The organism is candidate division KSB1 bacterium (assembly GCA_034505495.1).
In the GTDB taxonomy this organism is placed as follows: Bacteria; Zhuqueibacterota; Zhuqueibacteria; order Residuimicrobiales; family Krinioviventaceae; genus Fontimicrobium_A.
In genome coordinates, this window is sequence record JAPDQV010000020.1 from 18,803 (window position 1) to 59,237 (window position 40,435).

Annotated in this window: 38 protein-coding genes; 34 read left to right on the forward strand and 4 right to left on the reverse strand. The window is 57.5% G+C overall.

From position 1 onward, the window contains the following. The 16 genes from ONB24_09320 to ONB24_09395 all read left to right on the forward strand — a co-directional run. A partial coding sequence (locus tag ONB24_09320; protein MDZ7316307.1) for a glycosyltransferase occupies window positions 1–882 on the forward strand: 882 nt, incomplete at its 5' end. A gap of 4 nt (window positions 883–886) precedes the next feature. After that, on the forward strand, window positions 887–3,256 hold the full coding sequence (locus tag ONB24_09325) for a T9SS type A sorting domain-containing protein (GenBank protein MDZ7316308.1): 2,370 nt from the start codon (window positions 887–889) through the stop codon (window positions 3,254–3,256). Between the two features lie 89 nt (window positions 3,257–3,345). Then, complete coding sequence (locus ONB24_09330; protein MDZ7316309.1) at window positions 3,346–4,344, forward strand: hypothetical protein; 999 nt, start codon at window positions 3,346–3,348, stop codon at window positions 4,342–4,344. 12 nt (window positions 4,345–4,356) lie between these two features. Further along, complete coding sequence (locus ONB24_09335; protein ID MDZ7316310.1) at window positions 4,357–5,184, forward strand: patatin-like phospholipase family protein; 828 nt, start codon at window positions 4,357–4,359, stop codon at window positions 5,182–5,184. Between the two features lie 19 nt (window positions 5,185–5,203). Continuing rightward, window positions 5,204–6,223: a hypothetical protein gene (locus ONB24_09340; protein MDZ7316311.1), complete on the forward strand. Its 1,020-nt coding sequence runs from the start codon at window positions 5,204–5,206 to the stop codon at window positions 6,221–6,223. Window positions 6,224–6,425: 202 nt separating this feature from the next. Next, complete coding sequence (gene thrH, locus ONB24_09345; GenBank protein ID MDZ7316312.1) at window positions 6,426–7,049, forward strand: bifunctional phosphoserine phosphatase/homoserine phosphotransferase ThrH; 624 nt, start codon at window positions 6,426–6,428, stop codon at window positions 7,047–7,049. Between the two features lie 4 nt (window positions 7,050–7,053). Continuing rightward, window positions 7,054–8,094, forward strand: a complete 1,041-nt coding sequence (locus ONB24_09350; protein MDZ7316313.1) for a carbohydrate kinase family protein — start codon at window positions 7,054–7,056, stop codon at window positions 8,092–8,094. A gap of 5 nt (window positions 8,095–8,099) precedes the next feature. After that, a complete protein-coding gene (thrA, locus tag ONB24_09355; GenBank protein MDZ7316314.1) occupies window positions 8,100–10,532 on the forward strand; it encodes a bifunctional aspartate kinase/homoserine dehydrogenase I in 2,433 nt (810 codons plus the stop codon). 36 nt (window positions 10,533–10,568) lie between these two features. Next, a complete protein-coding gene (gene thrC / locus ONB24_09360) occupies window positions 10,569–11,828 on the forward strand; it encodes a threonine synthase (protein ID MDZ7316315.1) in 1,260 nt (419 codons plus the stop codon). Between the two features lie 90 nt (window positions 11,829–11,918). Further along, window positions 11,919–12,272, forward strand: coding sequence for a hydrogenase maturation nickel metallochaperone HypA (locus ONB24_09365; GenBank protein ID MDZ7316316.1), 354 nt, complete (start codon window positions 11,919–11,921; stop codon window positions 12,270–12,272). Beyond that, window positions 12,269–12,940, forward strand: coding sequence for a hydrogenase nickel incorporation protein HypB (hypB, locus tag ONB24_09370; protein ID MDZ7316317.1), 672 nt, complete (start codon window positions 12,269–12,271; stop codon window positions 12,938–12,940). The genes ONB24_09365 and hypB overlap by 4 nt, the downstream gene beginning before the upstream one ends. Continuing rightward, entirely contained in the window at window positions 12,883–15,180 is a 2,298-nt protein-coding gene (gene hypF / locus ONB24_09375; protein MDZ7316318.1) for a carbamoyltransferase HypF, read from the forward strand. Before hypB ends, hypF begins: the two co-directional genes overlap by 58 nt. Before the next feature lies 1 nt (window position 15,181). Further along, window positions 15,182–15,445, forward strand: coding sequence for a HypC/HybG/HupF family hydrogenase formation chaperone (locus ONB24_09380; GenBank protein MDZ7316319.1), 264 nt, complete (start codon window positions 15,182–15,184; stop codon window positions 15,443–15,445). Window positions 15,446–15,456: 11 nt separating this feature from the next. Further along, window positions 15,457–16,575 (forward strand): hydrogenase formation protein HypD, encoded by a 1,119-nt coding sequence (gene hypD, locus ONB24_09385; GenBank protein MDZ7316320.1) that lies wholly within the window; start codon window positions 15,457–15,459, stop codon window positions 16,573–16,575. Window positions 16,576–16,578: 3 nt separating this feature from the next. Beyond that, window positions 16,579–17,625, forward strand: coding sequence for a hydrogenase expression/formation protein HypE (hypE, locus tag ONB24_09390; protein MDZ7316321.1), 1,047 nt, complete (start codon window positions 16,579–16,581; stop codon window positions 17,623–17,625). 191 nt (window positions 17,626–17,816) lie between these two features. Next, window positions 17,817–19,853 (forward strand): cellulase family glycosylhydrolase, encoded by a 2,037-nt coding sequence (locus tag ONB24_09395; GenBank protein ID MDZ7316322.1) that lies wholly within the window; start codon window positions 17,817–17,819, stop codon window positions 19,851–19,853. A gap of 40 nt (window positions 19,854–19,893) precedes the next feature. On the opposite strand, the gene selB is transcribed toward ONB24_09395, so the two are convergent. The 3 genes from selB to ONB24_09410 form a co-directional block, all read right to left on the reverse strand. Continuing rightward, window positions 19,894–21,768, reverse strand: coding sequence for a selenocysteine-specific translation elongation factor (gene selB / locus ONB24_09400; protein ID MDZ7316323.1), 1,875 nt, complete (start codon window positions 21,766–21,768; stop codon window positions 19,894–19,896). Window positions 21,769–21,848: 80 nt separating this feature from the next. Further along, window positions 21,849–22,712, reverse strand: coding sequence for a TIM barrel protein (locus ONB24_09405; GenBank protein MDZ7316324.1), 864 nt, complete (start codon window positions 22,710–22,712; stop codon window positions 21,849–21,851). Between the two features lie 38 nt (window positions 22,713–22,750). Beyond that, window positions 22,751–23,161 carry a DUF2752 domain-containing protein gene (locus tag ONB24_09410; GenBank protein MDZ7316325.1) on the reverse strand — a complete coding sequence of 137 codons (411 nt, stop codon included), beginning with the start codon at window positions 23,159–23,161 and terminating at the stop codon, window positions 22,751–22,753. A gap of 455 nt (window positions 23,162–23,616) precedes the next feature. Here ONB24_09410 and asd point away from each other — a divergent pair, with 455 nt between their 5' ends. Then, a complete protein-coding gene (asd, locus tag ONB24_09415) occupies window positions 23,617–24,672 on the forward strand; it encodes an aspartate-semialdehyde dehydrogenase (protein ID MDZ7316326.1) in 1,056 nt (351 codons plus the stop codon). Window positions 24,673–25,166: 494 nt separating this feature from the next. Here asd and ONB24_09420 read toward each other — a convergent pair whose 3' ends face one another. Beyond that, on the reverse strand, window positions 25,167–25,598 hold the full coding sequence (locus ONB24_09420; protein ID MDZ7316327.1) for a hypothetical protein: 432 nt from the start codon (window positions 25,596–25,598) through the stop codon (window positions 25,167–25,169). 74 nt (window positions 25,599–25,672) lie between these two features. Between ONB24_09420 and ONB24_09425 the strand changes: the two genes are divergently transcribed. The 17 genes from ONB24_09425 to ONB24_09505 all read left to right on the forward strand — a co-directional run. Continuing rightward, a complete protein-coding gene (locus tag ONB24_09425) occupies window positions 25,673–26,038 on the forward strand; it encodes a DUF393 domain-containing protein (GenBank protein MDZ7316328.1) in 366 nt (121 codons plus the stop codon). Between the two features lie 73 nt (window positions 26,039–26,111). Further along, window positions 26,112–26,705 carry a bifunctional nuclease family protein gene (locus ONB24_09430; GenBank protein ID MDZ7316329.1) on the forward strand — a complete coding sequence of 198 codons (594 nt, stop codon included), beginning with the start codon at window positions 26,112–26,114 and terminating at the stop codon, window positions 26,703–26,705. Between the two features lie 50 nt (window positions 26,706–26,755). Next, window positions 26,756–28,003, forward strand: a complete 1,248-nt coding sequence (locus ONB24_09435) for an MFS transporter (GenBank protein ID MDZ7316330.1) — start codon at window positions 26,756–26,758, stop codon at window positions 28,001–28,003. After that, on the forward strand, window positions 28,000–29,256 hold the full coding sequence (locus ONB24_09440) for a DUF1343 domain-containing protein (protein MDZ7316331.1): 1,257 nt from the start codon (window positions 28,000–28,002) through the stop codon (window positions 29,254–29,256). Before ONB24_09435 ends, ONB24_09440 begins: the two co-directional genes overlap by 4 nt. Window positions 29,257–29,305: 49 nt before the next feature. After that, window positions 29,306–29,902, forward strand: coding sequence for a hypothetical protein (locus tag ONB24_09445; GenBank protein ID MDZ7316332.1), 597 nt, complete (start codon window positions 29,306–29,308; stop codon window positions 29,900–29,902). A gap of 26 nt (window positions 29,903–29,928) precedes the next feature. Continuing rightward, window positions 29,929–31,083, forward strand: coding sequence for an alpha/beta hydrolase-fold protein (locus ONB24_09450; GenBank protein ID MDZ7316333.1), 1,155 nt, complete (start codon window positions 29,929–29,931; stop codon window positions 31,081–31,083). Between the two features lie 314 nt (window positions 31,084–31,397). Next, window positions 31,398–32,864, forward strand: coding sequence for an anthranilate synthase component I (trpE, locus tag ONB24_09455; GenBank protein MDZ7316334.1), 1,467 nt, complete (start codon window positions 31,398–31,400; stop codon window positions 32,862–32,864). Further along, window positions 32,861–33,433, forward strand: coding sequence for an aminodeoxychorismate/anthranilate synthase component II (locus ONB24_09460; protein ID MDZ7316335.1), 573 nt, complete (start codon window positions 32,861–32,863; stop codon window positions 33,431–33,433). The genes trpE and ONB24_09460 overlap by 4 nt, the downstream gene beginning before the upstream one ends. Continuing rightward, on the forward strand, window positions 33,430–34,461 hold the full coding sequence (gene trpD, locus ONB24_09465; GenBank protein MDZ7316336.1) for an anthranilate phosphoribosyltransferase: 1,032 nt from the start codon (window positions 33,430–33,432) through the stop codon (window positions 34,459–34,461). The genes ONB24_09460 and trpD overlap by 4 nt, the downstream gene beginning before the upstream one ends. Next, window positions 34,458–35,267: an indole-3-glycerol phosphate synthase TrpC gene (trpC, locus tag ONB24_09470; protein MDZ7316337.1), complete on the forward strand. Its 810-nt coding sequence runs from the start codon at window positions 34,458–34,460 to the stop codon at window positions 35,265–35,267. The genes trpD and trpC overlap by 4 nt, the downstream gene beginning before the upstream one ends. Further along, window positions 35,233–35,886: a phosphoribosylanthranilate isomerase gene (locus ONB24_09475; GenBank protein MDZ7316338.1), complete on the forward strand. Its 654-nt coding sequence runs from the start codon at window positions 35,233–35,235 to the stop codon at window positions 35,884–35,886. The genes trpC and ONB24_09475 overlap by 35 nt, the downstream gene beginning before the upstream one ends. Continuing rightward, the gene (trpB, locus tag ONB24_09480) at window positions 35,883–37,058 is read left to right on the forward strand and encodes a tryptophan synthase subunit beta (GenBank protein ID MDZ7316339.1); all 1,176 of its coding nucleotides are present in this window, start codon (window positions 35,883–35,885) and stop codon (window positions 37,056–37,058) included. Before ONB24_09475 ends, trpB begins: the two co-directional genes overlap by 4 nt. Beyond that, window positions 37,055–37,849: a tryptophan synthase subunit alpha gene (gene trpA, locus ONB24_09485; GenBank protein MDZ7316340.1), complete on the forward strand. Its 795-nt coding sequence runs from the start codon at window positions 37,055–37,057 to the stop codon at window positions 37,847–37,849. The genes trpB and trpA overlap by 4 nt, the downstream gene beginning before the upstream one ends. Before the next feature lie 250 nt (window positions 37,850–38,099). Continuing rightward, window positions 38,100–38,294, forward strand: coding sequence for a hypothetical protein (locus ONB24_09490; protein ID MDZ7316341.1), 195 nt, complete (start codon window positions 38,100–38,102; stop codon window positions 38,292–38,294). 287 nt (window positions 38,295–38,581) lie between these two features. Further along, the gene (locus tag ONB24_09495) at window positions 38,582–39,085 is read left to right on the forward strand and encodes a type I restriction enzyme HsdR N-terminal domain-containing protein (GenBank protein MDZ7316342.1); all 504 of its coding nucleotides are present in this window, start codon (window positions 38,582–38,584) and stop codon (window positions 39,083–39,085) included. A 13-nt stretch (window positions 39,086–39,098) separates the two neighbouring features. Further along, window positions 39,099–39,737 (forward strand): four helix bundle suffix domain-containing protein, encoded by a 639-nt coding sequence (locus tag ONB24_09500; protein ID MDZ7316343.1) that lies wholly within the window; start codon window positions 39,099–39,101, stop codon window positions 39,735–39,737. Further along, window positions 39,734–40,435: type I restriction-modification system subunit M N-terminal domain-containing protein (locus ONB24_09505; GenBank protein ID MDZ7316344.1), on the forward strand; the 702-nt coding region annotated here is incomplete at its 3' end. The genes ONB24_09500 and ONB24_09505, both read left to right, overlap by 4 nt.

Below are 40,435 nucleotides of genomic sequence, written 5' to 3' on the forward strand. Positions count from 1 at the left end.
AACCCGCAAAAACTGCGCGTGGTCAATATCCGACCCAACCCTGAAAGTATTCCCATCACGTGGCGGCCTCATACTCGGGCGGAAAAGCTGCTGGTCGACCTGCGGGATTGGCTATGGCGGCCGCTAATTGAGCGCGCCGTCCGCCGCTACGGCCTCGATACGTTCGATGTTTATCAGCTCGACGGCGGTTTAGACCTCTATCGCAATGCTTCCTTCATTACCGAAATGAAGCGGCGCGGCAAAAAGGTGATCTGCTGCTATACCGGCAGCGATCTGCGCACCCGCGGCGTCATTCCGGCCGTCGATGCGATCAGCGATCTCAATGTGACCGTCGAGTTCGACCATCTTGCTTTGCATCCGCAAATTCACTACGTCGGCTTTCCCTTCGACGCCGATTGTTTTCAGCCGCATTTGCATCATGACAATGACAAGGCGGTGCGCATCGGCCATGCGCCGACCAATCGCGCCGCCAAGGGCAGCGATGTCATCATTCCCATTCTTCGTCAATTGGAAGCCGAGCTCGGAACCGAAACCGTGCTGATCGAAGGCCTGCCTTACGCGCAGGCATTGGCGCTCAAACAGACCTGCGACATCTTTGTCGATCAGATCGGCGATCTCGGCTACGGCATCAATTCGCTGGAGGCGCTGGCGATGGAAATACCGGCGTGCTCCTGTCTGGCGCCCGGATTTGCCGAACAGTTTCCCAACCATCCTTTTATCGACGTGCAGGCCGACAATCTGCGGCAGGAACTGGTCCGTCTCATTGCGCAGCCGAATCTGCGTCGGGAAATCGGCAGGAAGGGGAAAGAATGGGTCAAAGCGCATCATGATCCGGTGGAGGTCGTTCGTGCCGTTCATCGATTGGCTCAAATAGAGGATTGAGGCCATGTCGAAAGTAGTGATCATTCTATTTATCCTGACCGCTGCCGCGGTAGCCCAGTCGACGATCGTCATTTTTTCCGACAGTCCCGACGGCGATAAATATGTAGATGCTTCATGGGGTTACCGCAGAGCTCCAAGCACGCTCGAGCGGGCCGGCAACAATGACAAGTTTCCGGTCGAGACCGGCGTGGTGTATCAGGGAGCGCACAGTCTGCGGCTGCGCTGGCGCTCGAAAAGCGGTGGGGATTGGGGAATGGCCATTGCGGCAACCGGCTGGAAGCCCATGGATACGACGCTTTACGACAGTTTGGTCTATTGGATCAACGCGCCGGAGGCCGTGAGCAAAGAAGCGTTACCCGACCTCGCGCTAGAGGACGTCAACAACCAAAAGAGCCGCCGCCGGGCGCTGGGTGATTTTGTCGGCGATATCGACGGCGACCCGTCGACTTGGCAACGGGCGGCCGTGCCGTTGTCTGCTTTTCATGAAGGCGGTGTTTCGATCGATTTTACCAAGGTCAAAACTCTTTTTCATTATCAAAAAGCGGCAGACGATGTCGAGCATACCCTGTTTCTCGATGAGATTCGTTTGATCAAGGGCGGTGGAGCTGCAGAAGCACCGGACACGCCGACCGGCCTGCAGGCGTTCGGTTATGATTCGCGCATCGATCTGCGCTGGCAGCCGGTGTCCTCGCCGAATCTGGTCGGATATGCGGTGTACGGCGCCTCATCGCCGACAGGCCCGTTTCGCCGGTTGAACGCCGTCGCTCATGAACCTATCTGGTTTAGCGATTTCTTTGGCGTAAACGGGGAAACGCGCTATTACTATGTCACGGCGGTCAATTATGACGGAATCGAATCCGCCCCCTCCGACACGGTATCGGCGACGACGCGTCCTATGAACGACGAAGAGCTGCTGACCTCGGTGCAGCAGGCGGCGTTTCGCTATTTTTACGATTACGCTCATCCGGTGAGCGGCATGGCACGCGAACGCAAGGGTTCGGGCGACGTCTGCACCAGCGGCGGCACCGGCTTTGGATTGATGAATGTGCCCGTAGCCGTAGAGCGCGGCTTTATTACCCGCCAGGCGGCCGCAGCGCACGTCCTCAAGCTGGTGCGCTTTTTGGCGGATAAAGCCGAGCGCCATCACGGCGCCTGGTCGCATTGGATCCACGGCACAACCGGCAGGATCATCCCCTTCAGCAAGTACGATGACGGCGCCGATCTGGTGGAAACCGCCTATCTCGTTCAAGGACTCCTCACGGTTCGTCAATATTTTGACGGCAGCAACGCGGTGGAAACGGAGATCCGCGACATCTGCACGCGGCTGTGGCGGGAAGTCGAGTGGGATTGGTTCCGCAAAGAGACGAAGGAGCCGGTGTTGTACTGGCACTGGTCGCCCAACTATGGGTGGCAGATGAACATGCCGATCCGCGGCTTTAACGAGTGCATGATCGTTTACATTTTGGCGATCGCCTCGCCGACCCATCCCGTACCCAAATCGCTTTACTATAGCGGCTGGGCAGGCGCCGGATACGTCAACGGCAGGTCCTATTACGGCATCACTCAGCCGGTCGGGCCGCCGATGGGCGGACCGCTTTTCTTTACCCACTATACGTTCCTGGGCGTCGATCCTCATGCCATGACCGACCGATTCTGCAATTATTACGACAACAATCGCGCCATCAGCCTGATTCACTATGCCTACTGTCAGGCCAACCCGAAAAAATTTCCCTGCTACGGCGACGGCGTGTGGGGGTTGACCGCTTCGGACAATCCGTGGGGCTATTCGGCGCATGAGCCCAACAATGATAACGGCACGATCACACCGACCGCGGCGCTCAGCGCCATGCCGTATACGCCCGAAGAATCCATGGCCGCGCTGAAGGCCTTTTATTACCGCCACGGCAAACGGCTTTGGGGCGAATTCGGCTTTAAGGACGCCTTTAACTGCAAACAGGATTGGTACGCGGAAAGCGTGCTGGCCATCGATCAAGGCACGATTGCGCCGATGATCGAGAACCACCGCACCGGCATGCTGTGGCGTCTGTTCATGTCCGTTCCCGAAATTCGAGCGGCTGTGACGAGCATCGGCACCGGCGTAAAGTCGCATCGACCGCTCGAGCAAGGCATGATCATCTATCCCAATCCCTTCAATCCCAAAACCATGATCACATTTACTTTGGCACAGGATTCGTCCGTTTCGCTCAAGATCTATAATGTACGCGGCGAGTCGGCGGCGATTCTGTACGACTGCGAACGATTATCGCCGGGCTTTTATCGGCGCGAGTTGGGCGATTTGCCCGCCGGCATTTATTTCTGCCGGCTGGAAATCGACGGGCAGGACTATTTCGGCAAACTGACCTGTCTAAAATAGCTTTGCCGCAGCTTTGGGCAGCAGAAAAATCGGGAATGTAACGGCAGCGGCTAAAGTTAGAGACCTCATAACAACAGAAGGAGTTTTTAATGAAAAAAGCACTTGTTTTTCTGCTGCTTGCTGCCGCATGGGCAACGGCCGATGTAAAAAAGGCAAGCGTCACCACGATGGAGTTCGGGGGTACTTTTGGGAAGATGGTTAAATTTTTCGGCGGCGGCAAGCCGACCACAAATGTGGACTATTATACCCAAGCGCAACATCGCAATGATTCGTTCCGAGACGGCAAGCTTGCAACCACGCAGATCATCGATCTCGATCGCGAATTGTTTATTACCATTGATCATAAAAACAAAACGTTCACCCAGATGACTTTTGACGAATGGCGCCGGATGATGCGCGAGACGATGGAAAACCTCCAGGAGAGCAAGGAAGAGGAAAAAGAAAAAGTCGAATGGAAAATTTCGGTGGACGTCAAAGAGACAGGCGAGAAGGAGACCATAGCCGGCTTGGCGGCGGAAAAGGTGATTCTGTCTCTCAAAATGGAAAGTGAAGTGACGGAACAGAAGGAGGGCAAAGCGCCGGAGACTTCACGCGCCACGCTCTATGCCGTTTCCGACGAATGGCTGCATCGCGGTCAGCAAAAAGCGGCGGAAGAGATGCAGGCGTTTCAGCTGGCGTTGGCGAAAAAGCTGGGTCTGCTCCCCGATCAGGCGTCGATGCAAAGCATGATCAAGCAGGTTTTCGCCTCCTATCCGCAGCTTGCCGAAGCGATGGAGCGCCTGCAGAAGGAAGGCAAAAAGCTGGAGGGTTTTCCGCTGCGGTTAAAGACGGTTTACGAAAGCGAGGGGGACCATCCCCAGTCCGCCAAGGAAGAAAAAAGCGAATCGCCGCAGATTCCGACGTCGGTCGGCGGCTTGGCCGGGGCGATCGGCAAAAAAATGTTGGAAAAGCAGGCTGAAAAAAAGGCAAGCGATCGCGTCAAGCTGCTGACCATCACTGAAGAGGTAACCGAGTTGTCTCGAGGCGATTTGTCGGCGGATCTGTTCATGGTGCCGGCGGGATATAAGGAGAGCAAACCGGAAAAATAAGCGGGAAAATACATGGCGATTTGGAGCGCTCTGCGCAAGTCGAAAAAAAGGTCTGCAAAGCGTATCGGTTTAGCGTTAAGCGGCGGCGGCGCGCGCGGACTTGCCTATATTGAATTCTGCAAGGCGATGGACGACCTGGGCGTGCGCCCGTCGATCGTTTCCGGCACGAGCATTGGCGCCATTTTCGGTGCCTTTATTGCCGCTGATTTTACCGGCAGGCGCATGGAGCAGGAGCTCGAAATCCTTTCACCGCTGAAAATTCCTAAGCTCATCGACGTCAATTTGAAAAAGGCCGTACTCAAGGGTCAAAAGGTCATGGAGTACCTGCAAAAGGTTATCGGCGTCGAACGTTTCGAGGATCTCTCCATCCCTCTCAAGGTCGTGGCCGCCGATTACTGGCGAAGGGAGCCGGTCATCTTTGAACGTGGGCCGTTGATGCCGGCCGTGCGTGCTTCCATCTCTCTGCCGGCGATTTTCAAACCGCTGCAATATCAGGGGCGCATCCTCATCGACGGCGGTGCCGTAGACCCGCTGCCGCATGAGATCATTCGCGACCAGTGCGACTATCTGATCGCCATTGACGTCTCGGGTTCCATCGCCCCAACCAAGGGCAGCCTGATGCCGGGCATGTTCGACAGCATCATGGAGACATTCCAGACGATGCAGTCCGCGATTATCGCCGAAAAGCTCAAACGCACGCCCGTCGATCTCTATGTCAAGCCGAGACTGCTCAATTATTCTATTCTCGATTTCCTCAAAGAAAAAGAGATACGCGCCTCGGTGGCGCTGGACGTGGCGGCTTTTCGACAAAAGCTAAAAGCGGATCTCGATCTGCAATAATCAAAGCCGGAACAAAGTTATGAAGCGTTTCGTAATCAGGCTCTTGATTATCCTGGTTCTTATCGTTCTCGTGATCTATATCGGCGGCGGTCAGCTGCTGACGGCCGCGGCGAAGAAGGGCCTGCCCGCGGCCGAAAGGCTGCTGCGCGAGCGCGGCACACCGGTAGCCGATCTCGACTTTGACCGCATCGGGTTTACCTCCTTTAATCGTCTGTCGATTTACGGTCTGAGCGGAAACCTTGTGGCGAACTCGGCGGTCGATCCGATCGAGGCGCTGTTTTCGGTGAACCGCGTCGATTTGACATTGGCGCAACTTAGACCGGCGGCGGTTCGGATTTCTTTGGAAAAGTTTTCGGTAATTGCCGAACAAAATAAGCAGCTGCCCAGTACCGCCATTGGCCGTGTCGAGGAAGGCTATTGGTCGGTAAAGAAACCCATGGTCATCAGTCGGCTTGCGGAGGAGTGGCGGCGTTATCGACTGCAGCTGCAGAACCTGTTCAACGAAGAATATTTCGACAGGGATATGCAGCTGCGTGCGCTCGTGACGTTAAAGTTGCGCGGAAAAGAGGCCCAGGCCATGCTTTACACGGTCGAGGAAGAGGGCGGAGCACGGTTGCGTTTAGAGACACGGGATGTCCAAAAAGCGTCAGAGATCTTTCAGCAGGAGTTGTCGCCGGATGAGATCGAAATCATCTCCCGCTATCCGATGCGGGCGCCGGTCATCATGCAGCTGACCTCCGAAGCGCGGCGAACCGCGCGCGAGGCGCATCGCGCCAATCCCGCCGTGCCTGAAGATGCCTATCGTCATGTGTTGTGGAGCTATCTTTTAACCCGCCAGTTCGACGCCGACTTTGCCAAAAAGGTCACGGATGCTCATGAAGTCCTGCCGACCAATACGGTTGCAGAGCGCAAGATGGATTTTATTAACAACCGCATTGGACGCAATTACGCTCTAAACGGTATACCTCGCGAGCGCATTCTCAGCCTGGTCATGACCGACCCGCAGGTGATCCGCCGGCCTCAGGATGCGCCGCTGTAATAATGCGGTCGAACTGTATTTTTTTCTTTTTTCAGCATATTTTTTTTTCTACATTCCTCATAAAGGTCATTCCTGCAATGCAGGAATCTTGTCTGCCTTGGAGATTCCCGCTTTGCGGGAGTGACCCTTTTTTATTTCTTCAAGCCGTCAAATCACCAAAAACCATAAGCAAACTTTTAATAAAACCGGGAAAGGATCAAGATTGCTGGTTGCTTGTCTGGATTTGGAGGGAGTTTTAACGCCGGAAGTTTGGATCAACGTGGCCGAAAAGACCGGCATTGCAGCTTTGCGCGCCACCACGCGCGACGTACCGGATTATGATCAGCTCATGCGGCAGAGGCTGCGCATTCTGCGCGAGCACGGCATTCGGCTCGCGGACATTCAGGCGGTCATTGCCGGAATGGGGCCGCTGCCCGGCGCGCGCGAGTTTTTGGATTGGCTCCGCAGCCGCATGCAGGTGTTGATCCTATCGGATACCTTTTATGAATTTGCCGACCCGCTGATGCAGCAGCTCGGTCGGCCGACGCTCTTTTGTCACCATTTGCAGGTCGACGATGAGGGCATGATCAGCGGTTATCGTCTTCGGCAAGCGGACAGCAAACGGCAGTGCGTGCTTGCCGTGCGCGCACTCAATTTTCCGGTGACGGCGGTCGGCGACTCTTACAACGACACCGGTATGCTCGCCGCGGCGGATGTCGGAATTCTTTTCCGGCCGCCGCAGAATGTGATCGATGAATTTCCCCAATTTCCGGTAACGCGCTCTTATGACGAACTGCGCGAGGCTTTGCTGCAGGCGGAAGAAAGGCTTTTCAAAAAAGGGAGTTGACGGCATGGCGCAGGAACGGTGCGGCATTGCTTTGGTGGGGTCGACGATCGTCGACGAGATTCTGCCGATCATCGACGCCGGACGCATGACCTATGTGGATGCGCAGGACTTTGTGCCGGTCGAAGAGCTGGCCGGCGAGGCCTCGGAGTTGAGCGTCGGCGGTATGGCTCTCAACGTGGCCGTCGATTTGGCCAAAATTGCCGGTGGATATCCGATCGTCGTGGTCGGCAAGGTGGGACGTGACGAAAAGGCACAGGTCATTCGCCGGATCTTGGCCGAAAACGGCCTTTCCGATGCTTTGTTGGCCATCGACCCGATCCACGAAACCTCCTCCACTGAAGTCCTGCACATTCGCCTGCAGGACGGCGTGATCGAGCGCTGTTTTCGCCATCGCCTTGGCGCAATGGGTTCTTTTAACGAACAGGACATTCCGTGGGAGAGCTTGTCTTCTTTCCGTATTGCCATGTTCGGTTACGGCCTGTTGCTGCCGCAGCTCGACCTGGCGGACAAAGACTATGGCTGCGTGCTCGGCCGCGTTCTAGCCAAGGCGCAGGCAATGGGACTTCAAACGGCGCTTGATTTCGTCTCGCCGGATGTGCAGAATCTTTTCAAGTTCGCGCGCTACCGCCCCGCTCTCAAATATGTGGATATCCTCTGCATCAACGAAGATCAGGCGGCGGCGCTGGCCGAGGAAAATGATCCCGCAAAAGCGTGCCGTCTCTTGGTCGAGCGTTTCGATGCGGGCACTGCCGTCGTTCATTGCGGCGCCGTCGGACCGAATTACGCCTTTACCCGCAGCGAGGGTTTGATTGTGCAACCTAATTTTCGCGTATCGGCGGAAGAGTATCAGGGCAATGCCGGAGCGGGGGACGCTTTTTCCGCCGGCTTTCTCCACGGGATGCATCAAGGTTGGACGACTGCGCGCGCTTTGGAATTTGCAGCTGCGGCTGCCGCAGTCAGTCTTCGTCATCTTTCCTGCACCGGCGCCATGCGCGACGAAGCCTATCTGTTGGACTATATCGAGGAGCATAGATCGAAAAGATGATCAAAGTGTTGAAATTCGGAGGCAGCTCGTTGGCCTCTGCTGAGCGGGTGCGCAACGTCGCCCGCATCACCCGCGAAGCGTTTGTCCCCGGCAGTCCTACGGTTCTGGTCGTTTCCGCTATCGGCGGCATTACCGATCAGCTGATTGACTGCGCCAAGACCGCGGAAAAGAACGGTCCGGAAGCGATGATCAAGCTGGAAAACATTCGCCGCCGCCATTACGAAGTTTATCCGCGGGAATTGAACGAGCCGGAAACTCGGGATATCGTTCAGACCTATTTCGAAGAACTGCGCGACATTCTCAAGGCGGTCAGCCTGATCCGCGTCTGCTCGGAGCGGGCGATGGATTATTTGGTCAGCTACGGCGAGCGGCTGAACGCCCGGCTGATGACGCGCTTTCTGCAGAACGAGGGTGCTCAGGCCGTCTATGTGGATGCGCGCGAGCTGATCATTACCGACAAACGTCACGGCGGCGCTCGGGTGTTGTTCGACGAGACCGTGCCGCGCATCCGCAAAAAGTTTACCGAGCCGTTGATTTACGTCGTCACCGGCTTTATTGCCTCCAGCCTCGACGGCGTCAGCACCACGCTCGGCCGCGGCGGTTCCGATTACACGGCGTCGATCATCGGCGCGGCGCTGGACGTCGAGCGAATCGAGATCTGGACCGACGTGGACGGCTTTATGTCCGCCGACCCGCGCATCGTCGACAAGGCGTTCGTCCTTCCGGCCGTCAGCTATGAAGAGGCCATGGAGCTGTCCTATTTCGGCGCCAAGGTCATCCATCCGCAGACGCTGCGTCCGGCGATCGAAAAGAACATCCCTGTGGTGATCAAGAACAGTTTTGCTCCGGAAAAACCCGGGACGCTTATTTCTTCGGCACAGATCAACGGCGAACATCCGGTCAAAGGAATCGCCTCGTTTCACAATATTTCCTTGATCAACGTGCAGGGCGGCGGCATGGTCGGCGTGCCCGGCATTGCCTTTCGGTTGTTCGGCGCCTTGGCGCGTCACGACATCAACGTCATCATGATTTCGCAGGCCTCCTCCGAGCACAGCATTTGCTTCGTTATCCAGTCCAAGGACGCCGAGGCGGCGAAAGAGGCGCTGCAAAAAGAGTTCGAAGGCGAGATCGCTTCCGGCAAGATCGACCAGATCGAAGTCAAGAACGATCTGGCGATCATTGCCGCGGTCGGCGACAATATGGCCGGTCACCCCGGCATCGCCGGCAAGTTGTTCAAGGCGCTGGGCGACAACTCGATCAATGTGGTGGCCATTGCCCAGGGCTCCTCTGAGCGCAATCTTTCGATCGTCGTTCACGAATTGGACGCCGTCAAAGCGGTCAATGTCATTCATTCGGCGTTCTACCTGTCGCATCGCATCTCCAACGTCTTTGTCATCGGCGCGGGCAACATCGGCAGCACGCTGCTGGATCAGATGGCCGAAGAGATAGAGGAGCTGTATGAGAAGCATCATCTGCTCATTCGCGTCTGCGGTATTGCCGATATCGACCGCATGGTCATCGACGATCAGGGGATCGATCTGCGCAACTGGCGGACAGCGCTGAAGGAGTCGACGACCAAGACGGACTTGGACCTTTTGCTGAAAAAGATTGCCGATTTCAAGCTGCAGAACAGCATTATCGTCGATGCCACGGCCAGCGATGAAGTGGCAAGCCGATACGTGGACTTTCTCAGCGCCGGCATTCACATCGTAACGCCCAACAAGCGCGCCAATACCATGTCGCAGGAGTATTACAATCGCCTCAAGGCGATGACGCGCGACCATCGGCTGCACTACCTCTACGAGACGACCGTCGGCGCCGGCTTGCCGTTGATCAGCACCATCCAGGATCTGATCCAAAGCGGCGACGAGATTTTAAAGATCGAAGGCATCTTTTCCGGAACTCTCGGCTTCATTTTCAGCGCCTTGTCGGCGGAGCGGCCTTTCAGCGCCGTGGTGCGCGAGGCTTATGAGCGCGGCTATACGGAGCCCGATCCCCGCGATGATCTCTCCGGCACCGACGTGGCGCGCAAGATTCTCATTTTGGCCCGCGAAATCGGTCTGCAGATGGAATTGAGCGACGTCATTCTTCAGCCGCTTTTACCGCCGGAGTTGTGCAGCGGCAATCTGCAGCAGTTCTGGCAAAAACTGCCGAGCCTGGACGCGCAGTTCGAAGCGCGCCGCGCCGCCGCCGAACGAGAGGGCAAAGTGATCCGCTACGTCGCAACGCTGATCGACGGCGTCTGCCGCGTCGGCGTCAGCGAGGTGTCTCGCGACAACGTGCTTTCGCGCGCCGACGGCGCCGACAATATCATCCGCATCACCACCAAGCGCTATTTCGACAATCCGATGACGGTGCAGGGGCCGGGGGCAGGCCGCGAGGTCACGGCCGGCGGCATCTTTGCCAACATCATCAACCTGAGCTTTCATCTGCCTTGAGCGCTGTTTGTATTCATAGAGAGTGAGACTATTGCGATGAAATTATACAGCACCCGCGGCCAATCTCCCGTCGTCTCTTTTCGCGAAGCTTTGTTTGCCGGTCAGGCGCCGGACGGCGGCCTTTACATGCCGGTCGATTTTCCGCCGATGCCGATTGAGGCGATCGCTGCCGAGGATGATTTCCGCGCCGCCGCCGCGACGGCCATAACGCAATGGTTGGGCGACGAGCTGACCGCCGAAGGCGTGCAGCGCGTGACGGAGCAGGCTTTCTTTTTCAGCCCCGCGCTGTCGCCGCTTTCGGACGGAATCAGCGTCCTGGAACTTTTTCACGGGCCGACGCTTTCGTTCAAGGATTTCGGCGCCCAATTCATGGCCAAGTGTATGGGATGGTTTCTGCGTCATGAAAACCACGAAATCACCATCCTTGTCGCCACATCGGGCGACACCGGCAGCGCCGTGGCCCACGCCTTTCACCGCGTCGAGGGCATCCGCATTGTGCTGCTCTATCCCTCGGGCAAGGTGAGTCCCCTGCAGGAACGGCAGTTCACCACGCTCGGCGACAATGTGCATGCACTCGAGGTCGACGGCACGTTCGACGATTGCCAGGCGCTGGTCAAGACCGCCTTTCGCGATGCCGAGCTGACGGCCAGAGCGCGGCTTTCCTCGGCCAATTCGATCAACATCGGCCGACTGATTCCGCAGTCGCTTTATTACCTATGGGCCGTCACCCGTTTTTCTGGCGAAGCGCCCGTCGTCTGCGTGCCGAGCGGCAATTTCGGCAATCTGTGTGCCGGTTTGTTTGCCGAACAATGCGGCCTTAAGGTGCACCGCTTTATCGCTGCCGTAAACGCGAACGCCGTCATTCCCGAGTACCTCGAAACCGGCGTCCCCGGCCGTCGCTGCAGACGCTGTCCAACGCCATGGACGTCGGTAATCCCAGCAATTGGGAGCGTATTCGGACACTGTACGGCGACGACCGCAGCCGGATCAGTGACCGGTTGTGGTCGACGAGCATCTCGGACGACGAGACGCTGGCGACCATCCGCCGCGTTTATGAGCAGGACGGCTACCTGGCCGATCCGCACACTGCGGTCGGGCTGGCGGCAACGCAGAGATATCGTTCGGCTGCACAGGATGCGCGCCGGACGATCGTTCTGTCTACTGCGCATCCAGCCAAGTTTCTCGAAGTCATGGCAAAGGCTGTGGAGGCGCCGGTGCCGCTGCCGCCGGCGCTGGAGGCATGCCTCAATCGCCCCAAGATCGCTGCACCCTTGCCCAACGATTATGGAGCTCTGAAAGAGTTCATTCTCAATCTGAATTGACCCCGTCGATTTGGGGGAAGCGGCGGTGCTTCGTTTCCGGCCTTTTTTCAGGAGACGGTTTGTCATGCACGAACTGTCCATTGCCTGCAGCCTTATATCCATCGTGAAAGAAACGCTTCACGACCGGCCGTGCCGTGTCAAGGCGGTTGTGGTCCGTGTCGGCCGATTGAGCAACGTGCTGATCGACTCGTTGGAGTTCGGCTTTTCGGCATTGATTGCCGGAACCGAGCTCGACGGTGCCCGCTTGATTGTGCGTCAACCGGATCCACTGCTCCTTTGTGGCGAATGCGGTCAAGAAACGGTACTAAAAGAGTTCGAATTCGCCTGTCCGCATTGCGGCAGCCTGAACATTACGGTAAAGGGAGGCGACGATCTGTTCGTCGAATCGATCGAAGTCGAGGAGGAGACTGCTTCATGAGCGTGATCATGGTCGAACGCAAGGTGCTGGAACGCAACGATGCCGTGGCGCAGGAAAACCGCACCCTGCTGCAGACGAACGGCGTTTTCAGCGTCAATCTGCTCAGTTCACCCGGGAGCGGCAAAACATCGCTGCTGGAACAAACCCTGCCGCGCCTTCGGCACGAATTTGCGATCGCCGTCATCGAAGGGGACATACAGACCGATCTGGACGCCAAACGTATCGAAGCCTTGGGCGTACCGACAGCGCAGATCATCACCGGCGGCGGTTGTCATCTCGATGCAAACTTGGTGAAAAAAGCGTTGGCCACATTGCCGGTGGAAAAACTCGATTTGCTGTTCATCGAAAATGTCGGCAATTTGGTTTGCCCCGCCGCCTATGACCTTGGCGAGAATATCAAAGCCGTGGTGATCAGCGTCACGGAAGGCGAAGAAAAACCGTTGAAATATCCGGCGATCTTTCGCAACGCCGCCGTGTGCATCGTCAACAAGATCGATCTGCTGCCCTTTCTCAATTTCAGCGTCGAGAGGCTCAAGGAGAACGCCCATGCCGTCAATCCGCAGCTGCAGATCGTTTTGACCTCCTGTACAACCGGCGAAGGAATCGACGAATGGTGCAACCTGCTTCGCACATTGCGCCGCAAAGATCCAAGCTCCGCCTCCGCATAGTGCTGCGCGGGGTGGTTCAGGGGGTGGGCTTTCGGCCTTTTGTCTATCGTTTGGCTGAAGCGATGGGACTTTGCGGCTGGGTGCGCAACGACTCCGGCGGGCTCACGATCGAAGTCGAGGCCGAAAAAGAAACGCTCGACCATTTTTTTTTGCGACTTCAGGCCGAAAAACCCTCTAAAGCCGTGGTGACCGGCTGCGAAATTTCCTTTCTCGATCCGGTCGGTTATTCCGAGTTTATGATTCGGCCCAGCGAAACGCACAGCGAAGAACTGACGCTGATGCTGCCCGATGTAGCGACCTGTCCCGATTGCCTGCGCGAGCTTTTTGACCCCACAAATCGCCGTTATCGCTATCCGTTCATCACCTGCACGCACTGCGGACCGCGGTTTACCATCATCGAAAAGTTGCCATACGATCGGCCCAACACCACAATGCGCGATTTTCCGATGTGTGAGTCCTGCCGACGTGAGTACGAGGACCCTAACGATCGCCGGTTTCATGCACAACCGATCGCTTGTCCCGACTGCGGCCCGCATCTTGAATGGCTCGATGCGTACGGAAAGTGCGTCGCTTTGAAAGAGGAGGCATTGGCGGCGGCGATCGAAGCGTTACGAGGCGGCCGCATCGCGGCGCTCAAAGGCATCGGCGGCTTTCAGCTCCTCGTGGATGCATCAAATGACGAGGCAGTCGCCGCGCTGCGCCGCAGGAAACATCGCGAAGAAAAGCCTTTTGCCCTGATGGCACCCGACCTTGCAGCCGCAGGCCGGATGTGCTTGATTTCACCGTTCGAGGAGCGGCTGCTCTGTTCGCCCGAATCGCCCATTGTCCTCATGCGTCGCAGAGCCGACGCTCCTGTCTCATCACTTGTGGCGCCGGATAATCCCTACTTGGGCATCATGCTGCCCTATTCGCCGCTGCACCATCTGCTGCTGCGCGAATTCGGATCAACGGTCGTCGCCACCAGCGGCAATTTATCGGAAGAGCCGATCGTCATCGACGAACGCGAGGCGGTGCGCAAACTGACCGGAGTTGCCGACGGCTTTCTCGTTCATAACCGCCGTATCGTGCGGCACGCCGACGACTCGATTGTGCGCATCGTCAACGGCAGAGAAATGGTGCTGCGTCGCGCGCGCGGCTATGCGCCGCTGCCGATCGAAGTCGGACGCAGCGCAGGCAAAGCGATCGCCGTCGGCGGCCATCTCAAAAATACCGTGGCCGTGCGGATCGACAACCGCCTCGTCATCAGTCAGCATATCGGCGATCTTGCCACCGCCGAGGCTGCAGATGCATTTGAGCGCGTCATCGACGATTTGGACCGCATCTATCGACTCGACGGCGCGCCGGCGGTATGTGATCTGCATCCCGAGTACATTTCGACCAAGTTTGCCCGTCGACGGTTTCCGCAGGTGACTGCCGTGCAGCATCATGCGGCGCACATTGCCGCCTGCATGGCGGAAAATCAGCTCGAGCCGCCGCTGTTGGGCGTGGCCTGGGACGGCATCGGTTATGGAACCGACGGCCTGTTGTGGGGCGGAGAGTTTTTTATCGTCGACGAGTCCTTTCAGCATGCGGCGCAGTTTCTGCCGTTTCCGCTGCCGGGCGGCGAGCAGGCCATTCGCGAGCCGCGTCGTACTGCGCTCGGCATGCTTTATGAGCTTTTCGGCGAGGCGATGTTCGAGCAGGACCTACCGATTTTCGAAGCGTTTTCTCGGGGCGAGCTTGCGTTGCTGCGGCAGATGCTGGCGCGGGGCGTCAACTGTCCCCGCAGCAGCGGCGTGGGAAGGCTGTTCGACGGCGCAGCGGCGCTGCTCGGGTTGCGGTTACGATCATCGTTCGAAGGTCAGGCGGCTATGGCGCTCGAATGGCGTGCTGCCGAAGGCATCAACGACCATTATCCTTTTGAGCTTTTGCCCGGCTCGCCCGCAATCGTCGATTGGCGGCCGATGCTCGACGCACTCCTCCAAGATATGGAAAATGGCCAAGTCGTCGCTCTAACGGCGGCCAAATTCCACAACACATTGGCCGAAATAATCTGCCGTGCGGCGGAACAATTTTCGATGGAAAAAGTGGTTTTGAGCGGCGGCGTCTTTCAGAACGTCCGTCTGTTGACCGAAGCTGCAGAGCGCTTGGAGCGGCGCGGCTTCAGGCCCTATTGGCATCAGCGCATTCCGCCGAACGACGGCGGAATTGCCGCCGGTCAATTGATCTTGTTTGAAATGCTGCAGAAAAAGGAGTCCTAAGATGTGCCTGGCCATACCCGGTAGAATTATTTCCTTCGAGGCGGACGAATCCGGTTCCAAAATGGCAAAAGCCGATTTTGCCGGAATTATCAAAAAAGTCTGTATCGATTTTTTACCGGACGTGCAGATCGGCGATTATGTCTTGGTGCACGTCGGATTTGCTTTGAACAAGATCGATGAGGCGGAAGCGCTGGAAACGCTGAATGCCTTGCGCGAGGTGGGAGAGGCCTGGCAGGAGGCCGGTCAGGCTTCGGCATCCGAATGAGGAAATGAGCCGTGAAGTATGTCGATGAATTTCGTGATCCCGAGGCGGCGCGGCGGCTGGCGGCGGCCATTGCTGCCCGCATGAGCAGACCGTGGACGATCATGGAAATCTGCGGCGGCCAGACGCACGCCATCCTGAAATACGGCCTGGAAGAGTTGCTGCCCATAGATTTGACGCTCGTTCATGGTCCCGGTTGTCCCGTCTGCGTGACGCCGGCAGGGATTATCGACGCTGCCGTCGAATTGGCTTCTCGTCGCGATGTGATGCTCGTTTCTTTCGGCGACATGCTGCGCGTGCCCGGTTCGAGCCGCGATCTGTTGAGCGCCAAAGCGGCAGGCGGAGATGTGCGGCTGGTCTATTCGCCGCTCGATGCCGTAAAATTAGCTCAGGCCAATCCGCAAAAGCTTATTGTCTTTTTTGCCGTTGGTTTTGAGACGACCGCTCCGGCAAATGCTGCGGCTGTTCTGGCGGCAAAACGACTGGGACTGCGCAATTTTTTTCTTCTGGCGGCGCATCGCCGCGTTCCGCCGGCCATGGAGGCGATTTTATCGGCGCCGTCATGCCGAGTCCAGGCGTTTTTGGCCGCCGGTCATGTGTGCACGGTGATGGGCTACCGAGAGTATCTGCCCATTGTCGAGACTTTCCGCACGCCCGTTGTCGTCACCGGTTTTGAGCCGATCGATATTTTGATGGGAATTCTGCAGGCCGTTGAATTGCTCGAGCAGGGGAAAGCCTCAGTTGCTAATCAATACGCCCGTGTGGTGACCGAGAAGGGCAACCTGCAGGCGCAGCGGCTCATGGCCGAGGTGTTCGAAATCTGCGACGCCGACTGGCGCGGCATGGGCAGAATTCCGGCAAGCGGGCTGCGCTTGAAGCCGACGTATGCCGCTTTTGATGCCGAGCAGGTTTTTTCGCTGAAAACGAGCGACAAGCAGGAGAGGCCGACGGATTGCCTGGCCGGAAAGGTGCTGCAGGGCTTGATCAAGCCGACGGACTGTCCCGCATTCGGTGCCGCGTGTCGACCGGAAACGCCGCTCGGCGCGCCGATGGTCTCCTCTGAGGGCGCCTGCGCCGCCTATTTCCGCTACCGGCAGCAAAAATTACAGACGGCAAATCCAAAAGGCGATTGACCCATGAACGGAAACGAACTTGGTTTTTCTTGTCCCTTGCCGCTGCAGAAATATGAGCGCATTCTTACCGCTCACGGCGGCGGCGGTTTATTGAGCAGACAGCTGATCGAGGAGCTGTTTCTGCCCGCATTCGATAATCCGCTGTTGCGCAGCCTGCACGACGGCGCCGTGTTTTCTGCAGGCGGTCGTCTGGCGTTTACGACCGACTCGTACGTCGTCAGCCCCATTTTTTTCCCAGGCGGCGACATCGGCGAGCTGGCCGTCAACGGCACGGTGAATGACCTGGCCATGTGCGGGGCGCAGCCGCTCTATCTTTCCGTCGGAATGATTCTCGAAGAGGGCTTGTTGATGGAAGAGCTGATTCGCGTAGTCCGGTCGATGCAGCGGGCGGCGGAAAAGGCGGGCGTGACGATCGTCACCGGCGACACCAAAGTCGTCGAGCGGGGCAAGGGAGACAAGATATTCATCAACACGTCGGGTATCGGCGTCGTGCCTGCGGGAAGAGATGTTGCCGCGGCGAACTGTCGTCCCGGAGACAGAATCATCCTCAGCGCCGATATCGGTCGCCACGGCGCGGCGATTATGGCGGCGCGCGAGGGTTTGGAATTCGAAAGCGCCATTCAGAGCGACACGGCGCCTCTCAACGGCTTGGTGGAGGCGATGTTTCAGGCAAGCGCGGAGATACGCATGCTGCGCGATCCGACGCGCGGCGGGTTGTCGAGCGCCCTCAACGAGATCGCCCAATCCGCCGGACTCGGCATCGTCATCGATGAATCGCAAATTCCGATTCAAGAATCGGTGCGCTCAGTTTGCGAAATTTTGGGACTCGACCCGCTTTACATGGCTAATGAGGGAGCACTCATCGCCGTGGTTTCGCCGCAGGCCACAGATGCCGTCCTCGAGGCGATGCGAAAACACCCACAAGGAGTAGGAGCTGCGGTGATCGGCGCCATGACTGAGGAGCACAGCGACCGAGTCTTGCTGCAAACCGCTTTCGGAAAGAGAATTTTGGACATGATCTCCGGCGAGCAGCTGCCGCGTATTTGTTAACAGAAATAAGAAGCTACTCACCCTTTGTTCATTTAAACAACAAAATTCTTGACACGCAGCTCTTCATTTAGTATGTTAGCGCCGCTTTCAAAGAGCGAGTTTAATCAAATATGGAGGTGATTCAGGCAGGCAAAGAAACGTGAGATGGTACAAAAAATTGGCCAACTTAACGAAACAAAAAGGAGGTTACGATGAACGTTGGTCGTGCTTTGCTTTTTCTGCTGGCGTTTTCAGCCGGTCTGATGGTGTTTGCTGACGCCCAGGCGGTCACCACACTCGGCCGCGGCGTTACGTTGGGTGACTGGTTGGCGCCGACTGAATGGTATCACATCCAAACCACGCGCTATACCAAAGCCGAATTCGAAAACATCAAAGCTCTGGGCTTTGACCATGTTCGGATTCTGGTAAACTTTAATACCTCCGGTATTACCCCCGAAGGAACGATCAGTCCGATACAAATTCAATGCTTAGAAAAAGCCGTGCAATGGGCCGAGGAAGTCGGTCTCAAAGTCGTCATCACCAATTCCGGCGATGAGATTTCTGACGCGACGGCCGATGCGGTTGCGGCGCGCGTGGCCGCCAACTGGAAAGATCTGGCCGGCCGGTTTGCCGGCAAGGCGGCCGATTTGGTTCTCTATGAAATTTTCTCGGCGCCGGCAGACTTGATCACCGCCGAAGCGTGGAACGCCGCCGCCAAGACGATCATTGCCGCCATTCGCCAGGTCGATACCCAGCACACTATTGTCGTCGGACCGGTGATGTGGTATTCGATCGATCAGCTGGCCAATCTGGAAAAATTTGCGGACGATAATATTCTCTATGCGGTGGAAATGTGGGAGCCTGTCCTATTTACAAGGCAGAATACAACTTTCCACAAATTGCGATACTATACCATCAACGTTCCCTTCCCGTACGATCCTGCTAAAATGCCGCCTATGGCAAGCGAAGACGGTTCAACGGCAGCCGGAACGGCCTATCAGAATTATCCGACCCAAGGAACGGTCGATTGGGTAAAAGCCCGAATCGATCAGGCAGCAGACATTGCTGCCGCTAAAGGTATGCCCTTATGGTGCGCGGCCATGGGCGCGATTACCGGCCAGCAATGGGACTGGGGCAGAAGCCTTGCTTTCGATGTGCCGGCAGAACACCGCGCCGCCTGGTTCGAAGCCGTCCGCACTGAAATGGAAGCCAAGGGTATCGGCTGGTCTCTGGCCTCCTATCGCGGCAATTACGGCTTTTTTGACAACTATGACGGCGGAACCGGCAATTGGATGATGTTCAGCAATTATCCCTACGATGTCAACAAAAAGGTCGCCGCTGCCTTGGGACTCAATGTCCCGGATGCCGGCATTTATGTGCCGTCGCCGCTCAAGGAAGGCGTCGTCTTTTATGACGACGAATTCAACCCGATGATCCGCGTCGGCTGGTGGCTGGGCGACGGCGAGCCGAACTTTTTCGTCACAGATTCCCCGGTCAGCGGCAAGTATTGTATGGGAATCTACTACCCGAGCCAGTACAACGCGGTAGATATGTTCTTCCCGCTGTATCAGGATATGGCCGAATTGGCGGACAAAGGGTACGTGCTTGATTTTTTCATCCGCTGCGATAACGATCAAGGCCACATCCAAGCCCGCTTCGAAATGACCAACGAATTCGAAGAGGACCGTCCGTGGCGTATGAACTATCACATCGACAATTCGGTCGTGCCGTTCGACGGCGAGTGGCAACGGTTTACCATGGCTTTGACGGACCTGCAGGATATGGGCGCCTGGGATCCCGATAACCGCACTTGGTACGGCGGCCCCGGCGGCCAGATCGATTGGGGGAGAGTGCAGCGCTTCCAGTTCGTTTCCGAAACCCGGGCGCAGCCGGATGTGGAAATCTATATCGACCGCGTACGCGTGGTCGATCCGGCGACGCTGATTCGCGAGCAGGGCGGTGTAGTGCCGGGCGAATTCGCGCTGCACGCCAACTATCCCAACCCCTTCAATCCCAGCACCACCATCAGCTATACACTGGCGGAGACTGGACAGACGACTCTGGCCGTCTATAACGTCCGCGGCGAAAAAGTTGCGGAATTGGTAAACGCCATGCAGACGGCGGGCGACTATGCGGTACAATGGAATGGCCGCGATATGAACGGCAAAGAGGTCCCCAGCGGCATCTATTTCTATCGCCTCAAGAGCAACAATCAGGAAAGGACGCGCCGCATGGTGCTGATGCGGTAACTCTCTATACACAAAGAGCCGGTCGAAAGGCCGGCTCTTTTTATTTCCGCAGGCGACGCAGTTCTCCCACCCGCTCGGTGATCCCCCGTTGATCGAAATAGTTCAGCAGCGGCACGGCAAATTTGCGTGAGGTCGCCAATCGCTCGCGAAACTCGCTGACCGTAAATTCTTCCGTACCAAAACTGCGAAGGATCTTTTCCGCCTGACGAACCGCTTCCCGCGTCAGAAAGATTTCCATGTCCAGGCGGAGCACTTTCCCCATACTGACCAGCGCCTGGAGAACGCGTTGTACCTGCTCGAGCGGGACGCCGATCATCTGCGAAAGGATTTTCGGCGGCGGCGTCCTAAAAGGGGCTTGCGAAAAGATCGATAAAATTTTTTCGGCTGTCTCTCGATCTGCCAAAGACAACGAGATGCTGAAATCGGCAAGGCGCAACACACCGTCTTCTTCATAAAGGATATTTTCCGTCTTTAGCTCGCCGAGCGCCGCGTCCATAACTTCCGGCGGCGATTGGAGCAATGCGGCGACGTACGATTTTTTGATGCCTCGCTGCAGCGGCTCTTTGGCGTGAAATGCCGACACCAGTTGGCGGATTCTCTCTTTCAAAAGAAGATAATTCTGCTGATGCAGATAATAATGACCGAAACGGCGTACCAGGCCGTCCTGAAGCAGCCGCTCGAGACTCTCGACCACTTCCTTTTCTTCAACGCCGATCGCTTTCGTTAATTCGACGAGCTTAAGCGGAGCCGTAGCAGGTGCAACAAGATGAGAGAGCAGCAACTCACGCACATTGAATTTTTCCCGCTGCTTCAGCCTTTCAACGGCAAGCTTGTCCGATCGACGATGCGGTTTGGGATTAGCGTCGAGCACGACCCCGCCGCCGATGGTCAATGCGGGTGAAAAGGTGCGCAGAATGAAGGGTTGACGAAAAAGGGCTGCCGTCGGTGAATCCAAATAAAGCTGCGCCAAAGCGGATTGTCCGGGCAGCAGAACGGACGTTTCGAGCAGCTTGACGCGCGATTTCATTTCAGCCGTCCCTATATGCAGGCGCAGCTTTTTGCCGCTTTTGATCGGCTGAGGAGCTTTGGTCAACAAGGTCAACCTGACGTCCAGCAGCCGAGTCGGTTCGATGCGACCGGTCGTCGCCAAAATGTCGCCGCGTCTAATGTCCTCTTTGGCAATGTTCGGCAGATTAAGGGCCGCCCGATCACCGATACCGACTTTTTCCACTGGCCGACCGTGGCTCTGAATGCCGCGCACGCGCAGCCGCCGTTTTTCCGGCAAAAGTTCCAACTCCTCGCCGACGCGCACCTGACCGGAAAGAACCGTGCCGGTCACCACGGTACCGTAGCCCTTTACCGTAAACGAACGATCGACCGGCAGCCAAAAAACTCCCTGATCGCTGCGCGAAGGGGTGCGCTCGGCAAGCTCAATGAGGGTCTTGCGCAGCGCTTCGATTCCTTCCCCCGTTTCCGCGGAGGTCCGCAGAATGGGCGCCGATGCCAGAAAAGTACCGGCAACGGTCTGTCGAATCTCTTCTTCGACGGCCCTCAGCCACTCCTCATCCGCCAAGTCGATTTTGGTGACGGCAATCACGCCGGCGGGAATGCCGAGCAGGTTCATAATGTCGAGATGCTCGCGCGTCTGCGGCATCACGCCGTCATCGGCCGCCACGACCAACAACGCCAGATCGATCGTGCTGGTACCGGCGACCATGTTTTTGATGAACCGCTCGTGTCCGGGTACATCGATGATGGCAATCTCATCGGTCAGGAAGGCAAATCCCAGATCGATGGTCATGCCGCGCTGCTTTTCTTCCTTCAGCCGATCGGGGTCCGTGCCCGTCAAACACTTTACAAGACTCGATTTGCCGTGATCGATGTGACCGGCCGTGCCGATGACCTTGGCCGCCAATAAAACCTCCTTTCGCAATCAAAAGCAGATGACAGTTCGTCAGCCGATTTGCCGCTCGAACGAAATCTCCCCTTGTTGGGTCAGCCGTTCTTTTGCAGGTTGTTGGACTGGAAACGTTGGATCAAGGGGCGCAAAGCAAACAGCCGCATACGCTTCTTCAGATAAAGCGGATAATCCAGATACCGCAAAACCGTCAGGTAGCTTTCGATATAAGGCTCGATGTTGTCAAAGGAAGGCGGGGTAATTTCCAACGTGATGCTGCCGCGAAAATTTGCCGCCGCCACGGTCTGCAAAAACTCGTCGATCGGCAGCTCACCGCCGCACTGGAAAGAAAAATGACTGTCATCGCCCCGACGACAGTCCGAGAGATGGATGCAGCCGATGAGGGGCCGGTAGCGGGCAAAGCATTCGATGGGGTCGTCGCCGCGGATGAAAAAGTGCGGCGCATCGAAGCAGATGCCGGCGAATTGATCGCCCAATTCGGCTCTCGCCTGCGAAAGAAAGTCATCCCACTCTACTCGGCTCATCGATGGTATGTTTTCTACATAGACCGGCAGCCGGAGCCTGCGGAGGTTGCGAAACAACGTTGCCGCAGAGTAATCGGAAACATGGTCCGGCAGGGGTTCCGGCGGATGAACGACGAGGTGGCGAATATGAAACGCAGCTGCCTTGCTGTTTACCCAGTCGATGGTTTCCGAAATCTCTGCGGAGTGGCGATCGTTGGAAAAGTCCCAGCCGTCGACAGAACTGAGGGGCAAATGAAAAGCGGAAACGAACCTCTTCAGGTAAGGGTCGATTCGGCCGTCTTCATTAAACAGGCTACGGTTGATTTCCACGAACTCCATGCCGAGAATTCGCAGACCGCGCAAAAATTCGGTTGCGCCGATACCGTTGTACGGCTCTACCGCAACGCCGACCAAAGGAGATGTACGTAGGCTAGTCATGGTTTCTCTGTAACGGTCAAGAGCCGCCAAGGTTCCCATTACCGGGCAATTGACAACAGATACCCCCAGTTCAAAATAATGAGCAAAAGAACGATCCGCAGCAGCAATCTTTTCTCCCGCTTGGTAAGGCTAAGATCGGGAGTCTTTAGATTAAAAGCGGCAAACAGACCGAGAAGGACGACGGCTGCAAAATACAAATAGACAGCAAAAGCCGCCGGATTGAGGAGCGCAGCCTGCAGAAACCGGCCGTGGACCGACAAAACAGCAACCCGCGCCGAACCGCAAAAAGGGCAGGGCAGCCCCGTCAGGTGGTGAAAAGGACAGGGAGGAAACCGATCGGTAAGGTTAGGAAAAAGTCGGGCTGCAGCAATAAAGATTGCCAAGACCAGGCCGAGAAGCAATCGATTGTAAATCTTGGCAGATTCAAGTCGAATCAATTGGATTTTCATTTTACTTTTTCCCTCAATTGACAATACGAACATTCATGGGCATTATGCAAGCTTTTTTGCATAGTTTACAGGATTCGGATTAGGCAGGAGGAAATATAGGGAAGCTCTATCCCTCCTGATTCAACCTTGATTCCCTGCGTTTATGCGCCGGTCCGCTAAAGGCGGCGTCGATTAAAAAGGGGAAGCAAAATTCTTAACAACTGGCGTTTTTTATGCCTGCTTCTTTCGGCCGATTTTATAATAGGCTTTTGGGTTACCGTCAGGTGTTTGAACTTGCATTTTTACAAGAGATTGGCTATTTTTAACAAAAATAGTGGCAATGGCAATGAAAAGCCGATTTGCTTTTTTCTCATTTTCGATCCGTGGGCAATAGGTTCGTCAAAGACAATCGATTCGTAAACCGAACGCCCGCGCTATAGAGCCGGGCTTTTTTATTGAATAATTGTGAGGGAGAGATGGAAAAAATCAAATGCGCGGTTTTGGGCGCCACGGGAGTTGTCGGACAACATTTTTTACGCTTGTTGGTAGATCACCCTTATTTTGAGCTGACCGCGATTTGCGCGAGCGAGATGCGCACCGGACTGCCGCTGCGCTCGGCCAAAGAGCAGGTAGAGGGCGGCATTCCGGCGGCCTTTGCCGACATGGTTTTCGACCCGCTTGACGTTGATGCGCTTCTGGCCAAGGGTGTAAAGGTTGCTTTCTCCGCTTTGCCGGCGGAAACCGCCGATGAATTCGAGAAAAAAGCCGCCGAAAAGGGAATCTGCATCTTTTCCAATGCCGGATCGCATCGGATGGATCCGGATGTGCCGATACTCATTCCCGAAATCAACTATCAGCATTTACCCTTGGTGCGGCAGCAAAAAAGCAAAGGCTTCATCGTTACCAACGCCAATTGCACAACCACCGGTTTGACCATGGCGCTGCTGCCGATTATTCCCTTCGGTATCCGCAAGCTGGTGGTAGCCAGCTATCAAGCCATCTCCGGCGCCGGTTATCCAGGACTGCCTGCCTTGGATATTCTCGCCAACGTCATTCCTTACATCAAAAACGAAGAGCCGAAGGTGCGGCGCGAATGCGGCAAGATCTGCGGCAGGTATACCGGCACCGTCATCGAACCGGCGCCGTGGCAGGTTTACGCGCACTGTATTCGCGTGCAGACCGTCACCGGCCATCTCATCTCGGTGCATGCGGAATTGGAGCGGTCGGTGACGTATGACCAGGTCAAACAGGCGATCCTTTCCTATGCGCCTCCGGCAGAAGTCAAAGGTTTGCCCACGGCTCCAGAAAAACCGTTGATCTATCGCGAAGAAGAAGACCGGCCGCAGCCGCGCTGGGATGTCATGGCGGGAACGCCGAAACGCGCCGCCGGTATGGCCGTCTCTATCGGCCGGCTGGAGGTCGAGCAGAACGTCGTTCGCTTTGTCACGCTGTCCAATAACTTGGTGCGCGGAGCGGCCGGCGGCTCGGTCCTGAACGCTGAACTGGCTTACCGGCAGGAGTATTTGTCCTGATCGGCATTAACGAGCTCGCCCGCTCTGGGGCGGCGATTGCGATCATCGGCGGCTCGTCCTTTTTTCGGACGAGCCGTTTTTATTTTGACTGGGGGACTCGAGGCGACAAGAGGAGGCAGAGGATCAAGGAGGCGCACATTAATCTGAGGCGCTTGTCGGTGAAGGGAGAAGCTCAAATTCTATCGTAAAATGATGCTCGAAGAAAGCAGATCGTGCGAGTCAAATAAGAAAGACCGCACAAAAAATGGATTGTTGGGTTAAGAAGGTATGCGGCAACCTGAACCACCTTCCGGCCGTTTAGAGCAGAGTGTTAATTACGGGCAAAAGGCGCCGATGAGTCGACAGGGTTCGGTTGAAGGTCGACGAGGGAGTTGCCGCAACGGCCGATGCAGTTTGGGATTATGTCGGGATTTTATAAGGAATTCTGCCGGACGTAAAGCTGATACTTTCCGCAACGTGGGCACGCGTTGCCTCTTTATTTCCGCGATGCTCAGCTAATCCGCCGGCTCCTGCGCCGCCCCGAAAGACAGCTCCTCCATGCTGATCTGGATCGGAATGCCGAAGAAACGATAGAGATCCGTCAAAATAGCCCCGCCCGAATCGTCGGGAATCTTGGCCGTCAACGTCATTTCGGCAAATTCGCTCTTGACATAGTCGCTTCCGCCGCCCAGTTTGACCTTTTTCTGCTTGATGTTGAACGGCCTGATGCCGGCGGCCGGTAAAACGTACTCTTCACCGGTCAGCGGATCCAAAAAAGCGATGCGCACCAATCCACGCACCAAATTGTTGTAGAGCTCTCCCACTTGGCCGCTGTTGAGAATCTCGGCATCGACCTGAATCATCACTTGGCGAATGATTTCGTCTTCTTCTCCCTTTTCTTCGTGCGGCCAAAACTTTTTTATTCGGCAATTTTCCAGTCTGAGCATGTGTTTCATCCTTTCCCGTTACGGGTCAACTTAAGAAAAGATTAGGAGCTTTGCAATACTTTGCTGAGGATTTTATGAGTCCTGCGGTTTTGATCTATGACGGTGAATGCGGGCTGTGCCGCGAGGCAAAAGCATGGATCGAAAAGCATGATCCGGAACACAAAATCGAACTGCTGCCGTGTCAGTCTCCGGAGCGGAGCCGCCGTTTTCCCTTTATTGCCGAAAAAGCCTGCCTCGAGGCTGTTTGTCTGGTGGATGGCGACAATCGTGTCTTTTTCGGCATCGAAGCGATGGAGCAGATCGTCAGGTTGCTGATCGATCGTCGCGCCGCGGCGATTCTTGCGCTGCCCGTCGTTCGCTTTTTCAGCCGGCGCGTTTACAGCTGGATCGCCCGTCATCGTCTCAAGCTTTCGTGCCTTATCACCGAATCCCCGAAGTGACGAAAAAATAACCCTTGACAGTTGAGGCATAAATTAGTATACTTTTTCGGCTTTAATTGTCGGAGGTCTTTCCATGTTGATTCGCGTTTCGGTCATACGCGTTTCGCTGGATACGTCATCATCGGGAAGGTTTATCGTCATTCTAAAGGAAGACGATCGGAACCGGTGGCTGCCGATCGTTGTCGGCCAGCCCGAGGCGCAGGCGATTGCCATGCAGCTCGAAAACATCGAGCCGCCGAGACCTTTGACGCACGATCTGGTATGCAATCTGTTGTCTCTGCTCGACTGTCGCGTCGAGCGCGTCATCATCAACGATCTGCGCGACAACACGTTTTACGCCGTCATGAAGCTGGACGTCGACGGGGAAAAGAAAGAGCTGGACCTGCGGCCGAGCGACGCCATTGCCGTTGCTCTGCGCGTGCGTGCGCCCATTTATGTGGAAAGCGAATTGATGGATTTGGCCGGCATTTCGGAAAGCGATTTGGAAACCCGTGAAGAAGTGCGGGAATCCCGTCACGAGAATCCCTTGTCTTTGGTCGATGTCATTGAAGAGCTGCATATCAGCCTGCACAAGGCCATCCAGGAGGAACGATACGAAGAAGCGGCGCGCATCCGAGATGAAATCGCCAAACTCCGCGAAGAGTTCCGCCACAATGCCGACGTGTAGTTCCGGTCGTCGCCTTTTCCGCTGAACCTCAATCCTACGGCCCGACCCGCATGACGCGCCCGCGAACCTTTTCCCCATGGCTCTATATTCCAACGCTCTACTTCATCGAGGGCCTGCCTTACATCATCGTCAATACCGTGTCGATCTATTATTTCAAGCGGCTGGGGCTTTCGAACCAATTCATCGGCCTGACCTCGCTGCTGATGCTGCCCTGGGTGCTCAAGCTTTTCTGGGCACCGCTTCTCGATGCCGCCGGCACCAAGAGAGGCTGGGTCGTGCTCATGCAGGCGGTCTTGGGATTTTGCCTCCTTTCGGCGGCGCTGATGACGCGCATGAGTCTCATCCTGCCGTTCGTGTTGATCAGCCTGTTTGCAGCCGCGTTCTTTTCGGCTACGCACGACGCCGCCGCCGACGGCTACTATCTCCTCGCTTTGCAGGCCAAGCAGCAGGCTCTGTTTGCCGGCATCCGTTCCACAGCTTATCGGATTGCCATGATCGCCGGCGGCGCTTTGGCCGCTTTGGCGGGAATTCTCGAACGAAAAATGGGCGATCCCCTGCAAAGCTGGGCGACCACCTTTACCTTTACTGCAGCCGTCTTTTTTATTGCTGCGATTTTTCATCATTGGGCTTTGCCGCGCGTAGAACTCGGTCAGGGTCAGTCCCAACCCAAGATCAAATTATACGGTGATGCGTTCCGCACCTATTTTCGCCAACCCAAGATTGTCGCAGTGATTGCCTTTATTCTACTCTATCGCTTGGGCGAGGCGCTGCTCACGCGCATGGCCGCCCCCTTTCTGCTCGATGCGCGCGAGGCGGGAGGTTTGGGATTATCCACGGCGACGGCCTCCCTGCTGCGCGACGTGTTGGGACAAGGGGGACTGATCATCGGCGGCATCGCCGGCGGCTGGTTGGTCGCCAAATTCGGCCTGCGCCGCTGCATTCTGCCGATGGCCCTGGCGCTCAATCTGCCCGACCTCGGTTATTGGTATCTCGCAAAGGTTCAACCCGGACTGCCGATCACGGCCGTCATCGTCATCCTCGAGCAGTTCGGCTACGGCATCGGCTTTACGGCGTTTATGATCTTTTTGATGACCGTCGCCTTTGACCCCTATAAAACTTCACACTATGCCGTCTCTACGGGACTGATGGCCTTGGGCATGATGCTCCCCGGAACGATCAGCGGTTACCTGCAGAACGCTCTCGGCTATGAACGCTTTTTCCTTCTCGCGACTCTGCTGACTGTTCCAGGCATGATTCTGCTGCGCTTTATCCCTTTGCCGAAGGGAGAATCTTTATGAAGCCGACGAACAAATTTATTTTTTGCTCGTTCATTGCCTTAGCTGTCTCGGCGGTTGTTAATTCGATCTGCTTCGGTCAAATGTACGGTGAGGTGAACGCCGAGCCCAAGGTTCAGCCGGGGATCGAAGTGCTGCTGAACGAGCGGGCGCACGAGTTGGTCGGAAAACGTATCGGTTTGATCACCAATCCGACCGGCGTCGATCATCGGCTGCGTTCGACGATCGATCTGCTCTTTAACCAGCCGCAGCTGCAACTGACGGCGCTCTTCGGTCCGGAACACGGTGTGCGCGGCAACCGCCCGGCCGGCGCCTCGGTCGAAAGCTATGTCGACGAAAAGACCGGTCTGCCGGTTTTCAGCCTCTACGGCAAGACCAAAAAACCGACGGCGGAGATGCTCCGTCATGTCGATGTGCTGCTCTTTGACATCCAGGACGTCGGCGTGCGTCCCTATACCTACATTTACACGATGGCCTATGCCATGCAGGCGGCTGCCGAGGCGGGCATACCGTTTATTGTGCTCGACCGGCCGAATCCGCTCGGCGGCCTGCGCGTCGAAGGGCCGGTCCTGCAGCCCGAATTCTCTTCGTTCATCGGCCTCTATCCCATTGCCTACGTGCACGGCATGACCGTCGGCGAGCTGGCGCGATTCTTTAATCAGGAATTCAATATTCATGCGGATCTGCGCGTCATACCCATGAAGGGATGGCGCCGGGACATGACGTTTGCCGATACCGGGCTGCCGTGGGTGCCGACCTCGCCGCACGTGCCGCATTGGTTTACGCCCTTGTTTCAGGCAACCGTCGGCGCCATCGGCGAGCTGAGTTCCGTCAACATCGGCATCGGCTATACGGCGCCCTTTCAGCTGGTCGGCGCCGGCTGGATCGACGGCGATCGACTGTGCCGCGTTCTCAACGAACTCAACCTCCCCGGCGTGCTGTTCCGACCGTTGATTTATACGCCGTTTTACGGCGGCCGTGCCGGCAAGGACCTGCAGGGCGTGCAGATCCATATTACCGATATGAAGAAATTTCGGCCTGTACGTACGCAGATCGCCCTGCTTTATGCGCTGTATCATTTGAATGCGCAGGACTCGCTTTTTGTCGGCGATCTGCGCATGTTCCGCTTTGCCATGGGCACGGACAAGGTGGACCGAGCCATCGTCCAAGGCAGCGATCTGCAGTCGATACTCTCCCTTGCGAACGAAGGATTGGCAGATTTCATCGCCAAGCGCAGCCGCTATTTGATCTATTGAAACCCACGGCACAAAGGCCGCGTCTGAGCTTGGCGTCGGGAAAGATCCCATGCGGCAGTACGTCATCTTGTTGCTGATTCCCGCGGTCTTTATTATCACCCCTGTCTCGGCCGCGCAACGATCTTCTTTGATGCTTCACTTCGGCGCCGGGCTCGCCGACGCCGCAAGGCCTTCCTATATCGACCGCTTTTGGCGCGACGGCGTCGTCTTTCACTTTGCCTTCGGCGTCGAGCCGACACCGCCTTGGGCCTTTTCGTTTTCCCTGACTCACTATACATTCGATTATGCCGCCGGCGTCGAGCCGCAGGGCGACAAGGCGGGCGTCAATGTTTTTACAGCGTGCGGCCAATACCGGCGACCGTTCGGCGATTATCGTTTGTTTTATACCGCCGGCTTTGGTTTCGGCGCGGCATCTGCGCCGCCGGTATTCGAAAAACAAGAAAAAGAAGCAAGCCCGTCGCCAGGCCGATTGCTGGAACCGCCGCATCAGAACGGCGGCCCGGCGGCGCATCTGGCCATCGGCATCGAACGGTTGTTGAACGACGGCGCTGCATTGGCCGTCGAAACATTCGCCGAAGGCATTTTCATGGAGCGCCAACCTTTTATCGGTTTCGGCCTCAGGGCCAAAATAAAATTCACCCTCTAACTCAAGGTCAAACAAGGAGCAAAGTTATGGTCAAGCAGCAAAAAACAATCCTGGTCGGTCTTTTGCTTGCAACATTGTTCGCGACCGGTTCTTGGGCGCAAAACTGGAATCGTCAGCCGACGCCGAACGACACGCTGACTTCGGTGCGTGTTCTGCCGGATCAGCGCGTGATTCTGCGCATCTATGCGCCGCAGGCTGCCGAAGTGCGGGTCGGCGGTTCGGATATTCCCAATATGGGGTCGGCCGCTGCGCTGACCAAGCGGGACGACGGCGTTTGGGAGACCACACTTGGGCCTTTGCCCCCGGGCGCCTATCGCTACACCTTTAATGTCGACGGCGTTTCGGTGCTGGATCCGCGAAGCGCTTCGATCAGCGAATCCAACGGCATGGTGTGGAGCCTGTTCTACGTGCCGGGCGCCGAGTTCATGGACCTGAAGAACGTGCCGCACGGCGCCGTCGCCGAACTGGTCTACTACAGCACTTCCCTGCAGCGTTTCCGCCGCCTGCACGTCTATACGCCGCCGGGCTATGAAACGGGCAAGGAAAAATACCCGATTTTTTACCTCCTGCACGGCGCTATGGACTGCGACGATTCCTGGACTACCGTCGGACGCGCGGGCATCATTCTCGACAATCTCATCGCCGCCGGAAAAGCGGTGCCGATGGTCGTCGTCATGCCGGCGGGCCACACCGGACCTTTCCGTTTCGGCGCTTCCGCCGCCTCCTCGCGCGACGAGTTCCTGGAGGATTTTCTCAAGGACATCATGCCGCTGGTGGAAAGCCGCTACCGCGTCTACCAGGAACAGAAATATCGCGCCGTCGCCGGCCTGTCTATGGGTGGTGCACAAACCCTCAACATCATCGGCGAAAAACTCGATCAATTCGGCTTTATCGGCGTGTTCAGCAGCGGACTGTTCAGTCTGCGTCCCGGACAGGCAGGCGCCGAAGAGTGGGAAAAGCAGCATCAGGCGGTGCTTACCAACGAGCAGTTCAAAAAGGGCGTACGGGTGATGTGGTTTGCCACCGGCGTCGACGACTTTTTGCTGGAAGTGTCGCGCGCCACGGTCGAGCTGATGCGCAAATACGGCTTTGAGGTGACCTACAAAGAGACGGCCGGCGGTCACACTTGGAGCAACTGGCGCGAATACCTGAACGAATTCGCCCAGCTGCTGTTCAAATGAACCTTCGCCGTTTTGCCGCAAAGGCGCATCCTGACAGCCGAAATTTGACCGCGTTGCGAAAAAAAGCTTGCATCTTTTTCTAAAAATCATTATTCTCTTTTCGAAAAATGAACGGAGATCATGATTCGTAACGCAAGGACAATTTCGAATTTCTGGTGGTGGCGCACCGTGTTTTGCGCGATGCACCACTAGCCGGACTTTTCTTTAATCAATTTGCGCCGTGGATGCATCGCATTCACGGCGCTTTTTATTTACGGGCGCTGTGAAAATGTCAAATTCACGGCGCCTTTTTTTTTAACTGCAAGAGGGAAGAGATGATACGAACGACTTTTGCTGATTTCGATCGCGCCGCCTCGGCGATGCCGCTGACGCCGATCATCGCCGAAGTGCCCGGCGACCTCGACACGGCGCTCTCGACGTTCATCAAAATCACCCGCAGTCCCTACCGCTTTCTGCTTGAAAGCGCCGAAAGCGGCGGCAGCCGGGGACGATACTCGATCATCGGCGATACGCCGTTTCTGATCTTTCAAAGCCGCGGGCGGCAGATCACGCTGAACAATTGTCTCGACAACACGCAGGTTGCCTTGGAAGACGATCCGTTCGACGTGCTGCAGAATCTGTTGCGCAAGTATGCCCGCCGAGCGCACGCGGCTCCGTTCGCCTGCAACGGCCTGTTCGGTTATTGGGGTTACGATTCGGTGCGCCACATCGAGAAACTGCCGGTCAAGGCCGCAGCCGATCTCGACCTGCCCGAGATTCACCTCTTTATCCCGCAACGGCTGGTGGTTTTCGACAACCTCCTGCACAAAATCACCCTGATGTTGTTTACGCGGGTGACGACGACGACTTTGCAGGCCTACGAATCGGCCGTCGAGGAACTGAAGGAGATCGAGCGGCTGATCCGCCGTCCGCTTGCCGAAGAGCTGCCGCTTCACCGGGAGGAAAAGCCGACGTTTGAAAGCAACCTTACGCGCAACGAATTCGAGAGACGTGTCGGGGTAGCCAAGCAGCACATCGCCGCCGGCGACGTGTTTCAGTTGGTTCTGTCGCAACGGCTGAAAATCCCCTCTTCGCTGCCGGCGCTGCAGATCTACCGCGGCCTGCGCATGATCAACCCGTCGCCCTATATGTTTTTTCTCGAACTCGGCGACGTCGAGGTTTTGGGCTCTTCGCCCGAAACCCTGGTCAAGCTGACCGCCGGCGAGGTGGCGGTCAAACCGATCGCCGGAACGATTCGGCGCGGACAGGATGAGGTCGAAGATCAGCGCCTCATTCAGACCCTGCTTGATGATCCCAAGGAGCGCGCCGAGCACCTGATGCTGGTGGATTTGGGCCGCAACGATGTCGGCCGCATCGCCGAGTTCGGCAGTGTGCGCGTGGAGGATTTCATGACGGTCGAAAAGTACTCGCATGTGATTCATCTGGTCTCAACGGTCAAGGGCAAGCTTGCAGGCGATCGGGATGCGGTGGATGTTTTCAAGGCCTGTTTTCCGGCGGGAACGCTGACCGGCGCGCCGAAGGTGCGGGCTATGGAATTGATCGAAGAGCTCGAACCGACGCGCCGCGCCGTCTACGGCGGCGCCGTCGGCTATATGCGCTTCGACGGCGACATGGACGTGTGCATCGCCATCCGTACGATCATGAAAAAAGCGGGCGTGCTCTACCTGCAGGCCGGCGCGGGCATCGTCGCCGACTCGGTTCCCGAACATGAATATCAGGAGACCTTGAACAAAGCCCAAGGCCTGTTGAAGGCGCTCGAACTGGCCAATGGAGGACTGTGATGGTTTGGGTTATCGACAATTACGATTCGTTTACCTACAATTTGGTGCAGTACGTGGGCGAATTGGGCTATCCGGTGCACGTGGTGCGCAACGACGGCCTGACGCCGGAGGACTTGCCCAACCTCGCTCCCGAGGCGCTGATCCTCTCGCCGGGACCGGGGCGACCGGAGGACGCCGGCATCACGCCGGCGGCAATTGCATATTTCAAAGACAAATGCCCCATTTTAGGCGTCTGCCTCGGCCATCAGGCGATCGGGTGCGTTTTCGGCGCGCGCGTCGTCGCCGCTCCCGAGCCGGTGCACGGCAAGGACACCTTGGTTTATCACGACGGCCGCACATTGTATCGTGAGGTTCCGAATCCCTTTCGCGCGGGACGCTATCACTCGCTGATCGTGGCGCGCGAGGGGCTGCCGGACTGCCTGACGATCAGCGCCGAAACCGCCGACGGCCTGATCATGGGGTTGCGCCATAAAGATTATCCCATCGAAGGGGTGCAATTTCATCCCGAATCGGTTTTGACCGAGCAGGGGAAACGCTTGATCGAAAATTTTCTCAGGAGGACAATATGATTCGTGAGACGCTCGAATATTTGAGTCAAGGCCTGGACATGACCGAAGACCATGCCTTTCGGTTGATGAACCGCATTATGGACGGCGAGTGCACGCCGGCGCAGATCGCCGGGCTGCTCATTGCGCTCAAGATGAAGGGCGAAACGGTGAGCGAACTGACCGGTTTCGTCAAAGCCATGCGCGCCAAGGCGGTGAAAATCCGCGCGCCGGAGGACACTGTCGACACCTGCGGCACCGGCGGCGACGGCAAAGGCACCTTTAACGTTTCCACGGCGGCGGCGATTACCGCCGCAGCAGCCGGTGCGCGCGTGGCCAAACACGGCAATCGCGCCGTTTCGGGCAAGAGCGGCAGCGCCGACGTGCTGCAGGAGCTGGGCGTCAAGATCGATTTGGCGCCGGAAGCGACGGAGCAATGCCTTCACGAGGTGGGACTCGCCTTTCTGTTTGCGCCCGTTCACCATCCGTCGATGAAGCACGCAGCGGTGCCGCGCCGCGAAATGGGCGTGCGCACGGCGTTCAACATCCTGGGGCCGCTGTCGAATCCGGCCTCGACGCAGCGACAGCTGATCGGCGCCTTCAGTCGCGATGCGGCGGAAAAGATGGTGCGCGTGCTGCAAAAGTGCAACAGTCGACACGTTCTGGTCGTGCACAGCCGCGACGGCATGGACGAGCTTTCCATCAGCAGCGAGACAACGGTCTATGAGCTGAAGGACGGCGAAATCCGCCGCAGCGAGGTGCGGCCCGAGCAGTTCGGCATCGAACGGGCGCCGCAGGAAGCGGTGGCCGGCGGCGACGCCAAGCAAAATGCCGAGCTGATGCGGCGCATTCTGGCGGGCGAGCCGAGTCCCTTTGCGGACATTACCGCCCTGAACGCCGGCGCGACACTCTACGTTGCCGGCAAAGCGCCGACTCTGGCTGCGGGCGTCGAAGCGGCGCGCGCGGTTCTGGCCTCCGGCGCCGCCAAGGCCAAGCTGCAGGAACTGGTCGACTTTACGCGGCGATATGCCGTAGAGGGAGCCGCGGCATGACCCTCCTGGAGCCGATTCTCGAAGCGGTGCGCAGCCAGACCGAACGCCGCAAGAAACAGCTGCCTTTGCGGCAGTGTCGGGATATGGCGGAAGGCGTCCGCGACGCTCGGCCGAGCTTTTCGGCCGCCTTGAAGCGGCGCGACGTTGCCCTCATTGCCGAGATCAAAAAGGCTTCCCCCAGCAAGGGGCTGCTTTGCAGTGACTTTCAACCGGCAGAAATTGCTCGGGCCTACGAGCAGGGCGGCGCCGCCGCGGTTTCCGTGCTCACGGAAGAGCAATTTTTCCAAGGCAGTCTCGAGGACCTTGCCTGCGTTGCAAATCAGGTGTCGCTGCCGCTGCTGCGCAAGGATTTTGTCCTCGACCCCTATCAAATTTACGAGGCAAAACTGCACGGAGCAAGTGCGGTGCTGCTTTTGGCGTGCCTGCTCGACCCGATGCAGCTGATGGACTATGTCGAAATCTGTCGTTCGGTCGGTCTGGAAGCCCTGATCGAAGTCCACAACGAGCGTGAGCTCGATACGGCGCTCGCCGCCTCGAGGTTGATCGGCGTCAACAATCGCGACCTAAAGACGTTCATTGTCGACCGGCAGACCAGCTTTCGCCTGGTGCCGCTGATTCCGGCGGAGTACGTCAAGGTCAGCGAGAGCGGTTTTTCATCCTTTAGCGAGATTCAAGAGCTGCGGCGGGCAGGTTACGACGCCTTTCTCGTCGGCGAGGCGCTAATGCGCGCGCAAAATCGCACCGAAGCACTGCGCAGGTTGAGAGGTGAGAATGCTGATCAAGATCTGCGGCATCACGAATCGTGAGGATGCCGAGGCGGCGGTTGCCGCCGGCTCCGACGCGATCGGCCTGATCTTCGCGCCCAGTCCGCGCCGCGTGACGCCGGAGCAGGCCGCCGGCATCGTCAAGGGGCTGCGCGGCGTGCTCAAGATCGGCGTTTTTGTCGATGAATCGCCCGAGGTGATTGCGGAAATCCGCCGATGCTGCGCGCTCGATGCCCTGCAGCTGCACGGTCATGAATCGCCCGAGACCTGCCGCCGATTGGGCGGCCTACTGATCAAGGCGTTCCGCGTCGATCACGAATCGGTTTTCGCCCGCTTTGTCGATTATCCCGCCGGCACTCTGTTTCTGCTCGACGCCTTTTCGCGGCAGGCGGCAGGAGGGACCGGAAAGGTCATCGATCCGGCGATTCTCGATCAGTGTCCCGATTTTTCCCGCGTCATTCTCGCCGGCGGTGTCGGCGTTGAAAACGCCGCGTCACTTGTCGACCGCTATGCGCCGCTCGGCCTGGACGCCAACTCCAGGCTCGAACTTGCGCCGGGCAAAAAGGATCACGACAAAATGCGGGAGTTTGTCCAGGCGGTGCGCGCCGCCGAACGGCTGCTGCGCGCCAAGGATTCGGTTCAACCAAGAGGAAATCCATGAGAAAAAGAGGCTATTTCGGCCGCTTCGGCGGCCGCTTTGTGCCGGAGCTGCTCATGCCGGCGCTTTATGAACTGGAGGAGGGATTCAGAACCATCGCCCGTTCGGCCGAATTCAAACAGGAGCTCGGCCGGCTGCTGCACCTCTACGCCGGTCGGCCTACGCCGATCTATTTTGCCGAGCGGCTGAGCGCCCATGCCGGCGGAGCGAGAATCTTTCTCAAGCGCGAAGACCTGCTGCATACCGGCTCGCACAAGATCAACAATTGCCTGGGACAGGCGCTGCTGGCGAAAAAGATGGGCAAGCGGAACATCATTGCCGAGACGGGCGCGGGACAGCACGGCGTGGCGACGGCCACGGTCTGCGCCCTCATGGGAATGAACTGCCGCATCTTTATGGGCGAGGAGGACATAGCCCGGCAGCATTTGAACGTTCTGCGCATGCGGCTGCTCGGCGCCGAGGTGGTGCCGGTCACCAGCGGCAGCCGAACCCTAAAGGACGCCACCAGCGAGGCCATGCGCGCGTGGATCGCTTCGGTGAAAACCACTCAGTACATGCTCGGCTCGGTCGTCGGGCCGCATCCGTTTCCGCTGATGGTGCGCGAGTTCCAGTCGGTCATCGGTCGCGAGGCCAAGCGCCAGATGAAGCGCTTCGGCGTCGATACGCCGGATTACGTCGTCGCCTGCGTCGGCGGCGGCTCGAACGCCGCCGGCATCTTTCATCCCTTTCGCCGCAGCGGGGCGCAGCTGATCGGCGTTGAAGCGGGCGGCAGAGGGCCAAGCTTGGGCGAAAACGCCGCTTCCATCACCTACGGGAGCCTCGGCGTGTTTCACGGCAAAAAGAGCTATTTTCTGCAGAACGATCAAGGGCAGATCGTGCCCGCTCACTCCATTGCCGCCGGATTGGATTACCCCGGCGTCGGGCCGGAGCATGCCTACTATCACGACCGCGGCCTGGCGCGCTATGTGACGGTCACCGATGCGGAGGCCCTGGCGGCTTTTCGCCTTCTCTCGCAGTTGGAGGGCATCATTCCGGCGCTGGAAAGCGCGCATGCCGTCGCCTATGCCGTCAAACTGGCTGCCGAATTGCCGAAAGATAAAGTGATTTTGGTCAATTTATCGGGACGCGGCGACAAGGATACCCGCGCCCTCGACGCGGCAGGAGGTGAGGCATGAACCGATTGGAGAAGAAACTGCAGGGACTGCGGCAAACCGGCGAAAAAGCGGCCGTCTTTTTCGTGACCGCGGGCGATCCGTCGCTCACGGAGACCCTTGCCGTGATGGAGGCCATGGCCGACGCCGGCGCCGACGTCATCGAGCTGGGCGTGCCGTTTTCGGACCCGATTGCCGACGGTCCGGTCATTCAGCGCTCGACGCAGCGGGCGCTGGCGCAAAACGTGACGCTGCCGGCGATTTTTTCGCTGGTCGAGGAATTCCGCCGCCAAAGACAGACGCCGCTGGTGCTCATGGGCTATTACAATCCGCTGCTGCGCTACGGCCTGCGTCGGGCAATGCAGGATGCCGCGCGCGCCGGACTGGACGGCGTCATCATCGCCGATCTGCCTTACGAAGAAGGGGAGGAGGCCGAAGACGCCGCGCAACGGGCCGGACTGTCGCTGATCTATCTCTTGGCGCCGGAAATCGACCCGGAGCGCACGCGCGCCATCCTGCACGCCTCGAGCGGCTTTGTCTACTGCGTCTCGCATTACGGCACTACCGGCGAAAAGAGCGGCGGCGGCGAGCTTTTGCCGGAGACGGTGCGGATGTTAAAGAGCATGACCGACCTGCCGGTGCTGCTGGGTTTCGGTATTTCGTCGCCGGATGATGTGCGGGAAAAGGCGGCCGTCGCCGACGGCGTCATCATCGGCAGTTGGCTGATCCGCACGCTCGAGGCCGCCGAAAACCGGCCGCAGGCCGCCGCCGAGTTTGTGCGCGCCGTCAAAAGGGCTTTGAAGCCAGGGGCGTAAAATTGGTGCGCTTGCGGCCGTTCGACGAGTCGCGCTGAGATGCATTATCGGACCAACGACCGCACACGTTTTGCCCTTGTTTCCGGATCATGCGGGTGCACGGCTTTTTGCTCTAAATGTCCCGAGTCCGCCTGCTTTAAAGCGCCCGTGGGCTGCGGCAGAAACCGCCGGCACCTCTGCCGATCTAAATCCGCGCATTCGCTCAACGATCCGATGCGACCCCACCGATCCGGCGTAAAGCGGCGCTTGAATGGACAGACCCATCCTTGCCGAGATGCGCTGTTCTCACACAATCCCCAACGACTGCGCCCGCCGAATCATCGCCTTAACTGCAGGAGTTTATTCCACCCAGGCGCAGGTTACCTGCACTTTCCGCCTGCCGAACGAATTTGTTTTCCTCGCCTCGATTTTGTATTTTGATGCCGCCTCTCTAGTATACTCTTGAACAATTGAATGACTTTTCGTAACATTAACCTGCCGAGATGAAATTGCGTATTCGGCAGGAATCTTTACAGAACCGCCTTTTAACTCAGGGGAGACGGCGGCTGAAGGGCGGCGGCATGGTTGCGGAAATTTCGTTTGCAAAGACCTTCCCGCCGGCTTTTGACGCACTTTGATTGACAGGAGATCCTAATGGCAGCAGGGTATAAGGACAAAAAACGTCCCATTGAATCTCACGAGCACCGCAAAAGTATTGGCTGAGCCGTTTCTTTTGCACAAAGGTACACGAGCATGAACCTGAGCGAATCCGACACACGCGCCAAACTGATTGATCCCGCCCTGCATGCACGCGGCTGGACGGAAAACCTGATCCGCCGCGAAGAAACCGCCGGCGCCATCGAGATCGTGGACGGCAAGCCGCGCAAAAGGGCAAAAGGGCGGGTAGATTACCTCTTACGTGTCGCTGTGAATGCCGAAAGCCAGCCGGTGGCCGTGGCGCTCATCGAGGCCAAAGCCGAAAACCTCCCCCCGGATCATGGTCTGGAACAGGCCAAGCTCTACGCGGCCTGCCGGCGCCTGAACGTGCCGTTTGTTTTCTCTACGAACGGCCGCCTCTTTGTCGAGTTTGATCGTCTGACAGGCCTGACCAGCCGGCCCAGACCGCTGACCGAGTTTCCCACGCCTGACGAGTTGCGCAAGCGGTATGAGCAGGCCATGGGCTTCCGGCTCGACGCCCCGGCAGCCAGGCCGCTCCTGGTGCGTTACCCCGGCGGCGATTTTGCGAAAAGCATTTGAAGGGAGGCTCTAAATGACAGACAATTGGAACAAGTCAAACAAGCCCGAAAACGTGGGCCGCTTGATCTCCCCACACGGAGGCTATCGCAAGCTGAAGAGCTTTCAGGTCGCGCAGTTGGTTTATGACGGCACCGTGATATTTTGCGATCGCTTTGTGCCGAAGAATTCGCGCACCCGCGATCAAATGGTGCAGGCGGCCCGCAGCGGCGTGCAGAACATTGCCGAGGGCAGCATGGCGTCGGCCACTTCAAAGAAAACCGAGCTCAAACTGACAGGTGTGGCGCGCGCAAGCTTGGAGGAGCTGCTTTTGGATTACGAGGATTTTCTGCGTCAGCGGGGGTTGCGGCTTTGGCCCAAGGATTCGCCCGAGGCGCTGGCGGTGAGAAGAAAGTATTTGACGGACAACTCGAACAGTTCAGACAGGACGGACCCTTATGGGTTCAGGACTGCTTCGGCGGAGGTAGCGGCGAACACCCTGATTTGCCTGATCAACCAGGCAAGTTATTTGCTTGGCAGGCAGCTTCAAAAGCTGGAACAAGATTTTTTGAAGGAAGGCGGTTTTACTGAGCGCCTTTATCGTGAGAGGAGAAGGGCACGCATGTCAGACAGATCGGACCTGTCGGACAAGTCGGACGGAGGCAGGACGCGATGAAAACTAGTGCCAAAAAACACACCACGCCGCAGTCGCTGAACGCGGCGATCAAGAACATCTGCGACATCATGCGCCGCTCCAACTGCGCCGGCGCGCTGCAATACGTGCCGGAGCTGACCTGGATCCTCTTCCTGCGCATCCTGGACGAGCGCGAGCAGCACGAGGCCGAGGCCGCCGCCGCGGTGGGCGCCGAATTCACCCCGTCGCTTGAGCCGCCCTACCGCTGGCGGGATTGGGCGGCGCCAGGAGGGTCACGGTCCTCCGTGACCGTGGGAGGGTCGCCGTCCTCGGCGACCCAAAATGCGGAAGGCGGGGACGCCGTCCCTCCCGGATGGAAACGGAAGGAACTGGAAGCCGGCGCTCTAGGCGCCTTTTTCAACTTCGTCAACCAGGACCTCATTCCCCATCTCAAGGGTCTCAAAGACCGGCCCAACGCCACAGTGCGGCAGAAGGTCATCAGCGAGATCTTTTCCGGCATTGAGCGCACGCGCATCGATACCGAGCGCAACCTGCTGGACGTGCTCGACAAGGTCAACGGAATCAGCACCGAGACCGTGGATCCGACCCATGTCTTCACCCTCTCGCAGGTCTATGAGGGTTTGCTGCTCAAGATGGGCGAGAAGGGCAACGACGGCGGGCAGTTCTTCACCCCGCGCGAGGTCATCCGCGCCATGGTGCGGGTGATTGACCCCAAAATC

Coding starts and splice junctions, on each gene's coding strand:
- ONB24_09450 (MDZ7316333.1), top strand. CDS start 29,929: ATGGTCAAGCAGCAAAAAACAATCCTGGTCGGTCTTTTGCTTGCAACA.
- trpC (MDZ7316337.1), top strand. CDS start 34,458: ATGACCCTCCTGGAGCCGATTCTCGAAGCGGTGCGCAGCCAGACCGAA.
- ONB24_09490 (MDZ7316341.1), top strand. CDS start 38,100: ATGGACAGACCCATCCTTGCCGAGATGCGCTGTTCTCACACAATCCCC.
- hypF (MDZ7316318.1), top strand. CDS start 12,883: ATGGTGCAACCTGCTTCGCACATTGCGCCGCAAAGATCCAAGCTCCGC.
- hypE (MDZ7316321.1), top strand. CDS start 16,579: ATGAACGGAAACGAACTTGGTTTTTCTTGTCCCTTGCCGCTGCAGAAA.
- trpE (MDZ7316334.1), top strand. CDS start 31,398: ATGATACGAACGACTTTTGCTGATTTCGATCGCGCCGCCTCGGCGATG.
- ONB24_09340 (MDZ7316311.1), top strand. CDS start 5,204: ATGAAGCGTTTCGTAATCAGGCTCTTGATTATCCTGGTTCTTATCGTT.
- ONB24_09435 (MDZ7316330.1), top strand. CDS start 26,756: ATGACGCGCCCGCGAACCTTTTCCCCATGGCTCTATATTCCAACGCTC.
- ONB24_09330 (MDZ7316309.1), top strand. CDS start 3,346: ATGAAAAAAGCACTTGTTTTTCTGCTGCTTGCTGCCGCATGGGCAACG.
- ONB24_09410 (MDZ7316325.1), bottom strand. CDS start 23,161: ATGAAAATCCAATTGATTCGACTTGAATCTGCCAAGATTTACAATCGA.
- ONB24_09365 (MDZ7316316.1), top strand. CDS start 11,919: ATGCACGAACTGTCCATTGCCTGCAGCCTTATATCCATCGTGAAAGAA.
- ONB24_09500 (MDZ7316343.1), top strand. CDS start 39,099: ATGACAGACAATTGGAACAAGTCAAACAAGCCCGAAAACGTGGGCCGC.
- ONB24_09420 (MDZ7316327.1), bottom strand. CDS start 25,598: ATGCTCAGACTGGAAAATTGCCGAATAAAAAAGTTTTGGCCGCACGAA.
- ONB24_09440 (MDZ7316331.1), top strand. CDS start 28,000: ATGAAGCCGACGAACAAATTTATTTTTTGCTCGTTCATTGCCTTAGCT.
- ONB24_09350 (MDZ7316313.1), top strand. CDS start 7,054: ATGGCGCAGGAACGGTGCGGCATTGCTTTGGTGGGGTCGACGATCGTC.
- ONB24_09380 (MDZ7316319.1), top strand. CDS start 15,182: ATGTGCCTGGCCATACCCGGTAGAATTATTTCCTTCGAGGCGGACGAA.
- hypB (MDZ7316317.1), top strand. CDS start 12,269: ATGAGCGTGATCATGGTCGAACGCAAGGTGCTGGAACGCAACGATGCC.
- trpD (MDZ7316336.1), top strand. CDS start 33,430: ATGATTCGTGAGACGCTCGAATATTTGAGTCAAGGCCTGGACATGACC.
- asd (MDZ7316326.1), top strand. CDS start 23,617: ATGGAAAAAATCAAATGCGCGGTTTTGGGCGCCACGGGAGTTGTCGGA.
- ONB24_09425 (MDZ7316328.1), top strand. CDS start 25,673: ATGAGTCCTGCGGTTTTGATCTATGACGGTGAATGCGGGCTGTGCCGC.
- ONB24_09445 (MDZ7316332.1), top strand. CDS start 29,306: ATGCGGCAGTACGTCATCTTGTTGCTGATTCCCGCGGTCTTTATTATC.
- ONB24_09475 (MDZ7316338.1), top strand. CDS start 35,233: ATGCTGATCAAGATCTGCGGCATCACGAATCGTGAGGATGCCGAGGCG.
- ONB24_09405 (MDZ7316324.1), bottom strand. CDS start 22,712: ATGACTAGCCTACGTACATCTCCTTTGGTCGGCGTTGCGGTAGAGCCG.
- ONB24_09325 (MDZ7316308.1), top strand. CDS start 887: ATGTCGAAAGTAGTGATCATTCTATTTATCCTGACCGCTGCCGCGGTA.
- ONB24_09430 (MDZ7316329.1), top strand. CDS start 26,112: ATGTTGATTCGCGTTTCGGTCATACGCGTTTCGCTGGATACGTCATCA.
- thrC (MDZ7316315.1), top strand. CDS start 10,569: ATGAAATTATACAGCACCCGCGGCCAATCTCCCGTCGTCTCTTTTCGC.
- ONB24_09335 (MDZ7316310.1), top strand. CDS start 4,357: ATGGCGATTTGGAGCGCTCTGCGCAAGTCGAAAAAAAGGTCTGCAAAG.
- ONB24_09495 (MDZ7316342.1), top strand. CDS start 38,582: ATGAACCTGAGCGAATCCGACACACGCGCCAAACTGATTGATCCCGCC.
- trpB (MDZ7316339.1), top strand. CDS start 35,883: ATGAGAAAAAGAGGCTATTTCGGCCGCTTCGGCGGCCGCTTTGTGCCG.
- ONB24_09395 (MDZ7316322.1), top strand. CDS start 17,817: ATGAACGTTGGTCGTGCTTTGCTTTTTCTGCTGGCGTTTTCAGCCGGT.
- trpA (MDZ7316340.1), top strand. CDS start 37,055: ATGAACCGATTGGAGAAGAAACTGCAGGGACTGCGGCAAACCGGCGAA.